Here is a 54994-nt window from a genome sequence, read left to right as displayed (position 1 = left end):
GAAGAACTCCGCTGGACAGGCCATGGGCTGCCACGTCTGCCCCACCTCGGCGGCCCGCCGGGTGACGCGTTCGGACGTCGTGCCCGGCGAGGCGAGCCCCGACAGGTCCCCCTTGATGTCGGCCAGGAAGACCGGGACTCCCTGGGCCGCGAGCTGCTCCGCCATGAGCTGGAGCGTCTTGGTCTTCCCCGTACCGGTGGCGCCGGCGACCAGTCCGTGCCGGTTCAGCATGCCGAGAGAGATGCGGATCTGTTCCGAGGGGTCGGCGGTGCCGTCCTCGCGCACCAGGGCCCCGAGTTCCAGCGCCGGTCCCTCGACGTCGTATCCCTTCATCGGCTCTCCCCGTGTGGCATCCCCGCAATGTTGTTACCCATTGTGGTGAATATGTCACGGAAAAGAGCGACAAGTGTCAGTCGATCCGCTGGCAGATCGTCACCTGCAGGCGAGGGGACCACGTCCGGGTGGCCTCGTCGTACGCCTGCGCGTAGCCGTTCTTGCTCCCGGCGCAGGGAGCGGCGATCGTCGTCTCCACGTAGACGGCCCCGCCGGGAGTGACGGCATGCGGCCTGGCGATCTCCCATCTGGAGAACGCCACCCGGCCCGTGTTGTACTTGACGGCCAGGTAGACGCGGCGGTCGACGGTGAAATTGCCGCCGGCGACCTTGAGGTGACCGTTGAAGGTGTACGTGAACAGGAAGGGCCGGGCCTGCCTGAGGCCGTCGAGCGCGCCGGCGGAGGACGCGGTCGAGGCGTCCGCGGCGGCGCTGAGGGCGGGGACGCCCACGGCGAGGGCGCCGGCGGTGGCGGTGGCGGCGAGCAGCGTTCTGATGGTGCGCTTCATCGGGTTCTCCTGGGTGACGAAGGCTGACGAAGGCTTGCGTCACCATTGATGGGCAGAGCGCCTGCAACGCTCTTTCAGCACCCTGACGTCCGCATGCAGACCGCTTTAGACAGCTTCAGGAAGAGCGGCCCGTGGGGTCGATCGCATGCGACAGCGCGTCTCCATCCATGAGAAGATCAACACGATGATGATTGGTCTGAGTGCCGACTGCGGCGGTCATGTCTTCGCGACGGCCGCGTCGCCGACGCGCGGCCATGCGGCTCTGCCGTGCGCCACCGGCGCGGGACGACCCCGCCGCGCCGAAGCCTCACCGGCGCGCACGTGGTGAGCATGTCGTACGCACCCGCCGGAGGAGCAGACGCGCCGGCCGACGAGGACTCGGCCGGGACCCGAGCCGCGCGCCGTCGCGGGCCCGGGACGCCGCCTCCGCGCGCGGAAGCCGTACCCGGCGTCGGGCAGATCGCCGGATTGCGGCCCCGCGCCGACGTCGAGCTCCTCGACGCCTTGGACTGTCACACCCGGCGGACGGTGGCCGCCTGGCTGCTGGACCGGCCGAGCACGGCCACGCGGCACGCGTGCCTGCAGACCCTGGCCGGGTTCCTGCGCTGGCTGCAGGCCGTGGAGCCGGGCCTGGGGCTGCTCGCCGCCACCGGCGATCACCTGGACGCCTACTGCGAGCAGGCCCGGATCGGCGCACTCACCGTCGGTGTACGCAACCCCGGCCGGGCCCTCTCCGGCGCGACAGTGGCGAGGAAGCACCGCGCCCTGTCCTCTTTCTACTGGTTCGCCTGGTCGATCGGCGCGATCCGGCAGGGCGACGGCGGCTCCATGCCTGCCGACGATCCCCGGTCGCCCACGATCACGCGCGAGGAGCGGCGACTGCTGCGCCACGGTGCCTCCCGGCTGGCCGCGGACGGCCGCGTGGCGGAAGCGGTGGCCGTTGCCCTGATCGAGGCCACCGGCGCCAGCGTGGCCACGCTGGCCAGCCTGACCAGCGAGGACCTGCACGCCGTGGGTCACGGCTCGGACTGCCCGCTGGTGCTCGTCACCATGCGCGACGATCGAGGCGATGTCGTCACCTTCCCGGTCCCCACGTGGGTCCATCCCTGGCTGAGGGCGTTGAGCTCCACCCGGGCCGCCGGCGATCTGCTGATCAAGCAGGGCGACGGCCAGCCCGTGAGCGTCGGCTGGCTCACGGCCGCCCTCCAGGACGCCGGGTCCGCCGGCGGCATCCTGGCGTCGCGGGCCAAGCTGCTGCACCCGCGCAAGCTCCGCGCCGCCACGGCCGCAGCACCGGCATGAGCACGCGGGACCCGGCTCAGCGCGTCTCGTAGAACGTCTTCGCGTCCGGCCTGGCGGTCACCCGGCCCGATTCCGGATCGATCACGTAGGTCATGTCCGGACCCAGTTCCACGCCGGGATCCGGGTGCGCGACGGCAAGGCGCTCCCGGGGGACACTGGACGGCACCTGCGCCAGGGCCGCCTCGGCGAGCTGCTCCTTCGCCAGGGCCGCGTCCGGGCTGATGGCGATGTGCTGGTGCAGGTGGACGACCCGGGACGACTCGACCTCGTACACCAGACACCACTGGTGGTGCGGCTCCTCGCCCGCCCGCGCATCGACATGGAACTCCATCACTCCTCCTAAGACCAGAAGGTCAGCATCCACCGCGCGGCGGCCCGCGCGTTGGTGGCCAGCGTCCCGAACGTGATGCTCGTGACATTCCTCCGGAACGCGTTCGGATTGAAGACGCCGGTCAGCCCGATGTCCCAGTTTTCCACGCCGTCGGCACTGACGATCTGAGTGATCGCGCACTTCGCCACATGGAGTTCCTTGTCCATCGCCCGGTCGTCGAACAACGCGATCTCCGCGAAAGTGTCGCGGTTGGCGACCTGAACAGTGACCGTATGGGTGAATATCCCGTCAAAGTCCCGAGCCCACAGCCAGCTCCCTTGTTGTCCAGTAACTGGCACGCTTACCCCCGGTTGCCGCGATCCCAGACGGTTCGGAATCATCCCCCCGCTCACCCCGCGGAAACGTCGTTGACCTGGGCGTTGACGACCTTGGTCGCGACCAGGTGATCGAGCACCCGCCGCCGGTCGCCCCACACGACGGGAGCCCAGTCCAGCCAGGCGAACGGCCCCAGCAGCAGGCTGAGCCTGCGCACGATGCCGGCGACCGGACGGATGCGCAGCCCGGCCTCGGTCACCACCCGTAATTTCATGGCGCGCTTGCCCGGCGTCGTGCCGGTCCACGCCTCCAGCAGCCCCAGCCCGACGATCGACCAGGCCAGGGCGAGCGGGACGCCCAGGGCGTAGAGCAGCCCGGCGGAGTCGTAGGCGGCGATTCCGCACCCCTGGGGTGCCGTGGACACGCAGACGCCGCCGACCTTGACGTACACGAAGGGCGGGAACGCCAGGCTGAACGCGCTTCCCTGCTCGGCCATCCGGCCGAGCCCTTGGACGAGCAGCGCGATCGTGACGCCGACGAGCGGCAGGTTGTCGATCAGCACGGCGACGAACCGCACGTCCACGCGGGCGGGCGGCGTTGAGCCGATCTCGGCGAAGGCGGCCGCCGCCTCTTCCGGGGTGCCGAGCCGGCTCAGGGCCTCGGCCAGCTCGCCCGCCTCCGCCGCGTCGGACAGGTGATCGACGAGCTCCGCCTTCACCCTCTCCCGGGCCGGACCGGTCAGGTGCCGTCCGGCCCTTTCGGCGTAGTCGTCGATGATCTGCTGTTCGTCGCTCATTCCTGCACCTCGCCAAGGGTGTCGAGTAGTTGTCGCATGGCGTCCACCAGGCCGCTCCACTCGGCCCGCAGCATGGCGAGGTATGTGCGACCGTCCGGGGTGATGACGTAGTACTTGCGCGGCCTGGCCCGCCCTTCCGCCTCCCAGGTCGCGAGGATGTGGCCGGCGTCCTCGAGCCGGTGCAGCAGCGGGTAGAGCGTGCCCTCCTTGACCTCCAGGACCCCTTCACCCGCCTGCCGCAGCAGTTTCAGCAGCTCGTAGCCGTACCGGCGGCGGACGTCGAGGACGGACAGCACGGCCAGCTCGGTCGTGCCCCGCGCGAGCTCGCGGCGGAGGCGGGCGACGGTGTCCGAGCCCGGCGTCGCCTCGGTGTCCTCAGGCATATGACCAAAGTACGACCCGATACCTTGTGTGGCAAGGTATCGGGTTACCTCGAAGTCGGCCTGTCACGGACCGGTCGAGGGTGAGTCAGCATTTGTCCCGCCATTGCCGAGCCGTCTTCTACGCCGTCCCGTCCCGTGTCTAAAAGGGAGCGTTGCTGATCCGCGTCGCGAAGGCCGGGGGACACGTTGACCACCAGTGTTGGACGAGCAGCCGCGGGTGCGGTCCTGCTCGTCGCCATGTTCGTACCGGGCCAGGCCGTCGCCACCCCCGAACGCCCGCCCGCGGCGCCGCCGCCGCGGGCGCTGAGCCTGGTTCTGGACGGAAGCTCCTTCTCGCTGCGGGACGCCTTCGCGGTCCTCTCGGGCCGCCCCGTCACCGCACAGCTCGCGGCGACCGTGCCGGCGACCATGAACCAGACGCGGCAGGGGGCGCTGGCCGCCCTGGCCAACCAGCGCGTGTACGGCTGGAACCAGGCGCTCGGGCCGCTGAAGGACCGCCCCCTCACGCCCGAACAGGCCGAGCAGTTCCAGCACAACGTCCTGCGCTCCCACGCCGCGGGCGTCGGCGAGCCGCTGCCCGACAACGTGGCCAAGCTGGCCCTGATCCTCAAGGCGAACCAGATGGCCAGGGGAACGTACGGGGTGCGGCCCGAGGTGCCGCAGCGCCTGCTGTCCATGGTCAACGCCGGAGTCATCCCGCGGATGCCGCAGATCGGGTCGCTGGGCACCGGGGACCTCCAGCCGCAGGCCGCCGCGGGACTCGCGGCGGCCGGCGAGAACGCGCCCGTACGCTACCTGGGCAGGGAGGGGCCCGCCTCCGAGATCCTGCCGCAGGCCGGGCTGCCCAGGGACTTCGTCTTCCAGGCGGGGGAGGCGCTGCCCATCATCAGCGGCAGCACCGTCGTGGCCGCCGTGCTGATGAACGCCGTCTACCGGGCCACCACGCTCGCCGACCAGGCGGAGGGAGCCTTCGCCCTGTTCATGGAGGCGACCAGGGCCGAGCAGGGCTCACTCGACGCGCGTACCCACAAGGAACGCCACATCCCCGAGCAGGACGCGGTGGCCACGCGGCTGCGCGCGATGGTGGCGGGCTCGGGCTGGATGACGGAGGAGGGCCGCAAGCGCCTCGACCCGGCGAACTACGAGCCGCGCATCCAGGACGCGGTGTCGGTGCGGGCGGCGCCGCACATCCTGGCCGGCCTGCGGCACGCGCTGGCCGAGGCGCGCCGCGCACTCGTGCGGGAGGCCAACTCCTCGACCTCCAACCCGCTGGTCTTCCTGCGCGGGGACGGTCAGGGGTACGAGTTCGTGATGGGCGGCAACTGGGACGCCTCCATCATGGGACACCTGGCCGACACCCTGAACGCGGAGATCACCGACGTCGGGGTGCTGTCGCAGGAGCTGTCGGGGCGGCTGCTGTCGCCCAAGTGGAGCTACGGCCTGCCCGCCAACCTCGCCGGCGGGACCGTCGGCCTCAACTCCGGCATGGTGCAGGTGCAGACGGTGGCCGCCGCGCTGGTCCCGGAGATGCAGGTGAGGGCCACGCCGGCGGGAACGCTGTCCCGGCCGGTCAAGGACGGGCAGGAGGACCACAACACGATGGCGATGGCCTCGGTCAGGAACCTGCAGCAGAACCTGGACCGGCTCGGGGTCGTCCTGGCCGTCCAGTACATGATGGCGGCCCAGGGCATCGACCTCATCGCGCAGAAGATGGAGGGCCTGCCGCTCGGCGCCGTCACGCGGTCCCTGCACGCGGAGATCCGGCAGCACATCACCCCTCTGGGCGACGACCGCTACATGACTCCCGACCTGGAGCGCGCCATCTGGCTCGTACGCAACCGCCGCCTCGTACCGACCGCCGCCGCCTGACGCCGGAAGCCGCTCAGCTTTCCGGCTGCCTTCTGCCCGCGCGGGCCAGCGCGTTCTCGGCCTGCGCGGCCAGGCGGGCGACGAGGTCGGCCGCGGGCGGCAGGTCCGTGATGAGATCGACGGCCTCGCCGGCCCACACCGGCAACGCGGGCACATCCCCGCGTGCGACGGCGTCCTGGTAGTCCTGCCTGGCCTGGGGGTCCCCGGCCAGGTCCGCTTCCCGGCCCAGCCATCGATCGATGAACGGGTGGCCGAGAGTACGGGCGGTGTACTTCGAGGGCCACTTGGAGCCGCGGGCGATGTCCAGCACCCGGCTGCGGCTGGTGTCCTGCCCGCGGCCTTCGACGATCGACCTGGCGGCCGAAGGGTCGACCAGGGCCTCGGCGGTGGCCTGGAACCGGGTGCCGATGAGCGCCCCGGCGGCGCCCAGAGCCAGCGCCGCGGCCACGCCGCGACCGTCGGCGATCCCGCCCGCGGCCAGCACGGGCACCGGAGCCACCAGGTCCACCACGACCGGTACGAACGGCAGCGTCGACCGTCCATGCCGGGCCCCGTGCCCGCCGCTCTCGGTGCCCTGCGCCACGATGACATCGGCGCCCGCGTCCATCGCCTGCCGGGCCTCCTCCAGGTCGGTGACCTGAATGATCAGCGTCGTGCCGGAGGCCCGGACGCGCTCGGCGAACGGACGTGGATCGCCGAAGGACAGCATCACCGCCCTGGGGCCGTGCTCCAGCACCCGCTCGACCGCGCCGACGTCGGTCGCCCAGACCTGGAAGCCGACACCCCACGGCTGGTCGGTGCTCCGCGTGACGATCGGCAGCTCGCGGGCCAGCCAGTCCGGGTCTCCGTTTCCGGAGCCCAGCAGCCCCAGCCCGCCGCCGTTGGAGACGGCCGCGGTCAGCGCTCCGCCGGCCGAGCCGCCCATCGGGGCCAGCGCGATCGGATGCCGTACCCCGAACAACTCCGTGAACTCCGTCATCAATGCCATGATCGCCATCATCGCTCATCGGCGGCGACAGCGGGCGGCGGGGCAGACCGTTTGCCAGCCAATCATCTTATGTAAAACGATCTGAGAGGAGATGGATGTGCGCTAGACTGGCGGCCCACTCGGGAGGAGAGCGATGGCGGCGACGACCAGGACGACGGGCCGTGGGGCGGCATACTTCCCGCGACTCGCCGCCGAGCGGCTGGACATCGCGCTGTGCCGGGCCTCGTCCGCCGTGGCCCGCGCCGCCGACGCGCACGCCGCCGAGGAAGGGCTCGGGGTCGGTCAGCATCTCGTGCTCCAGATGCTCGACGCCGTCGGCCCCTGCTCCCAGCAGGCGCTCAGCGAGGAGCTGCGGATCGACCGCAGCGTCATGGTCGGCGTCTGCGACGACCTGGAGCGGGAGGGCCACGTCCGCAGGGAGCGCAACCCGCGTGACCGGCGTTCCTACGCCGTCACCATCACCGACTCGGGCCGGCGACGGCTCGCCGAGGCCCAGGCCTCGATCCCGGCCTTCCTCGACGACACCTTCCACGCTCTCACCGGCGACGAGCGCAGCCAGCTGAGCGCGATCCTCGCCAAACTGCTGGGGCAGCAGCGCCAGTAGGACCTTGCTGAGAAAGGCCGCGAGCCCGCTCGCGCAGAGCGGGCTCGCGGGTCCCGGCGGCGTTCTCGCTACGGCTCACCGGGGCGGAGGGGTTCGGTCGGCCGCGGGCAGGTGGTGGTGCCGTCCTGCTGCCGCGGCCGGGCGGTCAGCCCAGGTTCCAGACGGAGGAGATGCGATCGTTCCATCCGCTGGGGACGAGGGTCGGGATGTCGGCGAAGGGCTGGACGAACAGGGAGCTGCCGCTGAAGTTGATGTGCTCGTAGTAGCGGACGGAGTTGTTCGTGCTGCCCATGGAGCTGATGACGTCGTTCCAGTCATGCAGGTGGAGCGGGCCGTGGTGGACGCTGGTCAGGTCGTTGTGCGCCTGCCGGGCGCCGCACCAGAACCAGTCGCCGCCGTAGTCCACGTGCTCGAACATCTGGACCTGGCCCTGCGTCGCAGGGCGGGGGTCGGCCGCGCGCAGTTGCGAGGCCGCCCACGCCGCGCCGTTGAGCGCGCTGTCGTCGGTCAGCGCGACCAGGCGCTCGGTGCCGTAGATGTAGGTCAGCGGACGGCCGTCGAACCGAGCCAGGTCGCGGGGATCGTGTTCGACGCCGTCCACGACCACCGCCATGGCGGGCGCAGGGTGGGTGATGGGCTGGGTCGAGACGGCCGCGGGCCTGCTCAGCGCCTGGGCGGCGTCCATCTGGATGGGCGGGGCGGAGCGCGGCGCGTTGACGGCCTTGCTGACGAGCGCCTCCAGCGTGGTGATGCCCCGGTCGCGGAGCAGCGCCAGCACGTCGCCCTCGTTCAGGCCGCCGACGTGGTCGGAGAACTCCAGGAACCGCTCGATCTGGCGGCGGGCCGGGGTCGAGATGCTTGTCACGGGTTTGCCTCCCCCTGTTAGTGGTGCGAACTCCTTCATGGTCGGGCGGGGCGGCGGCCCGGGCATTCCCCAGTGTTGGGGATGGTGTTCATGGTCAATGCCGCTATGAGCATCTTGGGCGCGGCAAGTGCCGGGCTTGATCGGCTGTTGGGCTCGCGGCCCATATGGTCCGGACATGCTTGGAGACACCGCTGGGGCGGACGCGGCCGCACCGTGGGGCGCTGCGGGGATATCGTTGATCGGCATCGTGGTGCTGGGAGCCTGCTCGGCGCTGATCCGGGGGCGGACCCGGCGGCGCACCGCCCGCCGGGAACGAGCTCGCCGGGCCGCCCTGGATCTGGCCGCGGCGGTCGAGGACGTCCGTACCGGCATGCGCGACGCGACGACGCGGCACGAGCGCGGCGTCGCCCTGGCGCGGTGGCGATCCCGATGGATGTACGCCGCCGCCATGATCGCTCTCGTCGACCCCGCCATCGCCAAGGACGTACGGGCTCAGGGACGACGCCTGTACGCGGACCTCATGTCCGTCGAAGTGCTCGGCACGGCCTGGCCGGTCGGCGGCATGCGGCGCGAGTCCGGCCAGCTCCTGCACGCCAGTGCCCGTGACCTCTACGCCCGCTGTTCCAGCCGAGGCTGACCCTGAAACCTCACTTTTCACTACAAACCCGATGATCTGCTTGCAACGCGCAAACAACACACCGACGGATGAACGGCAACAAACCGCATCCAGACTCACCTCCAGCAAAATCTTGGAGGTAAGTGTTGGGGTACAGCAGACGCGATTTCCTGTCCGCCGTCGGTGTCTCCGGTGGGGCAGGCGCGCTCTTCGCGACCATGGGCGCGCTCGGGCTCGCGCCGACCGCCGAGGCGTCCGCGAAGGGGACCTTCGACCCGCCGCAGCAGTCCGACTTCTCCCTCGCCGGGCGGTCCGCGAAGAAGGTCGTGATCCTCGGCGCCGGGATAGCCGGCCTCGCCACGGCGTACGAGTTGGGCAAGGCGGGCTACGACTGCACGATTCTGGAGGCGCTCGACCGGGTGGGCGGCCGGAACTGGACCATCCGCGGCGGCGACCGCGTGACCGAGCTGGACGGCTCCACGCAGGTCTCGAAATTCGGTGACGGCGTCTATCTCAACGCGGGGCCGGCCCGGCTGGCGCAGTGGATGGTCACCATGGACTACTGCCGCGAGCTCGGCGTGGACCTGGAGGTCTTCACCAACTCCAACGCCCAGGCGTACATCTACCACCAGAACATGCAGGCCCCCGTCCGCTGGCGCACGGCCAAGGCCGACGTGTACGGATACGTCTCGGAACTGCTGTCGCGGGCGACCGACGCGGGGGCGCTCGACGCCGCGCTCACGGCACAGGACAAGGAGCGGCTGATCTCCTTCCTGTCGGGCTTCGGGGCGGTGGGGGACAAGGCGAGCGGGTTCAAGTACTCCGGAGGCACCCGCCGCGGCCACAGCGTGAACCCGGGCGCGGGCGAGCAGCCGGGCACGGTCCTCGGGCCGGTGCCGTCGCTGTCGGAGGTGCTGGCCAGCGGCGTCGGTCAGCGGTTCGCGTTCGAGTTCGGCTACGACCAGGCGATGCTGATGTTCCAGCCGGTGGGCGGCATGGACGCGATCCCGCGGGCCTTCGCCGGCAAGATCGGGCGGCAGCGGATCCGGCTGCGCGCCAAGGTCACCAGGATCACCGATCTGCCGGACGGCGTGGAGGTCGAGTACGAGGACCGCCACGGCCGTACCCAGAAGATCAAGGCGGACCTGTGCGTCGCGGCGATGCCCCCGCACATCCTGGCCAAAACCGCGCACAACCTCGGCCCGGAGGTCCAGGCCGCCCTCGCCACCCCGACCCCCACGAACGCGGGCAAGATCGGCCTGGAGTACCGCCGCCGCTGGTGGGAGGTCGACGAGGACATCTACGGCGGCGTCACCGCCACCGACCTCGACCTGGGCACGATCTGGTACCCCTCCTACGGGTACGGCGGCTCGCGCGGCATGGTCGTCGGCTACTACAACTTCGGCGCCCAGGCCGACGCGTACGCCGCGCTGAAGCCGGCCGAGCGCGAGCGCCGCGCGATCGAGCAGGGCATGAAGATCCATGGTGCGAAATATCGCGACGAACTGGCGTCGTCGGTGTCCATCGCCTGGAAACTCCAGCCGCACATCGAGGGCGCGTGGGTGGGCTGGCCGTCCCGGCAGGGCGCGTACCAGCTGCTCGGCAAGCCCGCCGGGCACGTGTACTTCGCGGGTGACTGGCTGAGCTACATGATCGCCTGGCAGGCGGGAGCCCTGGAGTCCGCCCGCAAGGTCGTCACCGAGCTGCACCAGCGCGTCCTGAGCACCTCCTGAGAGGACACCTCCGCATGAAGATCCGCACCATCGCCCTCCCCGCGGCCGTCGTCCTCGTCCTCGGCACGGGTACGGCTGCCGCCACCCCCACCTGGTCGCCCCGGCCGCAGGAGGTCAGGCCGTTCCTCCCCGAGGGCAACACCAACCCGGCGATCGCCGACGGAGTGGCGCTCGGGAAGCAGGTGGCCACGTACACCGCCAGCGGCCTGGGACCGGCGGCGGGCAACCCCGCGGCCCCCGCCGACTCTCCCGAACGCTACGTCGACCTCCCCGGCGGAACCCTTCCTCCAGGCGTCACCCTCACCGAGGCCCAGGCCCTCAACGTGCTCAAACGCGTCAAGGCCAACCTCACCGCGGCCGGGCTTGGCCTGGCCGACGTCGTCTCCATGCGCGCCTACCTGGAGAAGCCGCCCGGAGCCGAGTCGGCGGACTTCGCCGGCTGGAACCGCGCCTACCGCCAGTTCTTCGCCAACACGGATCTGGCCACCGCCCGGCCCGTACCCGTCCCGCTCGGCACCGCGCCGCCCGCCCCGCCCATGGAGGTCAACCCGGCCCGCCCGGCCCGCGTGACGATCGAGATCGCCAACCTCCCGGTCGCGGGCTGGCTCGTCGAAGTGGAGGTCGTCGCCGCCTACAAGCACTGACCTCGGCGCTGCCGAGGCTGGTGTGGGCTCTGTTGTCCAAGGGAAGAAACATGAAGGCGCCGCCTCTGCTCACGCACTGAAGAGAGGCGGCGCCTTCATCGTTCCCGCCACCGGCCTCCGACGCCCGATTGGTTGAACGCTTGCATGGCAACCAATACAACTGTATAGAATGCTGGACGTGCGACCAATTTCTGAAGAGGACCTGACCACGCGTGCCCGCATCCGCGACGCCGCGATGGCGTTGTTCGCCGAGCAGGGGGTCAAGGCCACCACGATCCGCGGGATCGCCGAGGCGGCCAGAGTCTCGCCCGGCCTGGTGCAGCACCACTTCGGCACGAAGGAAGCGCTGAGGCAGGCCTGCGACGAGTACGTCCTCAGCTACGTGCGCGAGCAGGTCACCGCCGGCGTCACCGACCGCAACCTCGAGAAGCCCGAGTTCATCGAGAACGTCCACCGCACCGCGCCGCCCCTGATGAAGTACCTCGGCCGCGCGCTCGTGGAGGGCTCCCCGGCGGCGGCCACCATGTTCGACGACCTCGTGACCGTGACGGAGCAGCATCTCGCCAACGAGGACCAGCACTCCGAGGCCGACCACCGCGCCCGCGCGACCGTGCTGACGGCGATGAAGCTCGGCATCACGGTGCTGCACGAGCACGTCTCCCGCGCGCTCGGCACGGACCTCTACGCCCCGCAGGGCGCGCTGCGCGTCGGCAAGGCCCAGCTCGACCTGATCAGACCCGAATTCCTCGGCCGCGAGCTGTTCGAACAGGCGCGGACCGGGCTGGAGAAGTTCGAGGGACAACAATGAACGCCGCAGTGCGCGCCGACGGCCTGGTCAAGACCTTCGGCCAGGCAAGGGCCCTGGACGGGCTCGACCTCACCGTCAGCACGGGGGAGGTGCACGGCTTCCTCGGCCCCAACGGCGCGGGCAAGACCACCACGATCCGCATCCTGCTGGGCCAGATGCGCGCCGACGGCGGCCGGATCGAATTACTCGGCGGCGACCCGTGGCACGACGCCACCGAGCTGCACCGAAGGCTCGCCTACGTGCCCGGCGACGTCACCCTGTGGCCCTCGCTGACCGGCGGCGAGGTCATCGACCTGCTGGGCAGGGTACGCGGCGGCCTCGACCCGCGGCGGCGCGCCGAGCTGCTCGAGCACTTCGAGCTCGACCCGCGCAAGAAGTGCCGCACCTACTCCAAGGGCAATCGGCAGAAGGTGGCGCTGGTGGCCGCCTTCGCCTCCGACGTGGAACTCCTTGTGCTGGACGAGCCGACCTCGGGCCTGGACCCGCTGATGGAGGCGGTCTTCAACGACTGCGTCCTGCGGGAGAAGCGCGACGGCCGCACCGTGCTGCTGTCGAGCCACATCCTGTCGGAGGTCGAGACGCTGTGCGACCGCGTCAGCATCATCCGCGCCGGCCGTACCGTCGAGTCCGGCAGCCTGGCCGACCTGCGCCACCTCACCCGCACCTCGGTGACGGCCGAGCTGATCGGGCCCGCGCCGGGGCTGGCCGCGCTGCCCGGCGTGCACGACCTGACCGTGGACGGCGCCCGGCTGCGCTGCCAGGTGGACGGCGACGCGCTGACCGCGGTGCTCGCCGAGCTGGCCAGGGCGGGCGTGCGGACGTTGACCACGCAGCCGCCGACGCTGGAGGAGCTGTTCCTGCGCCACTACGAGGGGGCCGCCGCATGACCGGCACCCTGACCCTGATCCGGCTCATCCTGCGCAGGGACCGCGTGCTGCTGCCGGTGTGGATCGCGATCAGCGCGCTGCTGCCGGCGAGCATCGCCTCCGCCACCAGCGACCTGTACGCCGACCAGGCCGCCCGCGACGCCTTCGCGGCGGCCTCGGCGAGCAACCCCGCGCAGCTGGCCATGCGCGGCCACATCTACGACGCGAGCGTCGGCGGCCTGACCGCCTGGACGCTCGGCTCGTCCCTCGCGCTGATCGGCGGGCTGGTCAGCATCCTGCTGGTGACCAGGCACACCCGGGTCGAGGAGGAGACCGGCCGGCGCGAGCTGCTGTCGTCGGGCGTCATCGGCCGCCACGCCCCGCTGGCCGCCACGCTCGCGGTCGTGCTGGCCGCCAACCTGTTGCTGGGCCTGCTGTCGGTGGTTCCCCTGATCGCGAGCGGCCTGCCCGCGGGTTCCTCGCTGCTGTTCGGGCTGTCCACCGCCGGGGGCGGCTGGGCGTTCGCGGCCGTGGCGGCGGTCACCGCGCAGCTCACCGCGTCATCCGGTACGGCGCGCGGCATCGCGATCGCCGTCGGCGGCCTGCTGTTCGCGCTGCGTTCGCTGGCCGACACCGGCGGCATCGGCTGGCTGACGTGGCTGACGCCGTTCGGCTGGGTCCGGCTGACCAAGCCCTACGCCGGCGACCACTGGTGGGTGCTGGGGCTGATCGCGGTGGCCGTCGCCGCCGTGGCGACGGCCGCCTTCGTCCTGTCCACCCGGCGCGACGTGGCCGGCGGCCTGGTGCCCATCCGCCAGGGGCCCGCCACCGGAGGGCTGCCGGGCGCGTTCGGCCTGGCCGGACGGCTGCACCGGAGCACGCTCGCGGGCTTCGCGATCGGGTTCGGCCTGCTGGGGGCGCTGCTCGGCGTGTCGGCGCGCGGCCTGGACACCCAGCTGGACACGCCGCAGTTCCAGCAGCTGGCCGCGACCGTCGGCGGCGCCGGTGCCCGCATCTCGGACGTGTTCTTCACCTTCGTGATGTACGTGCTCAGCCAGCTCGTCACGGGGGCGGCGCTGGTGTCGGCGCTGCGCGCCCGCGGCGAGGAGGCGGCGGGCCGGGCCGAGCTCCTGCTGTCCACCCCCGTCGGCCGGCTGCGCTGGGCGCTGAGCCACCTGGTGTTCGCCGTCGTGAGCCCGGCGCTGCTGCTGGCCGTGCTGGGCGCGGCGGCCGGGCTCACCTACGACGGCGACGTGGCCCGCGTCGCCGGGGCCACGCTGGCGTACCTGCCCGCGGTCTGGACCGTGGTCGGGATCGCGACGCTGCTGTTCGGCCTGCTGCCCCGGCTGGCGGTGGCCGTGAGCTGGACCGCGCTCGGCCTCTTCCTGGTCGTGGATCTGCTGGCGGAGTTCAAGCTGGCCACCGGGATCGTCCTGAACCTGTCGCCGTTCGTGCACGTGCCGGCGATGTTGCTGGGCGGCTCCTCGTCGGCGGTGGCGCCGCTGCTGGGGCTGACCGCGGTGGCCGTCGCCCTGGCCGCGGCGGGGCTGGCGTTCCTGCGCCGCCGCAACCTGGTGCCCTCCGCCTGATCCCCGCTCAGGCTTCCGTCTGGCGAGCCCTGGCGGTCGCGGCGGCGTACTCGTCGGCGGTCATGCCGAGGTGGGGGTAGCTCTGGTGGAGGTCGTGCTGGTCGTCGGCCCACTGCTGGTAGTCCCGCCGGACGGTCAGCTCGTCGGAGTCGACGATCCGCGCGATGTCGGCCCAGGTGGCCCCCGCCTGCAGCGCGTGATGGACGTGGGCGGGATGGCGTACGGTGCGCGCGATGCACTCCGCCAGCGCCAGCAGCTCGAGGTGCTCGGCCACGGTGAGCGCGGGCCGGTCGTCGGCGCCGTGCCGGGCGGGGTCGTAGATCCCCCGGGTCACCAGCTCGACCCGGGCGCGAGCCGCCGCGTCCTTGGCGGCCAACGCGTCGTAGCGCTCCAGCTGCCGGCTGACGGGCATGTCGAAGCGAGCGTCGCGCCAGGTCGTGATGGGCTCGGGCGTGGTCATGACGACTTCTCCAGGGCGGTCGGGGTGTCGGTTTCCGGGCGTCTCAAGTACACACCCATTCCGGGCCGGATGTGGCGGCGAGAATTGTCGGTGGCGTCCGGCATGGTAGGTCCCGCGCCCGGGACGTCTCCCGGGCGCACCGTGCACGCGAGGACCTTCGGAAGGGCTTTCATGACAGCCGACCAGCCGCTCATCTGCTCCACGTGTCAGGGTGTGATCGTCGGGGCGCAGGACAGCGCCTACACGCCCGCTCGGGGGCGGCTGATCGTCACCAACGGTTACTGCCGGGGACAGTGCTCCGCCACCCCGCCCGAGCCGGCGCGCGACGAACCTGCCGAGAGCACGGCATCCTCACCCTCCGACCAGCCGACGCCCGCATCCCTCACTCCGTGAAAGCGGGCGGCGGCCACGCCTTCGCGGCGCTCCCGTACGAACGCCGGCCCGCCGGGGGTGTCCGGATTTGGGCATACAGTGGGCGCTTGTGCTGTTCGGCAGATCGGCGGAGATCGCCGCCATCGATGACGTGATCTCCCGGGCCCGCGAGGGCGCGGGCGATGCCCTGGTGCTGCGGGGCGAGGCAGGCGTGGGCAAGACGGCCCTGCTCGACCTGGCGGCCTCCCGGGGCGGGTCCATGCGGGTGCTCAGGACGACCGGCGTCGAGCCCGAGTCCGACCTGGCCTTCGCCGCGCTGCACCAGTTGCTGCGGCCGGTCGCCGGGCTGCTGGACACGCTGCCGGAGCCGCAGCGCGAGGCCGTGCGCGGGGCGCTCGGGCTGGGCGGGGGCGCGTCGGGGGACCGGTTCCTGCTGGCGGCCGGGGTGCTGTCGCTGCTGGCCGAGGCCGCCGCGCCGGACGGGCTGGTCTGCGTGGTCGACGACTTCCAGTGGGTGGATCGGGCCTCGGCGGACGCGCTGCTGTTCGCCGCCAGACGGCTCGGCACGGAGCGGATCGCGATGCTGCTGGCCGTGCGGGGGGACGCGCCGGTGAAGGGGGTGCCGCCGCTGCGGCTCGGCGGCCTGCCGGAGCCGGCGGCGGCCGAACTGCTCGACGCCGCGATGCCGCCCGCCGTCAAGCGGGAGCTCGTGGCGGCCACCGGTGGCAACCCGCTGGCCCTGCGCGAGATCGTACGGCGGTTGGGCCCCGGACAGCTCGCCGGCCGTGAGCCGCTGCCCGATCCGCTGCCCGGCGGCACGCAGCTGTTCGGTGAGCAGGTGGCCGCGCTGCCGGACGACGCCCGGCTGGTGGCCCTGCTCGCCGCCGTGGAAAGCGACCTCGACCTGGTGCTGCGCGCCGCCGGCCGGATCGGCGCGGGCAGGCCGGCGCCGCACGGGCTGGGGGCTGCCGGGGCGGCGGAGGCGGGGCGGGCGGCGTTGCATGAACTGGAGGTCGCCGGGCTGGTGCGGGTCGAGGGCGCGTCCGTACGATTCCGTCACCCCCTCATCCGCTCGGCCGTGCACGAGGCCGCGGCGCCGGCGTCCCGCCGGGCGGCGCACGAGGCGCTGGCCGGGCTGTCCCAAGGGAACCGCCGCGCCTGGCACCTGGCGGCGGCCGCGCTCGGCCAGGACGAGAGCGTCGCCGCCGCGCTCACCGAGACCGCCGCCCGGGCCCGCGACCGCGGCGGGTACGGCGACGCCGCCACCGCCCTGGCCAGGGCCGCCGAGCTGACCCCGGCGCCGCACACCCGGGCGGTCAGACTCAAGGACGCCGCCATGGCCGCCTGGCTCGGAGGCCGTCCGGGGCAGGCGGAGTCCCTGCTGGCCGAGGCCCGCGACCACGCGGGCGGGGACCGCGCGCTGGAGATGGAGATCGCCCAGCTGCGGGGCAGGTTCGAGCTGAACTCCGGAAGCGCCGCCGAGGCGGTGCGGATCCTGGCCACGGGCGACAGCCTGGACATGCTGGCCGACGCCGCCGAGGCGGCCTCGTACGTGGGCGACACCGCCGCCATCGTCGAGATCGGCCGGCGGGCCGCGGCCTTCCCCGAGGGGTTCCTGCGCGACGTGCTGGCCGGCATCGGCCTGATGCTCTCCGACGGCACCGGGTACGAGATGCTCAGGCGGGCGCTGGGCAGGACCGGGGAGCTGACGGAGGCGGCCGGGTTCCTGTGGGCGACGGCGGCGGCCAGTTACCTGGGTGAGGCCGATCTGGGGATCGATCTGGTAGCCCGGGCGGGCCGGGTGGCCAGGGTGTCGGGGATGGTGGGGCAGCTGCCGGTGGTGCTGGAGTTCGTGGCCACCGGCGAGCGGATCGCCGGGCGGCTGGCGGAGAGCCAGGCCATCTCCGAGGAAGGGCTGGAGCTGGCCCGCGAGGCTGGCTACGCCAACACGGTGGCCGCGCACCTGGCCAACCTCGCGGTGCTGGCCGCGCTGCGTGGCGAGGAGGAGACGTGCCGTAGGCACGCCCAGGAGGCGCTGGCCATCGCGATCCCGCACCGGGTGGGCCTGCGCGCGGGCGTGGCCGCGTACGCGCTGGCCATGCTGGATCTGGGGACGGGCCGTTTCGCCGCGGCGCACGACCGGTTCACCGCGATCACGGCCGCCGGGCCGGGGGCCGGGCATCCGACGGTGGTGTGGCGCTCGACGCCGGATCGCATCGAGGCGGCCGTGGGCGCGGGCGACCTGGAGGCGGCGCGGGCGGCGCTGGAGGCGTACGAGCGCTGGTCGGCACAGGCGGCCACCGCGGAGTCGCGCGCCCTGCTGACCCGGTGCCGCGCCCTGGTCGGCGCCGGCCCGGAAAAGGAGCTGCCGGACAAGGAGCTGCCGGAAAAGGAGCTGGAGGAGGCGCTGCGGCTGCACGCGAACCCGTACGAGGCGGCCAGGACCGCCCTGCTGCTGGGCGAGCGGCTGCGCCGCGCGCACCGGCCCGGCGAGGCGCGGCCGCATCTGCGGGCGGCGCTGGAGACGTTCCGGCGGGCGGGCGCGGAGCCGTGGGCGCGGCGCGCGCACGGCGAGCTGCGGGCGGCGGGCGAGAGCGCCGAGCCCGCCCGCGGCCCGGCGCTGGACGTGCTGACCCCGCAGGAGCTGCGCATCGCGGGCCTGGTCGCCGACGGCCTGTCCAGCAAGGAGATCGCCGCGCAGCTGTTCCTGAGTCCGCGCACGGTCGAGTACCACCTGTACAAGATCTATCCGAAGCTGGGCATCGGCACCCGTACGGATCTGGCGCGGCTGGTAGTTCTACAGAAGGCGCCCGTAGCTGGAGGCGGCATGCTCTGAGTCATGCAAAACGTGGAGATCTGGAGTGAAGAGTTCGGCGCGGCTGCTGACGAGCCGATTGTGCTGGTGATGGGTTCGATGTCGCAGGGGGTCCTGTGGCCGGATGAGTTCGTGGGTCGGCTGACTGCCGGTGGCCGTCGGGTGGTCCGGTATGACCACCGCGACACCGGCAGGTCGGCGACCGTGGACTTCGAGAGGGAGCCGTATACCTGGAGCGACATCAGGGACGACGTGTTGCGGGTGTTGGAAGCGCATGGTCTGGAGAGTGCGCATCTGGTGTGTCATTCGGCGGGTGGGCTGCTGGGGCAGTTGATCGCGGTGGAGCGGCCGGAGCGGGTGCGTTCGCTCACCGTCATCGGTTCCTCGCCGCTCGGCGGGGGTGAGGGGATGGTGATCATGCGGGCGTTGATGGGTCAGCCGCAGCCGGAGGGGAGTTTGCCGGAGCCGGCGCCGGAGTTCGTGGCGCACTATCAGGGGTTGATGGCTTCGCCGCCGCCGGCCGATCGGCGTGAGCGGATCGAGGCGATGATCGCTGAGCAGCGGGTGCTGCATGGTACGGGGTTGCCGTTTGACGAGGATGCTGCTCGCTGGCTGCAGGAGCGCATCTACGACCGGGCCCGGAACCTGGACGCGGTGGTGAACCACCGCCTGGCTGCGATGGCTCAGCCGGACTTCGAGCCGGTGGGTGTGCTGGATCGGGTGAAGGTGCCCACGCTGGTGATCGAGGGCACTCATGAGCCGGCCAAGCCGGGTCATGGCGCGATCATCGCTGAGGGGATCCCGGGGGCGCGGTTGATGATGGTGGAGGGTATGGGGCATACGCTGCCGCCGGAGGTGCACGAGGAGCTGGCGGACGCCATCCTCGCGCACACCTCCGAAGTCAGGACGTGAGCCGCCCGCTCGGCACGACCACGTACTGCCGCAGGTACAGGTCCCGGAAGCTCACCGGGCCGCGCGGGCCGGGCACCCGGTCGATGTTGATGCCGGTCTCCGGCAGCCGCAGCAGCTTGAAGCCGTCGAGGAGCCGGGTGGTGGAGTTCCAGAACACCCCGGAGCCGGCGTAGGCGTCGATGAACTCCGCGGCGGCCGCCGGATCCTCGGTCGCGACGGCGGCCGCCAGCCCGGAGGTCTCCTCGTTGGCGATCCGGGCCGCGTGCAGCGGGCCGTCGGCGGCGTCGACGGTCACGGTGGCCGCGCGCTCCGGGTCGAGCGACCACTCGTACCCGCGCGGGTGGGCGTGCGGGGGCAGGGACGCGCCGATGCCCAGGCGGTCCAGGACCTCGAGGACGCCGGGCAGCCGCTCGTCGTAGCAGGACCGGTCGATGAGCAGCAGGTTGAGCCGGTTGCACACGCCCAGCCGGTCGAGGCTGCCGGTGATGAGCCGGTGGACGGTGTCGTCGTCGGCGGCCGAGTGGATGTAGAGGACGCCGCCGCCGTCGGCGTGCGCGAGGGTGCGCACGCCGTGCCTGGCGGCCTCGCGGCCGAGGCCGCGGGTGCTGTCGCCGCTGCCGCGCAGAATGACCAGCGGGATGAGCTCGGGCAGCGACACCAGCGCGTACGCCGCCGAGCGGTCCTCGCTCGGCACCAGCTGGACGGCGTCCGGGTCGAGCCCGGCGTCGGCGAGGGCCGGTGCGATCACGTGCTCCACGATGGCCCGGGACGAGCGCAGCGCGGCCGAGCCGGTGCGCAGGACGCCCGCGTTACGTGATTTGAGGAATTGGGAGGCGATGTCGAGGGTGACGTTGGGACGCGCTTCGAAGTTGGCGCCGATCACGCCGACGGGTCGGCGGCGTTCCAGCAGGGTCAGGTGATCCGGACGTTCCTCGAGGACCTTGTCGCGGGGCTCGTGCGGCACGTCCGCCAGGGTGCGGAGTTCCGCCGCCATGCCGTCCAGCCGTGCGCCGGTGAGGCGCAGGCGGTCCTGGAGGGCGGGTGACATTCCGGCGGAGACGGCTGCGGCGAGATCCTCCTCGTTGGCGGAGACGAGGGTGCCTCGTGCGGTGCGCAGCCGCTCGGCCATGCCGCGTAGCGCGGTGTCGATGGCGGCGTCCGTCGCGCGTTCGAGAGCCGGGGAGCTCTGTCGGGCCCGGATCGCGCAGGTGCGCACCGCGTTGTCGGTGGAGCTGGTCAAGGTCGTCCTTTCGCCGGTGGGGCGCGGGGGCGAGGTGGAGTCGATCGTAGCATTGTTCAACAATCCCCTTATTGAACGCCTACCAGCACCGGCCACCCGCCCTGCCGGGTGAAGGTCGCGGCGGTGGGCATGCGCAGTTCGAGCCGTTCTCCCCGGGACCTGGCCAGGAGGCGGAAGTCGCCGAGGAGGCGATCGCCCACCGTCACGGAGCGGTCGACCCGCAACGACTCCAGCACCCACATGTGGGCGTCGAAGATCTGCTGGACGGTGAACTCCGCCTCCCGTCCGTTCGGGATCAGCTCGGTGAGCAGGCGGGTCTTGAGGGAGTGGACGTAGGCGATGGCGTTGCCGGGCATCTTGGCGGCGATCGCCGGGTTCTTGGGGATGACCATGGCCATGCCCTCGCCCTTTTCGTTGAACGCGGTCTGCACGCGCGGGTCGTTGCGCCAGAAGCGCTGTTCGAGGATGTGGTCCACCTCGTACAGGTCGCCCCGGCCGCGGTTGAGCTTGGCCAGGGTCCGGTAGTCCTCGACGCGTCCGGCGAGCCGGTCGTAGTGTGCGATGTCGGCGGCGTTGAGCTGGCGCAGCCGGCTGTCGGTCTGCTTGGCTCGTTTGAGTGTTTCGGCCCAGTCGGTGCCGAGTTCGCTCTCCAGTTCTTCAGCTCCGTCTGCATGAGGGCGAGGTTGGCGGCCGGGTTGCGGCCCTGGATGTCCACGCCTGCCCGCAGCTGCAGCGCCGCCAGTTTCTCCTCGTAGTCGGCCACGGCCGCCTTGTGCGCCGTCTCCAGCTTGGCGTGGGTCTCCAGCCGCCACTTGTCCATGGCCCGGTCGGTGCGCTGGCACTTGACCTCGACGGCCACCGCGACCTGCGAGAGGTGGAAGGTGTCGATGCCCACGGCGACCGAGTCGCGTTCGTCGTCCAGCGCGGTGGTCCACAGCCAGTTTCCGTCGGGCATCCGGTGCGTACGCCGCCCGACCACGACGTCCACGGAGTTGTCGCTCTCCCAGATGTTGCGCACGACGCCCACGCTGGCGTACACGGCCCGGTAGCCCTCGTCGACGCTGATCTGGCCCGAGTGGTTGTAGTTGGTGTCGCTGTCGCCGCCGCCGGCCTTGAAGTCCAGCGACTTGGTCTTGAACAGCTCGGGCGGCGGCGCGACGTCGGTCGCGCCGGTCTGCTTGACCCAGTACTGGTAGTTGCTCTCGGTGATCTGGCCGGGGTTGAGCGGGAAGTCCGGCGGCTTGATCAGGTTGCGGGCGGCGGCGTTGGTCTGCTGCATGGCCGCGATGAGGAAGGCGGCGGGCTCGGGCACCATGAAGTCGAACATCGCCCGCAGCCCGTAGTTGAACATCTGGGCCTGGTAGACCTTGTTGACCCACTGGTAGACGCCCGAGACGTTCTGGGAGCTGCGGGTGTTGTCCAGTTCGTGGGTGTTCTTCTCGATGGTCTCGGTCGTGGTGGTCAGCTGGGTACGGGTCAGCACCCTTTCGGCGATCTTGCGTGAGGTCCGTTCGGTGACGTCCTGCGAGAACGTGGCGGCCGACCGGGTGGCCTCCTGCTTGCTGCGCGCGATGGAGCCCTCGGCGCTGGCGGAGAACTCCACGACCGGTCCGTACCTGCCGGAGATGTTCAGCCCGGCCTTGAGCGCGACGTCCTCCTTGACCGTCTGCTCGGTCTCCCTGGTCATCTCGAAGCGGTCGGTGGTCTGCAGGTCCCGGTCTTCGCTGGTGTTGGTCTCCTGCTCGTTGATCGTGATCAGCTCGGTGGTGTCGCGGCGGCTGTGGTCGCGTACCTTGCGCTCGCCGCGCAGCACGTTCTCGATGTGCGCGACGTCGGCCGACTCGTAGCCCGTCAGCTGCTGCTTGATCACGAGCAGGTCGGCGATGCCGGCCGGGGCGACCTCGCCCTTGGTGTGGGGGACGCGGCCGTCCAGCGGGATCGGCGGCAGCGGGACGGTGCCGCCGGTCCCGAGCGTTCCCCAGCCGGTCGTGACGGGGGTCTGCACGGTCACGAGCGCTTCGCCGACGCGCAGGAACGACTGCCGCACCGGGTGTCCGGCGACCGCCTCCAGCTGGTTGACCGTCGCCGCCAGGTCGGCTTCGAGGCGGTTGCTGAGCCGGTCGAGCGGCACCGCGGTCAGGTCGAGGCCGCGTTCGGTGAGCACCGTACGGGTGGCCTCGGACAGCTGCCCGCCGGCCGTCGGCAGGAGCACGAACCCGACCTCGGGCGTCGGGGTCGGCCGGAACTCCGTGCGGCCGCGCAGCACGGGAGCGGGCGTCTGCAGCAGGGACTGCGCCACCGGCGCGCTGACCACGTCGGAGGTCTCCGGCGTGTCCGTGCCCGTCTCCGCCTCGCCGATGATCGGGGTCGGGGCCACCCGCTCGCGCAGGTTGCCGTGGAAGGCGCTCAGCGCGGTGGCCACGTTCGTCAGCCGTACCTGGTCCGGCGGCTGCACGAGGGCGCTGGTCGTCTGGGACGTGACGTGGAAGTGCTCGGCGTTCAGCTGGGCGAGCTCGCCCAGCGCCGTCCGCAGGTCCGCGTGCCGGGCCAGCAGGTCGTCGACCTCCTGGCGGCGCGCGGCCACCGCCTCCTCGCGCCGGCCCCGTACCGACTCCTCCGCCTCGCGGGTCGACAGCCTGGAGGTCAGGCCGAGGTCGAACGGCAGGCGGAGCGAGCGCCGCCGCCAGCGCCGCAGCTCCTGCAGGTCCTTGGGGAACTTGTCGTCGTCGGCGTGGCGCACGATGACCTCGGCCGTACGAAGCTGGCGGGCGAGCTGCTCGATGGGCCGCGCGTGCTCCTCCTGCAGCACCTTGATCGCCACGAGGCTGTCCTTCAGCCTCCTGACCGCGTTCTGGAAGTCCTCCAGGCCGGTCACCTGGTTCGGACTCATCCCGAACACGTCGTCGATGGCCTGCCGCACCATCTCCGGTGAGGCGGACACGTCGACGTCCTCCATCTCGTCGAGGCGTCCGGCGAGCCGGTCGAGCTCGGCGCCCAGCGGGGTGTCCGCCGGGTCGCCGATGAACTCCGGCCCCGCCACGTACGCGGTGGCGGCCGCTTCGACGGCGGTACGCCGCTGGGCCGCCCCGACGGCCTCGCGCAGCGCCTCCTGGAACGGCGTGTCCTGGGCCAGCGGGACGCTGGGAGTCTCCGGGTCCTGGGCCACGGCCGGCCGGGTGAGCATCAATCGGAAGAGATTTTCCATGGGCTTGTTTTTCCTCCGCCCCCGTGTTCCGAGGCGCCGCATCCGTGCGGCGTCTCGCCTGTGCTGACTAGGGCGTTCCATGCCGTTCCGGCCGGGGACAGGACGGGTGGGCCGGATCGGGCGTGGCACCGCAAACCCGTCCGACACCGCGTGATAGATGTGAGCTGACACCTCCCCCCACCAGCGGCGAGGGGGACACATGACCATGATCAGCTTCGATCACAGGGCCACCGGCTACAGCCTGACGCAGGCGCGCTGCCTGGCCTACGCCGCCGAGCTGGCCTACAAGGACGAGGAACGGGTCAGGGCCACGGCGAACGACTGGGGTTTCGACCGGGTGACCTCTTTCCGTGTGCCGCACACCCCGCCGTTCCCGCTGGTGGACACGCAGGCCTACATCGCGGCCAACGACCGCATGATGGTCGTGGCGTTCCGCGGCACCCAGCCCGAGGAGCTGCGCGACTGGCTGTCGGACGCCGGCACGCTGCTGACGCCGTACGCCGCCGGGACCGGCCTGATCCACTCCGGCTTCTACCGCGCCCTGGACGTCGTGCATTCCGGCATGCTGGACACGCTGGAGAACTGGCGCGCCGACGGGCAGTCGCTCTGGTTCACCGGGCACAGCCTGGGCGGCGCCCTGGCCATGCTGGCGGCGGCGCGCACCTACTTCGAGGACCCGAGCCTGCTCGCCGACGGCGTCTACACCTTCGGCCAGCCCCGCACCTGCTGCCCGCTGCTGGCCGCCGCCTACGACAAGGCGTTCCGGGGCCGGATGTTCCGCTTCGTCAACAACAACGACGTCGTCGCCCAGCTCCCGCCACCGCCGCTGTTCCAGCACGTGGCCGAGGAACGCCACTTCGACGCCAAGGGCAAGCTGCGGGAGAAGATGCCCCTGGCTGCGGAGCTGGCCGACCGGCTGAAGGGCCGCACCGCAGACCTGCTGGCGCCCGGCGGCGACGGCGTCCGCGACCACTTCATCAACGCCTACCTGGCGAACTTCGACGCCAACCTACGCTGAGCCCCGAGCCTCAGCCAGGGAGCTGCGCATCGCGTAGCAGCAGGGCCGCCTGCACCCGGTTGGCGCAGTTCAGTTTGGCGAGGATGCGGCTGACGTAGGTCTTCACGCTGGCCTCGGTCATGTGGACGTGCCGGGCGACCTCGGCGTTGGACAGGCCCTGCGCCACCAGGGCGAGGACGTCGGCCTCGCGCGCCGTGAGCGCGGCCAGCCGGCCGGCGGCGTCGCGTTCGCGCTCGCCGGCGCCCGGCGCCGCCATGTCGAGCACCTGGCGCGCCACGGCCGGCGACAGGTACGCATGCCCGGCATGAGCGGCGCGGACCGCCCGGATCAGCTCGTCCGGGGTGCACGTCTTCAGGACGAAGCCGGCCACTCCCTGCCGCACCGCCCGCCGTACGTTGGCCTCGTCGCCGAAGGCGGTGAGGAGCACCACGCGTGGCCCCGTCAGCTCGGCCGCCGCGGCCAGGCCGTCCAGCACCGGCATCGCGATGTCCAGGAGCGCGACGTCGACGCGGTGCCGGTGGGCGGCCCGCACCGCCTCGCGTCCGTCTCCCGCGACGGCCACCACCTCGATGTCCCCGGCCGATTCCAGGACGGTACGGATGCCGGCGGTGATGAGGGGCTCGTCGTCGGCGATCAGCGTCCTGATCACGCGGCGGCCCCCGCGAGGGCCGGCACCAGCGGGAGCATCGCCACGAGCCGGAACTCGCGCGGCCCGGCGTGGACGCGCAGCAGCCCCCCGGCCGCGGTGACGCGTTCGGTCAGCCCGCGCAGGCCGCTCCCGCCGCCGGCAGCGGGCCGACGGTGGGGTGCCGGGTTCGCCACCGAGATCAGGAGGGCGTCGGGCTGCCAGTCGAGCGACACGGTGATCGGCATGCCGGACGCGTGCTTGACCGCGTTGGTCAGCCCTTCCTGGACGACCCGGTAGGCGGCGTGGGCGGCCCTCGGGTCGATGAGCGGGACGGCCTCGCCGGACGTCTCGAACGCCACCGACGCGCCCGCCGCCCGGGACCGTGCAACGAGGCCCTCGATCTCCTCCAGGCCGAGGACGTCATGGCCGCGCAGCGCGTTGACCACCTCGTGCAGCTCGGCCGCGGCGGCGCGTGCGGTGTCGGCCAGGCCGCGCACCGCCCGCCGCTGCTCCGTGGGCAACTGGCCCACCTCCAGCGCGGCGGCCTGCACGGAGACCAGGCTGAGCAGGTGACCGAGCGAGTCGTGCATGTCGTGGGCGATGCGCAGCCGTTCGCGGAGCCGTTCCTGCTCGGCGACGAGGGCCTTCTCCCGGCGCAGGTGCTCGCGCTCCTGGGCCATGTACCGGCCGGCCAGCAGCGGCAGCGCGGTCAGCAGGGCGACGCGGGCCAGGGTGATCCACGGATCCTGGTCGCCGGGGGAGCGCTCCTCGACCAACAGGAGAACGCACACGTACGCGGTGAAGGCGCCGGCCGTCACGACGACGTCCCGGCGGGTGGAGATGCGCTGCCCGGCCTGGAAACCGGTGCAGGCGAGCAGGGCCAGCGACGCGCCCGTGAGCACCGCCAGCGCCAGCGCCGCGAGGAAGGACGCGAACGGCAGGCGGTCCGCCGCCGCCATGGTGAGCACGTACGCCGCGGCGTACGCGGCCAGCGGCAGCCCCTGCGTCCCGTCCAGCCACAACAGCGCCGTGTCCGCGGCCACGACCGCGGCGACAAGCGCATACCTCGACATGAGTCCTCACCTTACTCATCGCCACCGTCGCCAACTTCGCCGCCAACCTCGATCTGCTACACAGGGTTGCCTGATCGTGGCTTAGGGTAGTTGCAGGGTTGTCGGCCCCCAGTCGACGGTCCCCATCCCTCACCTGTCGCGGCGCCACGTCGGGGCAGGACCGGCAGACCAGTCGATCACGTGATCACCGGGATCACGAACCGAAGGGAGAACCCCCATGTCCCTTTCCGCCATGGACCGCCTGCGGATGCGCTTCGACCTCCTCGACGTCAACGGCAGCACCACGCTGACCTCCGCCGACTTCGAGCTCTTCGCCTCGCGCGTCTGCCGTGTGCTGGGCGTGCCCGCCGGCTCCCCCAAGGCCGAGGCGCTTTCTGAAGGGTGCCGGCTCTTCTGGGAAGGGCTGGCCGAAGCCGCCGACCGCAACCAGGACGGGCAGGTGACCTTCGAGGAATATCGCGCGTTCTCCCACGCCGACTCCTGGTTCGACGAGCACGGCGAGGCGTACGCGGCGGCGGTGTCCACCGTCTGCGACCTGGACGACGACGGCCTCATCGAGCGCGACCACTTCCTCGGCCTCCACAGCGCCGGGGGTTTCCCGCTGACGTACTCGACGAAGCTCTTCGACGACCTGGACGGCGGCGGGACCGGCCAGGTGAGTACGGGCAGTTTCGCCGAGTTCCTGCGGAAGTTCTACACCAGCGCCGACGACCTGATCTGACGAGCCGATCCCGGTAGAGACAGGACCGCGCTCTCATGCTGGTGTGCAGCGATCGTACGGTGAGCCGTGCCGAGTTGACCGCGCTGGCGGACGGACGGGCGGCCAGGCTCGCGGCCTGCGGGATCGGACGAGGCGATCTCGTCGGGCTGTGCCTGCCCAACGGCTGCGAGTGGGTGGTGACGTACCTGGCGCTGGCCCGGCTCCAGGCGTGCTGCGTGCCGCTCAACGCGGCGTCGGCCGTCGCGGAGATCACCCATGTGATCCGCGACTGCGGGATGCGCGCGCTGTTCGTGTCCGCCGACCGGGCCGAGGCGCTGGCGGATACGTACGCGGACCAGGTGCTGCTCTGCCCGGACGGCGCGATTCCCCGGGACTGGATGGCACCGGAGCGCGGGCCCAGGCATGCGGCGCCGGCCGGTGCCGCATGCCTGGCCTACACCTCGGGGACGACGGGGTCTCCCAAGGGGGTGATCCAGACGCGGCGGGCGGTTCGCGCGGGTGGCGACAACCTGGCGGCACGCCTGCGCCTCGGGCCGCGGGATCGGGTGGTGACGGCGCTGCCGCTGGCGCACACCTATGGGACGAACGTCATGAACGCGGCGCTGGGCAGCGGCGCGGGCCTGATCCTGCTGGAGCGCTTCGACGTGGAGACGATGCTGGAGCGGTCGGCCCGGCACGCGGCGACGGTGGTGGCGGGCGTGCCGACGATGTACCGGCGGCTGCTGTCCGAGCCGGCGGGACGGATGCCCCGCTCGCTGCGGTGCGGCCTTTCGGCCGGCCAATGCGCGGGGGAGGAGCTGGCCATGGCCTGGGAGGACCGCACCGGCGCCCCGTACGTGGAGGGATGGGGGATGACGGAGCTGGGCGGCATGGCCACGCTGGCCGCGCCGGAGCTGGCCGGCCGCCACGGCACGGCCGGAACGGCGCTGCCCGGCGTCCGGCTGCGGGTGGAGGCGGGCGGGCACGTGGCGCCGCCCGGCGTGCAGGGCGAACTCCAGGTGCACGGCCCGATCGTCACCCCCGGCTACTGGAACGCGCCCCGGCAGACCGCCGCGGCGATCGGCGTGGACGGGTGGCTGCGGACCGGCGACGTCGGCGTCATCGCCGCCGACGGGCGCGTCCGGATCGTCGACCGGATCAAGGACGTCGTCCTGTGCGGCGGCTACTCGGTGTTCCCCGCCGAGCTGGAACGTGCCATCCGCGGGCATCCGGCGGTTCGTGACGTCGCGGTTGCCGGGGTGCCCGATCCGATCCTGGGCGAGATCCCGTGCGCGTGGGTGGTGGCGGAGCACGGGGCCGCCCCCGCCTCCGAAGAGATCATCCGGCACTGCCGGGCACTGCTGGCCGCCCACAAGCTGCCGCGCCGGGTGGTCCTCGTCCCCGGCCTGCCGCTCACCGCGAACGGCAAGGTCGACAAGCGTGCCCTGACCTTGACGACCTCCGGAGGACATCCGCATGTCGCTGAATGACCGGCTCCGGCTGCACGGCCGCATCGCGCTCGTCACCGGGGCCTCGCGGGGCATCGGCGCGGCCGTCGCCCGGATGTTCGCCGCCGCGGGCGCGGACGTGGCCGTGCTGGGGCGCTCTCGCCAGGACCTTGAAGGGGTCGCCGCGACCGTACGGTCACACGGCCGCCGGGCCGTGGTGGCCGAGTGCGACGTCACCGACGCGGCCCAGATCGAGACCTCGTGCGCCGCCGTCGAGGAACGGCTCGGCACAGTGGACATCCTGGTGAACAACGCGGGCGGGCCCGTCTTCCAGGCGTCGGTGCTGGACGTCCGCGACGACGGCTGGGAGCGGGTGCACAACCTCAATCTCACCAGCGCCTTCCGCTTCGTCCGGCGGCTGGCGCCGGCGATGGCCGAACGGGGCCAGGGGGTCATCGTCAACATCGGGTCGATCGCGGTGGCCCGGCCCTGGCCCGAGATCGCCGCCTACGGAGCGGCCAAGGCCGGCCTGCGGCATCTCACCCAGGCCCTCGCGGGCGAGCTCGGGCCCCAGGGGGTGCGGGTGAACGCGGTCAGCCCGGCGTGGATCGACACCGCGGTCAACCGCGCCTACGTCGCCGACCCCGCGCTGTCGGAGTCGGCCCTGGACCTGGTGCCGCTGGGCCGCTGGGCGAGCCCGGACGAGGTCGCGACCGTGGTGACGTGGCTGGCCTCGCCGGCGGCCTCCTTCGTCACCGGGGCCGACATACCCGTCGACGGAGGCTTCGCGGTGGCCATGCCCTCAAGCGCGCGGGCCGCGCTGAGCAGGGTACGTCCGCCCGAGGGGGCCAGGTCGTGATCGACGGACCGCTCATCGTGGGCGCGGGCCCGGTGGGGCTGTCGGCCGCCCTGCTGGCGCGCGCCCGGGGACTGCCCGCCCACGTGCTGGAACGGCTGCCCGAAACCGCGCCCAAGCCCGGCAGCCGGGCGATCTTCCTGCACCGGCAGACGATCCAGACCCTCGCGACGGCCTCGCCCGTCCTCGCCGACCACTTGGTGAGGGAGGGCCTGGTGTGGCCGGGACGCCGGACGTACTGGGCCGGGCGAAGGGTCCATCACCGCCGCTACGAACCGGTGCATCCCAGGCTCGCGCCGTTCGTCAGCCTCCCGCAGCCCAGAGTGGAAGAGCTGCTCCGCGAGGCGGCCGTGCGGGCCGGCGTCAGCTTCTCCTGGGGCGCGCCGGCCGAAGACGTGACCCTCCTGGACACCTCCGTCCTGGTCCGCGCGGCCGACGGCAGGCAGTGGCACTCCGCGTTCGTCGTCGCGGCGGACGGGGCCGGATCGATCGTGCGGCGCCGGCTGGGCATCCTGATGGACGGCGACGCCGGCGGCAACGCGTTCGTCGTCGCGGACGTCGCCGACGATCCCGACCGGCCGCTGCCCGCCGAGCGGATCTTCCACTACCGCCATCCGCGGGCCGCGGGCCGTAACGTGCTCATCATCCCCTTCACCGGCGGCCACCGCGTGGACCTGCAGTGCCGCGCCCGTGACGATGCCGCGGCGCTCGCCGCCGACCCCTGCGCCTGGCTCCGGCCCCTGCTGCCGTCCGGCCACGCCTGCGAGGTCACCTGGTCCTCCCACTACCTGTTCCGCCAGGCGGTCGCGGAGACCTTCACCAAGGGCCGGGTCCTGCTGGCCGGGGAGGCCGCGCACCTGTACGCGCCGTTCGGCGCGCGCGGGCTCAACTCCGGTGTCGCCGACGCGGCCGCCGCCGTCGACGCGATCGTCGAAGCCGGCATCGGCCCTGAGGCCGCCCTCGGCGCACTCGCCGAGTACGACCGGGTGAGGCGGGCCGCCGCCCAGCGCAACCGCGCGGCCGCGGGCAAGGCGCTGGCCCACCTGACCGCCGCCGGCCCGCACCGCCAGGCCGCGCAGCGGGCCGCCGCCCTCGCCGCCCGGGTGCTGCCCCGCGCCGGGACCTGGCTCGACAGCAAACCTTTCGGACCGCGCGACGCCGGGATCCCCGGCAGCCTCTACTGAACGTTCGTCCCTGCGAGGTTCCCATGATGCCCCGAACGATCACGCCGCAGTCCGTCAGCGTCGAGATCTTCACCGATCCCCTGACCCAGGCCCTCCTCTCCCACACCGGCAGCACCACCTGCCAGCTCGAACGCCTCCTGGACGAGCGCGTGGACGTCCACACCGTGGAGGTGTCCCGCGCGGCCGTGGACCGGACCTGCCCCGAGGCCGCCGCGCCGCTCGGCCTGCCCGCCGCGGCTCCCGTCCTGGTCCGCCGCACCACGCTCGCCGTCGCGCGCCACCAGGTCTCCCGCAACCTCGTCCTGGCCCCGCTCGGCCGGCTGCCCTGGGCCGAGCACCTGCTGAGCTCGTGCGCCGCTCCGCTGGGACGGCACCTGCCCGAGCCGCATGAGCGCCATCCGCTGGGACTCGGACTGGACTCGTGGGGCCCCGGACGCGCCGCCGTCTCCAGGTGGTACCTCATCATCGACCCCGACAGCGCTCAGCCGGCGCTCTTCATCCGGGAAACCTTCAATCCCGACCTTTTCGACCCCGCGACGACCGGCGGGCCGGTCAGCTGCCCTTGAGATTTTTGCGGCGCTCTTCGACCAGTGCGGCGTACTCCGATTCGGTGGTGGCGAACTTCAGGATGCGACTCTTCGGGTCGATCGCCACGAAATAGAGCCAGGAGCCGCGGGCCGGGTGCAGCGCGGCCCTGATGGCCTCGGCCCCGGGGTTGCCGATGGGGCCGGGCGGCAGGCCCGGACGCCGGTAGGTGTTGTACGGCGATGAGCTCCGGACATCCTTGAGCGTCGCCTCGGGGCCGTACTTGTTCAGGCCGTACAGGACCGTGCTGTCGACCTGCAGGAGCATTTTCCGGTCCAGCCGGTTGTGGATGACCCGGGCGATCTTGGGCATGTCCTCGTCCCTGCCCGCCTCGGCCTGGACGATGCCGGCGATGGTCACGATCTCCAGCGGCGTCCTGCCGGCCCGCCTGGCGCCGTCGACCAGGTCGGCGGCCTCCGCGGCCTCCTCGAACCGGGTCACCATCGGCCGCAGGATCTCGGCCGGGGCCGCGGCAGGGGAGAACTCGTAGGTGCCGGGGAAGGCGAACCCTTCGAGCGTCCGTCCGGCATAGGACGGCAGGCCGAGCGCCGTACCGTCCTTGGCGGCCCGCTCGAACTCCGCCACCGGCCTGCCGGTGAGCTGCGACAGCTGCTTGAACAGCTGCGAGAGCCGCATCCCCGCCGCCACGTTGACGGTGACCCCCGCCTGGATCGAGACGGCCGGGCGCGGCACGTCGTCACCGGGGGCCCGCGCCGACAGCTGCTGGACCACGAGAGTGGATCCCGCCGCCAGCGCGGCGACGGCCGTCGCCGCCGCCAATGCGAGGCCGCGGCGACGGGGGCGGCGCTCGCGGGGCCGCAGGAACCGGTCCGGCGCGGGCGGCCGCTCTTCGTCGGCCATGTCGGAGAGGGTTTCGCGCAGCAGGTTCTCGATGTTCATCCGAACTCCCTCACGGTGGTCAGCTCAGGTGCCGTCTGCTTCAGGCGTTCCAGCGAGCGGTAGATCTGGCTGCGTACCGACCCCACGCGGACGCCGAGCAGGCGCGCGATCTCGGTCTCGGAGAGGTCCTCGAAGTAGCGGAGCACGAGCATGGTCCGCTGCCGGGCGGTGAGCCGGGCCAGGGCCGCGCGCATCACCAGGCGAAGGTCCGCGACGTCGGCGTGCCCGGCGTCGATCCGCTCGGGCGGCCGTCCGGTGGACACCTCCGCGACGCGTGACCGCCGCCGCCACCAGCTCACCTGTTCGTGGTACATGGCACGGCGGACGTATCCCTCGATGGCGGCCGGATCGCGCAGACTGCGCCATTTCGCGGCCGTCTTGACCAGGGCCGACTGCACCAGATCCTCGGCGGCGTGCCGGTCACCGGTCAGCAGGTAAGCGGTGCGGAACAACGCCCCTGATCGGTCGACGACGAACTTTCGGAAGTCCGCCTCAAATCCTGGATCCACCCGTCCTCCTCGCGACGTTCACGGGCAAGGACGCGAGCGGCGTGTCGATCTATGCCGGTACGGCCCAGGTTTCTCGCCACCTCGATGGCGTCGGGGTGGCGATCTCTGAACGTGGTCCCAACGGGCTCAGCCCGTCGCGACGATCCGGTAAGCCCTGATCACCGTCTGCTCCACCGCATTCCCCGCCGTGTCGCCGGACCTGGCCCGCAGCGACACGAACCCGTCGCCCACGGGATGCCGCAGCACCACCCGTGAGCCTTTCACCTCCGCCTTAGCCCAGGTGGCGCCGTCATCGTAGGACACCTCGACGGTCGTCTCCCGCGGGCGTCCCGCCGAGCCGCCCGGCTGCGGGCGCACGGAGAACGGCACGGTGAAGAGCCGGCCGCGGGCGCGGCGTTCTCCGCGTCCAGCGCAGGGGCGAACGTCACCACGGCCCGCGTCCCGGCGGGTGTGGAACATGACCTCATCGCGGCCCTCGCCCCGCTCGACAAGCGCGGTGTCCGGGCCCACGACGGTCACCCGGTCGCCCGTGATCAAGGTGACGCTCCGGGCCTCCGCCCCGGCCGCGCTCTGCTGCCCCGCCTGCTCGTTGGCGGTGGGTAAGGCGGCGAGCGCGGCCGCGGTCAGCAGTAACACCCCGGCCGCTCTGGCTCCTTTACGCACGGTGAAGCTCCTGATCGTCGACAGTGGATCACTGTGTATCTGCCGGTACGACCATTCACGTTCACGCCTGGCCCGTCACCGGTGGGTGGCTAGAGGCCGGTCATCACGAGCCTGATGTAGTAGGAGTAGTAGGTGTCGTCGGTGCCGGTGATGGTCTTCACCAGGCCGACCGACTGCCCCGTGGAGAGCGTGGCGCAGACCGAGCCCTGCGCGGTGATCGTGCCGAGGGTGGTGCCGCCGGAGACCCACGGCGGGGTGACCTCGCGCAGGCTGTAGAGCGCCGAGCCGGAGGAGCTGATCGTGGCGCTCGGGCTCCCGAAGGAAGCGGTGTAGGCACGGGAGCCGGCCCACATGTTGACCCAGTTGTTGCCGGCGGGATACATGATCCCGCCCAGGTTGATCCGGATCTCGTCCACGTTGTCGGACTCGTCCACGTTGTTCGAGTCGATGTAGTCCAGTTCCACCCGGCAGGTCGCGGCCCTGGCCGTCGCGCCGGCGGGCGGTGCGACGGCCAGCGCCGCCGGCACGGCCAGGGTCGCCGTCAGGGCGAGCGCGGGGATCAGTTTCTGAGTGCGCATCCTGTTTCTCCTACGGTGTGAGGTGTGCTCCGCTGCTGTCGCGAAACGCGTCATCAGAGTGGGGCCGGCAGCGTGAGCGGATCGTGAGAGCCCAGGTCAGTGATGCAGAGCACGTTCCATATGCGCCTTTTGGCACAGCCGCGCGGCCAGGGCGCGCCTACTGTGCTGCTTCTATGGGAGAGTCGCTGACCCTGCTGCTGCTCGGTCCGCCGGAGCTGGCCGTCGCGGGGCGGCCGGTGGACATCCGCGCCGCCAAGACGCGCGCCCTGCTCTGCTACCTCGCCGCCACGCCGGGGCCGCGACCGCGCTCGGAGCTGGCCGCGTTGTTGTGGGGTGAGCGGCCCGACGCCAACGCCCGGGGCAGCCTGCGACTGGCGCTGTCGGAGCTGCGCAAGGAGGTGGGCGGGTGGCTGGACATCACCCGCGACCACGTACGCTTCCGCGCCGGCGACGGCTGCTTCGTCGACCACGGGCGCCTGGCCCAGACGCCGACCGTGGCCGAGGCGCTGCGCTTGTGGCGCGGCGACTTCATGGACGGCGTGTGGTTCTGCGACGCCCCGGCCTTCGGCGGCTGGCTGGAGTCCGAGCGCGGGCGGACCCGGCTCCTGCTGCGCGAACTCCTGCTGCAGGCCGGCTCCGCGCCGCCCGACCAGTTCGTACGGCTGGCGCGTCTGGTGGCCGGGCTGGATCCGTACGACGAGGAGGCGCACCGGCTGCTGATCACGGCGCTGGCCCGGGGCGGGAACCGGGGCGCGGCGCTGGCCTGCTACGACGACCTGCGGCGGCGCCTGGCCGACGAGCTGGGGGTGGAGCCCGCGCCGGAGACGGCGGCCGTCCGCCGCCGGCTCGTCACCTCCGTACGAGCCCTGCAGGCGGCGCCCGTCGACCGGCAGGTCCGCGCCGCGCCGCCCGTGCCCCGCACCGACCTGTTCGGCCGGGAGACGGAGATCCGCGAACTGCGCGCGCTGCTGGCCCGCGAACGTCTCGTGACCCTGCTCGGCCCCGGCGGCGTCGGCAAGACCCGCCTGGCCATCGCCGCCGCCACGTCGTCGTGCGCGTTCGTGTCCTTCGCCGGGGTAGGCCCGGAGGCGGCCGTCACGACGCTCGCCCGGCGTCTCGGCGTGGACCTCTCTCCGCAGCGCCCCGCCCTTGACCTGCTGCTGGCCGCCCTGTCCGGCAGCGATCAGCTCCTCGTACTGGACAACCTCGAACACCTGCCGGCCATCGACCCGGTCATCGCCCGCATCATGCGCACCGCTCCGGGGGTGCGGATCCTCGCGACCAGCAGACGCCGCCTGGACGTGCCCGGACAGGTCACGTTCGAGGTGGCGGGCCTGCCGGGCCCGGAGGCTGAGGCGTTGTTCGCGTCCAGGGCCGTACGGGCGCAACCGGCCTTCGACCCCGGCCCGCACGCCGTCCCGGTCGCCGCGATCTGCGCAGCCATCGGCGGCCTGCCCCTGGCCATCGAACTGGCGGCCGGCCTGCTGCGCGCGGTGCCGCTCGCGGAGCTGGCCCAGCGCCTCGGCGTGGACGCCGGCCTGCTGTCGGCCGACGGGCCGGCCGCCCGGTCGCGGCACGCCTGCATGCGTACGGTCTTCGAAACCTCCTGGCGGCTGCTCGACCCGGCCGGGCGAGCGGCGCTGGCGGCGTTGTCGGTGTTCAGCGGCGGCTGCACGCTGCGGGCCGCGCTGGAGGTGGCCGGGACCACGCCGCGCGTGCTGGTCCACCTGGTGGATCACAGCATGATCCAGCTCACCCCGTCCGGCCGCTACGTCCTGCACCCCGTCATCCGGCAGTTCGCCGCCGGACATCTGAATCCCCGGGAGCGCCGCGCGGTGCGGGAACGGCACGCCGCCCACTTCACCCGCCTGCTCGACCGGCACGCCGCAGCCCTCCAGGACGCCTCCGACGCCGAGGTCACCCGCGTGCTGGGCGTGGAGCTGGACAACATCCGGCTGGCCTGGGCGGTGTCCGGCCGGCCCGGCTTCCTCGACCGCTACTGGGTGTTGTGCCTGCGCCTGCGTCTGTACGAGGAGTCCGGCGCCGTCGTCCTGCGGCACCTCGCCCGTACGCGCGAGGCCCCGTACCTTCGGGCGCGTTGGTTGCGGATGGCGGGCGTCAGCGAGCACCAGCTGGCCAGGGAGCGCGAGTCCACCCGCCTGGCCAGGGCGGCGCTCGACACGATAGGCGAGCCGCTCCCGACGTCCCGCCCCGGCCTCGCCGCCGCCGTCCTGGCGGCCGCCGCCCGCCAGGTCCTCCACCGCGGCCTGCCGATCCGTCGCTCAGGGGCCTCGGCACAGGCCGAGGCGGCGCAGGCGCTGACGTTCCTGGCGCGGCTGGCCTACCACCAGCAGGACCTGCTCACCATGCTGGCCGCTTCATTACGCCAGCTCAACGCCGCCGACCGGACACCGGACGCGGCCCTGCGCGCGGAAGCGTACGCGAACTTCGCCACCATCGCCCGCGTCGCCGGACGACATCGCCTGGCCACCCGCTACGGCGCCCTCGCCGATCGATCGCTGAGCGACATCGACCACCCGACCGAGCCCGCGAGCCGCGCCCGCCTGGCCAGGGGCCTGGATCTGCTCGCGGCCGGGGACTTCGAGGCGGCGCGCGCGTCGTTCACCGAGTGCCGGGCCAGGACGGTCGACCCCCGGGTGGCGGAGAACTGCGCCGGGATGCTCGCCGAGACGGCCCTGTGGCGCGGCGACTTCGAGCAGGCGGCGGAGCTGTTCGCCGCCACGGCGGAGCAGGCGGCCAGGCGGGTGGGCGGCGACGACATCGGCCGCCACTGGTGCCTGATCGGCCAGGCCGAGGCGCTGCTGCGCCTCGACGGGACGAGCGCGGAGCGGATCGGGCAGGTGCTGGCGGCGGCCCGCGCGTCGACCGACCGCCGTCGCTCCCACGAGCAGCGACTCGGCCTGCGTGACGGCACGGTCATGCCGGTCATCCAGGAGATGCGCCTGCTCACGGCCACGGCCCGCCTCGGGCGGATCGGCCCGGGGCAGGCGCTGACCACGGTGCTGGAGCTGGCCGCCCGCCTGCCGGCGGGCCGGCGCGGCCTGCTGGAATGCTGGTCCGGCCTGGCCGAACTGCTCGTGTCCCTGCCCCCGGACGCCGCCACGGCGCGTCGGCTCGACCGGCACCTGGCCGGGTTCCAGTCCCGCCACCCTGGCGCCGCGGCCCGCATCGGCTGGGCCCGCGCCCTCGTCCTGGCCCACGGAGGACGGCGGAAGGCCGCGAGGAAAGCGGCGGAACAGGCCATGAGGACGGCCGAACGGCTCTGCGCACCGTACGATCACCGCAGGGCGAAGGAGCTGACCGAGCGTTCCCCGGCCCGTTACGGTCTCACGCCGCGCGGATGACGCGCCTTCCGACGACGGACGTGACGCCCAGGGTGACGCCGATCCCGACCACGATCGTGACGGCGTAGGGGAGGGGTGCCGCGGCCTGCAGGGGGTTGCCTGTTTTGACGACGGCGAAGGGCAGGACCGTGACGAACGCACCCACGCTTCCGGCGACGGTGCTGATGGCGGTGGCCGTGCCGATCTCGCGTACCAGCATGCGCTGTGTTTGGGAGCCGGTCGCGCCGATCAGGGACATGGCCGCGAATTCGGAGCGGCGCCGGGTGATGGAGGCGACGAGGTTGTTGGTGAGGGCGATGGCCATGAACGCCGCGATCAGGGCGACGACGAAGTAGTTGATCGAGGCGAGGACCTGAGCGGTGCCGTTCGCCGTGCCGGAGCCGTTCTCGATGCCCTGCATGCTGAGCGTGCCCGCGGCGACGCCGACGAAGAGGGTCAGGAACGTCACGGTCGGCCGTACCCGGTCCGGGGCCACGGCGAGGTTGATCGCGGCCAGGCGGGACGGGGTGGTGGTCTGTGCCCGGTTGAAGGCGCTGAGCGTGGCGTTCGCCATGACGATGAGCTCCGGGGCGAGAATGCACAGGCCGGCGGCGACGAGCACGCAGCCGGGGCCGGTCATCGCGGTGGTGAGCACGTCGGCCGGGTCCATGGCGAGCACCGCGGTCGATGAGGCCAGGCCGGCGGCGATGATGATCGTCGCGGCGACACGGCGCCGCCGTTCCGGACGCCGTACGGTACGACGGCGCGGGGGCGGGGACGCGTCGGCCACCGGGCTGCGGTGAGCGAGGGTGCGGCTGCCCATCCACGCGGCGAGCACGCTCGCGGCCAGCACGACGAGCATGCCGAGGACCGGGAGGAGCACGCCGGGCGCGAAGACCGAGGCCGCGTCGGTGAGCCCGGCGGCATGAATGCTCCGCATGACGATCCAGCCGACGAGGTAGCCGCCGGCCAGGCCCGGGAGCGCCGTGACGGCCGAGACGGCCGCCGTCTCGATGGCGAGCAACTGCTGCACCTGCCGAGGACTGGCGCCGATGAGCCGGATGCCCGCGATCTCCCCGGCCCGGCCGCCGAGCGCGACGCTGATCGTCGAGACCATGGCGAACAGGACGATTGCGACCGCCCACCCGCCCATGATGAGTGGGAACTGCACCAGGAACGCGCGGTCGCCGGCGGCCGTGCTCCGGGCCAGCCCGGTGCCGAGCAGGCTCATCATGCCCGTGACCAGGATCGTGCCGACGAGCGCGACCAGGCCGGTGGCGATCGCGGCGGCACGGTGATGCGCGAAGGAGCGCATGGCGATTCTGATCATCGGCTCGCCGCCGCGTCGTTGGCGGCCTGCTCGGCCGATTCGACCAGGACGGCCATTCTGCCGGCGACCTGCTGTGCGGTGGGCCGCGGGAGGTGATCGACCATCCGGCCGTCGGCGAGGAAGAGGACGGCGTCGGAATAGGAGGCGGCGACCGGATCATGCGTGACCATGATGATCGTCTGGCCGCGGTCCGCGAGCTCGCGCATCAACCGCAGGACGTCCCTGGCGCTGCGGATGTCGAGGGCGCCCGTGGGCTCGTCGGCGAAGACGATGTCCGGGTCGGTGATCAACGCTCGCGCGACCGCGACGCGTTGTTTCTGACCGCCGGACAGCTGGTGAGGGCGGTGGCTGCCCCGGTTGGCGAGCCCCACGCGGGCGAGCAGGTCGGTCGTGCGCGCCGGCGTCGTCTCCCGCGAGTCCAGGCGCAGGGGGAGCTCGACGTTGTCGACGGCCGAGAGCGCCGGCAGAAGGTTGAACGACTGGAAGACGAATCCGACGCGGCGCCGGCGCAACTGCGTGAGCTGGGTCTGATCGAGCGAGCGAAGGTCCTGCCCGTCGAGCTCGATGGAGCCTGACGTCGGCTGCTGCAGCCCGGCGGCGCAGTGCAGGAGGGTGGTCTTGCCGGAACCCGACGGTCCCATGATCGCGATGAATGAGGACCGGGCGACATCGAGATCTACGCCGCGCAGGGCATGGACCGGCCCGGCCTCTCCCGGGTACTCGCAGCGTAGACCGCGGATGCGCAGCACGGGTGGCGCGGGCGCGGCGGTGGCATACGGGCTCATGGAACCTCTCTAAATGATTGTTTTAAACGAACATCTTAAACGAACGTTTATTTGATACCGTAGGGCATGTGAGTGCGAAGGACAAGCTGCTGCTGGCGGCGCGCGACTGCCTGCTGACCAAGGGGTACGCGCACACCACCGTGCGAGACCTGGTCGCGGCGTCAGGGGCGAACCAGGCGTCGATCAACTACCACTTCGGGTCCAAGGAGCGACTGCTCACGCGGGCCCTGCGCGATCTCAACACGGAGTGGGGTGAGCTGCTGTTCGCCGTGCTCGAAGAACCCGCCGGGACGCGGTCCGGCGATCAGGAAGCTCTGTGGGGACGGATCATCGACTCGATCCAGGCCAACCGATCGCTGTGGTTCGTCAACTTCGAATCCGTGGCGTCCGCGCGGCAGGACGAAGAGATCCGGGGGATGATCGCCAGCGGTCAGGAGCTCGCGCGGGCATCGCTGGCGCGGGCGTTCGCCGGCCTCGGGCCGGACAGCGATCCGGGGGAGGTCCAGGCGGCCGGATCACACTACCTCGCCCTGCTCGTCGGGCTCGCCTCGCAATGGCTCACCGACCCTGAACGCGCGCCGACGGCGGAGCAGTTCGCCGCCGCCGGCTTCGGCTCCGGCCATCGCGGGTGACACCGTCCCTGCGCTGCCACCCCTCGGCTGGGGACGTCCGCCGAGGGGTGACCTGCGCCGACGGTTGGTCCATACCCTTTGCGGAGGGCGGCATTGGACCTCCGCCAGCTCTCGGGCCTCGGCCACGAGCTGGTCATAACGCTCCTGGGTGACGTGCCCGATCATCGTCGGCATGGTCCGCCCCTTCCACCAGGATGTGATTCACATCGGACGGGATGCTCGCTACGCACCTGGAGTTGCCGGCACACCAGCTCGGCGAGGCCGCCCTGGAACCGGGCGATCGTGAGCGCTTGGCCACCGGGCTGAAGGCGGTCGAGAAAGTGGTCGCCAAGGTGGCCGCGAACGTTGGCTCGGCGGAGAGCTGACCGTTCCCACAGCCTGTTTACGGGCTGCGCTGACGTGCTGGCTCAGCGGGATCGGTCGTAGACCATGGCGAGTTCGCCCAGCTCGCCGGTCTCCTGGCGGGTGAGCGTCCATTTCGTAGCCGGCAGGCCGTCGTCGAACAGTCGTTGGCCGCCTCCGGCGATCTCGGGGAAGATCATGAGGTAGAGCCGATCGAGCAGGTCTGCCGACAGGAGTGGCTTGATGATGCTGGCGCTGCTGTTGACGAGGATGTCGCCTTCACCACTGGTCTTGAGCTCGGTGACGACGTCTGCGGCGGGGGCGTTCACCACGCGGGCGCGTTCCCACGGTGCGTCGGTCAGGGTGGTCGACAAGACCACCTTTTCCGTGTCGACCAGCCACTTGGCGTATCCGCGGTCGCGCGGATCGGCGTTGTCGTCTTCGGCGACCGACGGCCAGTAACCCAGGAATCCCTCGGCGTTGATCCGGCCGAGCAGTGCCGTCGTCGCGTGCTCCCACATGCGGGTCATGTGGTTGCGGGCGACGTCGCTGGTTACATACGGGGCGAACGCGGCGAAATCGCCGGGCCCGCCGGGACCGTTGTAGCGTCCGTCGAGGGTGAGGCTCAGGTTCGCGGTCACCCTGCGGCCGGTCGTGTTCGTCATTTCGTGCTCCTTGTATTGGTGTTGTGCGTGTCGGTGTTGTACGTGGTGAGGGTCGCCGCAAGCTTGTCGAGGGTCTGGCCGTAGCCGATCTCGATGCCCGCGATGAAGTCCGCGGAGTCGACGGTGCTGTCGGTGATCCGGACTTGAACGTCGAGGTCGGTGCCGGTGTCGGTGGGCCGTAGGTCGAAGGCGACGTGGGTGGTGAAGGCGATGTCGCCGCTGGGAAGCATCGGGGAGGAGCGGTAGGCGAGGCGCTCGCCGGGGCGTACATCGTCGACGACTCCCTGCGCGCGCCCGGCGACCAGGTCGGAGCCGTCGGCGTCCTCGGCGTCGCGGTATTCCAGGACGATCCGTCCACCCGGTCGCGCCTCGAAGACGAGTTCGGAGACGCGCAGGTCGTCGGGCGTCCACCAGCGGGCGAGCAGGGGCGTTTCGGTGAGGTGGCGCCAGATCAGCTCGGGGCGCTGCGTCAGCGACCGGAGGAACCTGAACGAGCGGCCGTCGGCCCACCCCGGCTCCTCCGCGGCGAGTCGCTCCGCTTGGAGGCTGAGCCCGTACCGGTCGTAGGTCTCGCGCGGGCCGCCGGCCTGCTCTGCGGTGTCGGCGAGCCGGCTGAGCGCCGCTGCCAGGTGGCGCAGCGGAGCGGAGCGGAGCGCGTAGACGCGGCGCTGGCCGGTGCGCTGGGAGGTGACGACGCCGGCGCGCTCGAGGGTCTGCAGGTGCTTGGTCGTCTGCGGCTGGCGCGCCTCGGCGAGCTGGGCGAGGACGCCGACCGAGCGGGGCCGCTCGGCCAGCAGGGTCACTAGCCGCCAGCGGGCCGGGTCGGCCAGTGCGATGAGAAGTGCGTCCGCTGTCTCCATAGGCAGAAGTATTCGCCGTAACGAATATTCGTGTCAAGGAATAATTTGGGATGGTTGGGGTGAGCCGGGAATCGGCCGGGCAGGCCCGGAACGCCTATAGCTCCGGCGATCCGCCACTCGGTTGATCAGTGGGTACGGCGGCGGGGTGCCAGGACCAGGGTCCACCTGCTGATCAGCTCATCCTGTTCCCAGTCGGTACGCACGTCGGAGTTCCTCCCCAGGCCCATGCCATCAACGGCCCCGATCACCATCGAGAAGCCCGGCCGTCGCGGGCATGCGAAAGGGCCCGCCGGTGGCGGGCCCTTCGGTCTGTGGGGTGGCGCGGTGCGGCGCCGGTGTCGGTGGGGCGTGCTACTCGTCGCGGTCGGCCTCGCTGTGACGTACACGAACGGAAGTTGTGCTGAGGCTCAGTGGCGCAGTGCCCCAGTACCTCGCGGCCACTGGCTTTCGGATAGCCGGGCGGGCCCCGAACTGCGCAATGGGCCGTGACCTCGTCAGGCTGTCTCTGTGTCGGCGGGTCGGGCGGGCACAGAGCCAGGTTCGCCGTCAGACCAACGAACAAAGTCAATGTCCCTGACGTGGTCGGTGGTGCCGTGGTGACAGAGGGCGTCGACCCGTCACCATGGCCTCTTCGCGAACGGCGCCCCAACCCATACCCTGAGTCGTACCTCGCTGGTCAGCCGCACAACGACGCTTTGAACCACGCGCTCAGCGCTTGGCCTGCTGGTCGGCCTCGCTGACGCGGGCGCCGGCCGCCCACCGCAGCTCGTCCCGGAAAACCGGATCGTCGGCCTGTTTGGTGACGACGTCGACCCCGGCCGGCACCTCTCCCACCCGGCCCAATGCAGGGCACCGCCCGCCGTACGCCGGGGGAAGCGCATTGTCCGTCCGAAGTGGAGGGAACCGAGGACGGGCGTGGGGCGGTGTCAGCCCAAGAGAGCGCAGACCGTAGAGGCTCGGGCTGCTATTTCTCCGCTGTTCGCTTGGGTGAGGGCGACGTCGGTGAAAGCCATCCGGCGGCCCAGCTTCGTGACGACGGCTTCGATCCGGACGTCACTGCCTGTCACCGCCTGCTGGAACATCGTGGACTGTTGTACCGTGGTCATCGGCCTGTACGCGCCCAGTACCACCGATCCAGATCGGCAGCCGGGCGGACACCGCCCGGACGAGCCGCCTTTGGCATCATCGCCGGTGATGGACCGCCGACCCTGTCCCTGCGCGCAGGCGCAGGTCACGCACTCCGATCGTTCCCGCTGAACAGCCTGTCCAGATACAGGTCGATCGCGGCAAGCGCGTCCCGGGGCCTGATCACGTCCAGTTCGATCAGGGGGGCGAAGCCGGTGAGGGCGAGGAGCAGGTTGGTCTCGGTCGCCGGGTCGCAGTGAGAGTCGATGTGCCCGTCGGCGATCGCCTGGCCGACCAACCGCTCGACGAGGGCCCGTCCTTGGACGAGGCCGCGGCGCGCCTGCTCGTGCACGGCCTCGTCGTGCAGCGCCTCCAGGACGTAGGCGGCGCTCATCCGGCTGGTCGCGCGGGCGTCGGCATGCAGGGGGAGCATTTCCGCGAGCGTCAGTCGCAGCACGTCACGGGGGTGCGGACGGTCACCGAGCTTCTCGAGACCCTGGCCGACGCGCAGCGAGGTCTGCTCTGACGCGAAGTCCATGGCGAAGGAGAGCATGGCGGCCCGGGAGGCGAAATAGTGCTGAAGTTGCCCGAGGGAGATGCCCGCCTCCTGCGCCACCACGCGCATCGTCAGTTGCGTGACGCCGCGCTGCTCCACCACCCGCCACAGTGCGCGGGCGATCGCTTCGCGACGTCCGCGGTGATCCACCTGTTTCGGCATCGCCGGCCTCTCCCTCGTACCCCGGAACTGTTCCCATACAGTTGACATAATACACTTGACCTATAACCCTGAGAGGGTCCACCCGAGGAAGGAACCGTCATGCCCGACCAGCCAAGAGTGCGGACCACGGAGGGCGTGGTGCAGGGGCTCCGGCGCCAGGGGCACGCGGTGTTCCGCGGCATCCCCTACGCCCAGCCCCCGGTCGGAGCGCTCCGCTTCGCCGCGCCCGCCCCGCCGCACCGCTGGGAGGGGACGAGGCAGGCGGTCGAGTTCGGCCCCGTGGTGCCGCTGTCCCTGCCGATCGACGTGCCCCCGCAGGGCACCGACTGGCTGACGCTCAACGTCGGCACTCCGGATCCGGGCGCGGCGGGACTGCCGGTGCTGGTGTGGATCCCCGTGGGCGGCTACCTCTCGGCGGCGTCGAGCGACCCGATGTTCGACCCGGCGGCGCTGGCCGAGGCGGGACTCGTCGTGGTGACCATCAACTGCCGCGTGGGCGCGGAGGGTTTCGCGTTCCTCGACGACGCGCCGCCCAACCGCGGATTCCTCGACCAGATCGCGGCGCTGGAGTGGGTGCAGCGCAACATCGCCGCCTTCGGAGGCGACCCCGGCAGGGTCACCGTGGCCGGGGTGTCTGCCGGGGCAGGGTCGGTCGCCGCCCTGCTGACGATGAAGCCGGCGCGCGGCCTGTTCCGGCGGGCCATCGCCCATTCGGTGCCGGGGCTGCACAGCACCCCCGCGCTGGCACGGCAGGTCACCGCCGCGTTCGCGGACCGGCTCGGCGCGGCGGCCCCCACCGCCGAGGCCCTGCGCGACATCGACCCCTGGCACCTGGCCGCCGAACTCACCTCCTTCAACGCCGGCCTCCACGCGCACCGGGAGAGCTGGGGACGCCTCACGGAGACCGGCACCGCGCTGTGCCCCGTCGTCGACGGCGAGGTCCTCCCGGAAACGCCCTGGCCCGCGCTGACCGGCGCGCGCGCGAGCGGGACCGAACTGCTCGTCGGCCACACCCGGGACGAATTCCGGTACTTCAGCGTCATGAGCGGACGGTACGGCACCTTCACCGAGGAGGACGCCCACGCAGCCCTGGAACTGCTCGCCCCGCAGCCGGACGGCGCGCGGGCCTACCGTGCCGCGTTCCCGCAGGCAGGCCCGGAGGAGCTGGTGGAGACGGTGTACTCCGACGCCCTTTTCCGCATGCCGTCACAGAAGCTGGCCGAGGCGAACGCCGCAGCCGGCGGCACCTCGTACCTGTTCGAACTGTGCTGGGTTGCCCCGGCCCTCGGCGGCATCCTGGGCGCCTGCCACAGCCTCGACGTGCCCCTGGCGTTCGGCACGCTGGACAGCCCCGTCGGCACCCAGCTCATCGGCGAGGAGCCCTCTCCCGAGGCCGTCGCGCTCTCCCGCGAACTCCAGGAGGCATGGGTCCGCTTCGTCACCACCGGCGACGCGGGCTGGTCCGCCCACCGGCCCGGCGGGCACCTCACCCGCGTCCTGGACACCGAGTCGAAGACTCTGCCCTACCCCGAACAGGCATCCCGCCGGATCTGGGAAGGCCACCCTCCCGCCCCCTTCGATCTCTCGTAGGGGGGGCGACACTGCAGGCAGGCCGGCTCCGGAGTCCCAGCCGTACTCGAGCCACTCGGGTGCCGACCCCCTACAAGGGCCGCGGGCGCGCAACCGGCGCGATCCTGTAGCGCGGCTCCCGGAGCTACCCGCCGGTGCGAGTTCAACTGCGGGGCGAACCCGGTGGAATGGACCCGTTACCGGCACATCGTGCCCCCCGCTGGCTATCGCGTCTGCCTCCTCCGGTGAATGAATCCGAACGGATTCCGGCACGGGACGCGTTCGGCAGAGGGGAGAGCGGCGACCCGGTCGTGCTGACCCGGCGCGGCCCTGGCCGCAACGAAGCCCTGCTGCTGCCGGTCGAGGCCACCGCGGTATGGCAGCGCCACCTCGCCCAGCAGGAAGCCGAGCGCGAACAGCGTGCGCAGGAGGAGGCCCTAGGCGAGCGGCTGCCGACGACTCAGCGGGTGCCGGCGACCACCCGCCACAGACGGTCAAGCGTCTCCGTTTATACAGGTCAGAGGCTATTTTGTTGGAAATTTCTTCATTGCTGCCGGGACCCCATGTAAGGCACGTGGGGTTCAGGCAACGTGCCCGAACAATATCCAGGGGTCTTCGGGCATGTTGGGCACGTGAGGCATGCTGACTTCCACCACGGACCCAGGGCTGGCAGTGTTCGCCGACCTCGAGCTTGCGGCCCGATGGCATGCCTTCCACCAAGAGCACGCCGTACTCGGCCTGCTGTCGGCATCGGAGAACCGGCGCCGCTCGCGCGCCTGACGGCAGGGCCTGGCCGATTCAGGGTCTGTCCAGTGATCGACGTGCACCGTGAGGCGCCGTGATTTGTTCGGAGGGGAGACCTTCGCCGCCTGCCCTGTCGCAGCAGGGCCTCGGCGGCGCCGCGGGCTAACGTGCTCAACCATGGCGTGGGCCTGTGGCGAGGACGTCCGCGTTGGTGGGTTGTTTGGCGGTGGGGCTCGGTTGGGGTTAAGACGTACGGGCGGAGCCCGTTCCTTGTCCTCGACGAACGGGTCAAGGCCGCTCGCTCCAACGTCCGTTTCCAAGAGCGGCGAATCGCCTACCTTGAAGCCCGCCTCCTCGACCACGGATCGGGGACGTAATACCTGTCGCCACTACATCACGGCCGGCGGCAGCCGAGAGGCGGAATCGGGTTGCAGTGGCGGCCGCCGGGCCGGGAGAGTGCCACGATGACGGAGATTCTTCTCTTGCCCGGCGGTGGGCGGAGGTCCACGGACTGGCGGCTCGCTGCGCCGTTGCTGGAGGCAGCGGGGCTACGCACGGTGGCGGTCGAGTTGCCGGATCTAGGCTCGTGGTCTTGGGCTGGAGCCGTCGAGTCCGTGGGTGAGGCGATCAACGACCACGGCTTGGAGCATCCTGCCGTGGTCGGGCACTCGCTGGGCGGCATCGTCGCGGCCCTGTGGGCCTCAGAGCATCCCGAGTGCCCGCTCGCGGTCAATCTGGACGGGCATACCAATCCCACCGGGCCCTTCGACGGAGTCGACCCGGTCGGTGCCGAGCACACAATGCGCGCGTTCCTCGCCGAACAGACGGCGGGCGATCCGGGAATGACCCACTTCATCGCGCAGATGGACGCGCTCGACCTCATCGCCGTCTACCGGGCGGCCCGCTGTCCCCTCCTCGTCGTCTCCTCCAGCGGCTCGGACCTGAGTGCGATGTTGCCCCCGGCCGTCTCGGTGGCCTTCGACGCCTACGTCCGGGGCTTCGCTCGCGAACTGAAGACGGCCGCCGCGCAGACTCCGCTGCTCTCCCTCGCCGACCTGGCCACCGGCCACGACATGCACCTGGAGGCCCCGCACGAAGTGGCGCGCCTCGTCCTCGGCCATCTGAGCTCCGGCCACCGTCCGAGCCCGTAATCCCCAGCTCCCTCCCACCGCGACTGAAGACCATCCAGCGCCCGCTTCCGCGTGATCACGGCGGAGCGGACGCTGTCATTTCTCACCAACATGCCGACCGGGCCGCTCTGAGGAGGTGAAGTCGTCACGTCCGTGACGGTACGCCCGTTGCTCTGGGCACGTACGCTGTTCCGTAATGACCGTCCCAAAAACGGTCATTACGGGACAGCCCAGCAAGGCGCGGAATACCCGGCTGGTCGGCCCGGGGGGCGCCGTGATCGACTACAGCTAGTCGAGGACAGCCTCACGGCGCGCTGCGCAGCTCAGGGCCCGGGCGGCGGTCCGTCGGCCGGGCCCTGAGCGAGATGCTGGCAGCACTGCGCCCACCGACGGCCGATGCGGGGGCACCGCCCCCTGCGCCCCTGCTTCTCGCCAGAGGCAGGCTCCGGGATGGCCCGGGGCGCGGACCAGGCTGCAGGACTGGCGGGGAGCACGTGCCTGGCTCACCGGGACGATGGAGGACGCCCACCAGGCCGCCGACGCTCTGGAGACCGCCGTCAATGGTGTCACCCCGCACGAGCGCCGGGCCGACCAGGCCATGGCAGCCCTGCGGGACAAAGCAGCCCAGGAGGCATAGCCTCCTGTCCGTCGCTTTGATCCTTCGTGCTTGGGCCGGAGTTGGGACACCAAGATCAAGGACTGGATCTTGCCGGGATAGCCTGGCTTCCAGCGTCGGCCCGGCCCCGGGCGGTACGGCAGCGGCCGCGCCTCACCCCGGGCGCTGTAAGCCGGCCTGGGCCACCGACCGGGTGGTCGTCCCGGGAGAAGTAGGGGGAGACATGCGATTTCTGGAGCGGGAACGCGCCACTCTGGCGAAGCTGCTGCCGGGGCTGGACGAGAGCCTGCGAGCGTTACCCCTCATGGAGCTGGCGGGCCCGGATACCCCAGGCATCCAGCTCTTCCGCGACAGCGGCGGCTCCGGGCTGCTGGTGCCGAGCGGCTTCGAGAGGGGGCTGGGAGCCACCGCCGTGGACGCCCTGCGGGTGCAGCGCGCACTGGGGAGCAGGACACCGTCACTGGCCGTGGCCACCACCTGGCATCACTTCTGGGTGGCCACCCTGGTCGATCTGGACATAGCCAACAACCCATCGGCGATCACCGCGAGGCGGGTCACATCGGCGGCTTACGATGAACGCCTCGTGGCGTTCTGCCTCGCCGAGGAGCGCCCCGGCGCCGGAATGCTCTCCTCCTCGCTGACCGCCATGTACACGGACGATGGGTGGCTGATCAACGGGGTGACGCGCCCGTGCAGTCTGGCCCGGTCGCTGGACCCGTCGTGCGACTGGCTCGCCGTCATGGTCACGCTACCCAGCGACGGCGAGTACGGCGGGGCAGCGGCGATGGCGCTGGTGTCCCCAGATGCCGAAGGTTTGAGCGTCAGCGGGGCGGGGGCAGAGAGCGAGCAGGTCACCCTCGACAACGTCGTGGTGGACTCAACGGACTTGATGATCGACAGCCACGACGTCCCGGTGGACATACCGTTGACCGCGGGATCCGTCTGGTTCCAGCTGCTGATGACGGGCAGCTACCTCGGGGCCGCCAGCGCACTGGTCGAGCGGGTGCTGCTCAACGACCAGGTGCCCGAGTCCGAGAGGGTCCGGCTGCTGGTGGAGGCCGAGCTCGCGATGTCGGCCGCGGAGTGTGTCGCCCGCCGGATCGACGCCGGCGACCCGGACGAGTCGATGCTCGCCGACGTGCTGTATGTCCGGTACGGCGTGCAGGACACCCTCTCCCGGATGGTCCCGCGCGCGGCCGACCTGCTCGGTAACCTCGACTCCACGGCCTCCGACGAGGTCGCCCACCTCGCCGCCTTCGCCAACGGGCTGGCTCAGCAGCCGCCGACAGTGCCCCAGATGACCGGTCCGCTGGCGGCGTACCTGGCCGGGGGGCCGCTCACGCTCGCCTGATCCCAGGCGCCCAACAACCAACGGCTGTTCCTGGGCTCCTCGCCCCCGTGCCTGCCCGGCCTCAACACCATCTCCACCGCTACCGGCCTGGTCGACAGCCTCTTGCTCACCAGCTGAACCCCCGCCGGACAACGGCCCGGCAGCGGGCGCGAGCGCAGCTCGTGTACGTGATAATGGCCCATTATCACGTACATGGTGGCTGCGTCCGAAGGCGACATGGCGCACGTGGTGTCCCGCTGGCCGACGGGCTGCTCACCCTCGCTGATCCCAGGCGTCCAGAGCTGCGCAGCGCGCCGTGAGGCCGTCAGGCTGTCCTGGTGTCGGGCACAGAGCCGGGCGCGCCGTCAGACCAATCGGTTACTCCGCCGCTGTGGTGGTCGGTGCTGCCGTGGCCGCGAGCTCTTTCGCGCGGGAACCAGTTCCCGATACTTCTGTTGTCCGGCCACTGCGTGGTGTCTCACGCCGGTTTCAGCGCGTTGCACAACCCGTCGGGGCGATGACTCATACTTGGCAGCGGGAACAGGCCTATAGCGCCCAGAGCGGCGTAGATGATCTGACTGGCCGTAAACCATTCCACGGAATACTCTTGGGCGGTTTCGAAGGCGGCATTCCCGAAGAGGGCATCCTCGGCTTTAGTGAGGTAGCGCAGGGGCCGGGGGTCTGGTTCTCGGACATGGCATCACCCTGGCATGGTGGCGTTGCCCCGGCGTCATGGCCGCTTCGCGGGCAGCGCCCTTCCCCCCGGGCTCCTGCGTCGTACCTCACTGGGGATTCCGGGCCCCGCGCAGAAGGGATGAACGGCGGACGCGCCGGCCGATACTGCGCCACGGCCGCCGCTGCCGGGGAACGCCGACCACCTCCTGATGATCACCGCGCTTGCGGGACAGGGCCGCGAACCTCGCGCTTATGGCTGCCCGGTTCAGCACCGTGCCTTTACCTGCCTGACAAGATCATCTCGCTCTGACCTGCGAGAAGGGGCCAAGAACCCAAGATAACTATCGGCGGCTCGGCAATTGCCGGCGGGGGCGTCGGGCAGGGCGGCGACCTGGCGGATGACGAGGTCGAGGGCTTGGCGCCCGAGCGGCTCGATCATGGCGGGGGTCAGGTCAAGGGGGGACAGAAGCGGGTTCAGTCATGCCGACACGGTAGGGATGCGGCCTGCGATGTTGATTGAACGCAATTGCACGTAAGTCAACGGCGTGCGCATCCGTCCTTGGTCACCGCGACGCGGGCAGATCGAGCGCGCCGAGGTGCGGCCGGGCAACGATTTCCGCAGGTGGTATTCGCGCGGTATGTATGAAGTCCGGGGATCTTCCTGGCTTGCTCGCCGAACTGCGGGAGGTAGGGGACCGTCATGAGCGACGCGGCAGCGGACATGATCGAGCATGAAACGCACTGGTACGGCGGTGATGTGACGCCATACCAAAACAAGGCGCTGGAGCTCGACAATATCGTCAAAGCACAGCAGGACACGGCCGTTAAGCTGCTGAAAGCGATGTGGGCTGCCGGTCAGGCGCGCGGGCTCGTCGCCGACGACTTCGATACTTCGGAGATCAGGGGCCTGTCGGGGCGGCCACACCCTCTCGTCACCGCCATATTCAATGGGCAGGTCAACACCTCCATGGCAGGACGCCCTTGTGCCCCGAACCTTGGGGCGATGCCCGCGTACACCGATGAGAGCGCCGCCCCGGCCAGCGACAAGGCGCGCGATGTGATCGCCCAGGCCACGGCATCCTCGCCCCTTGACTCCCTTTACGACGACGAACGGGATCCCCCTTTCGTCGTGTACACCGAGAGCGCCAAGTTCGCCGCCGCGCAGATGCTGGACATGTTGTGGGCCGTCGGTGAATCCTTTGGCCTCAGCGCTGACGACTTCTTGGACCCGCTCGACCCTTCCCGCGACAGCGCTGGACCGCTCGCCCGAGCGGCAGTGGCCGCGCACGTGAACGCTTACGGCCGGGCGTCGGACCTGGTCACCGACGACCCGCGCCAGAAGATGCTGGCCACTCTCTCCCGTGCCCCCCGCGACCTTCAGTCCCAGGTGGATTGGAGAGATGGGGTAGAGGACATCGGCGAGCGAACGGGCGATTTTTATGCTCTGTGCGTTCGATTCCCCGGGCCATCGGCTGTCGTCTTCGAGGATTACGAAGATTCCGCGCTGTTGCTGGAGCGCAGTGCGGGCACGAAGCACCAATGGCAGTGGAACCTGCGAGGTGTCGGGCGATTCTTAGATCAGGACCAGCTCGAGGGCGATCGCAACAGAAAGGCGGGAGTGATCATTGGGTCGCCGTCGCCGGAGACCGCCGGTGGAGTCTTGCAGGTCGCGCTGCAGGCACTGAGAGGCGACATCCCGTCATGGTGGCGGCAGGAGCATGCCGTGACAGTGGTCACCCATGATGATGATTTCCCGTGGATTTACAACCCTTACTGGGACAAGCCCGAACCTCCAATTCCTTTCCAGAAGGTGTCGGGATATGAGTGGGTTTATCCTGACAAGACCGACTCTGACGGGAACTATATCTGGGCCAAAGACAATTCGGATGATTAGCTGATCCGATATCCGGGCGGCCCAGGCACCCTCACGCCCATTCCCTGTCGCCGGGGGATGGGCGTCGGCCGTGGCCTCACCCCCGGCCGCATCCCTCCATGATTCCGGCCACCATCGTCCCCATCAGCTCCTGATCTTCCGCCCTCCCGGTTCGTACTCCATGAGCCCGATCCCCACGACCTCGAACCGCTCACCCACCGCCGTGATCGGCGAGATGAGCTCGTCAGGCGCCAGCCCGCCAGGCGTCGGATATCCCACGCTCTCGAAGAACCGCGGGTCGAGCACATCGAAGTCGATATGCAGATAAACCACGAAGTCGTCAGCTGTAGGCGGTGGCAGCGGCAAGGAGCGTGCGCGTCCTGACTCCCACGGCACTTTAACGCCTCGGCCCGACAAATGGTCGCCACTGGGGGGATGCAGCGACCTGAACGACACCAGACCGTCGATTAAGGCCGCCCTAGCCTTTTGCTTCTTCCGCTTGCTCTGTCCAGCGGGCGAGTTCCTGACGGGTGGTCAGGATGTCGGGGTGCCCGGCGCCCAGGACCCGTTGGCGTACAGCGAGTAGTGCGGCGAGCTGGTCGCGGGCGGCGGCGATCGCTTATGGCTGCCCGGCTCGGGCACCGTGCCTTACATGCCTAACAAGATCATAGCGCTCTGACCTGCGAGAATGGGCCAAGAACCCAAGATAACGATCGGCCCGGGAGTTGCACGTGTTCTACACGCCGCAGACGGAGGAGATCGCGTGGGCGAATGGGCAGGTGCGGTCGGGCAGCCACCTGCTGGCACTGCTGGTGCAGCTGAAGTGCTTCAACCGGATGGGCTATTTCCCCCGGCTGGATGACGTCCGGAGGCAGTGGTGGCCCACATCCGCCGAGATCTCGGGCTGGGCGAGGACGTCGCCGCGGTGTACGACTCGGACCGGACCCGGGGCCATCATCGGATGCTGATCCGCCGGCGTAGCGAGGTCGTGTCGGACATTCAGCAAGACCGCCGTCGTCATCACCGCGAAGTCCGCCGGGCGCAAGGTCTTGGGGCTCGCCACCGCAGACGTCCGTCTCGCTTGACCTCTTGCGCGTCAGTCCGGCAGCCAGTGCAGCTCGTGCGCCAGGGTTTTGGCGACGGCACGGATGCGGTGGTGTAGTGGCGACGGCTCGCGTGGGAGGACCAGGTGGAACGTCAGGCTTGGCGCGCCCCGCAGCGGTCGCCAGGTGAGACCGGCCGGTTGTGCCGTGGCCGCGGCTTCTCCGGCCGGGGCGAGGGTGACCCCGTCGCGCAGGTCGCGCTGAGACATGTCGAAAGAGACTGCGGGCGTGTGGAATCGGAGGTGTGGTCGGGTGTCTCGGAACAGTGCGGACAGCTGATCGTGGATCACGGGGTTGGCCGCACGGTCCGGGAGTCGCAGCGGATACGCGGCCGCGTCGGCGATCTCGATCTCCGGGTGTTCGGCCAGCGGATGGTGCTGCGCCAATTGGACCCCGATGCGCGCACGCCGTAGCAGGAACCGGCGCACGCCACGGCCCGGCTGTTCACCGCGGGTGATCCCGGCATCGATGCGGCCGTCGGCGACCGCGGGGGAGATCTCCGGTGTCGCCATCGGGACCGCGCCGACCTCGAGTCCGCTGTTGCCGCGAATCAGCCTGTCCACCAGGGCCGGTGCCGTCTCGGCCCCGGCGCTGAGGCTGTATCCGATGCGCAGCGTGCCCAGTTCACCGGCCGCCGCGCTCCGGGCGGTGTCCCATGCCCGGTCCAGCGCCGCCAGCGCGGGCGGCGCGGACTCCGCCAAAGCCGCACCGGCCGTGGTCAATACGACGCTACGCGTGTTGCGGACCAGCAGGGCCGTACCGAGTTCCGCCTCCAATCGGCGCATCCGGGCGCTGAGTGCGGGCTGTGCGATACCGATCCGTGCGGCCGCGCGGGTGAAGTTCAACTCCTGCGCCAGCACCAGGAAGTACCGCAGGCTCACCGTATCCGGCGCCACGGGCCCTCCCTGCCGATTGATAACGATCCGTTCTGAGTCTATCCCGTACCGGTCTTTCCCTCGGCCGCACATCAAGCCCTAACCTGCGCATATGGCGATTCAACTGACCGCAGTACCCGTCGCCGGGATCGATCGATCTGAGTGTCAATTCGAAGTCGGACCTGTCCGGCCGAACACAGGAGGTTTCCATGGCTAAGGGCTACTGGGTCAGTGTCTACCCCGCCATTTCCGACCCTGAGAGGCTGACTGCCTACGACAAGCTGGCCGGTCCGGCTGTCCGGGCTGGGGGCGGGCGCACCCTGTCCCGTGGCGGTCGAGTCGTCGCCCACGAGGCCGGAATCACGCAACGCGTCGTTCTGATCGAGTTCGACAGCTTTGAACAGGCCGTCGCGGCATACGAGAGCGAGGCATACCAGAAGGCGCTGGTGGCCCTCCCCGACGGCGTCGAGCGCGACTTCCGCATCATCGAAGGCATCGACTGACGGGCGGGCCCAGCCATCGCTGAGCATCCGTCACCTGAAACGCACACGGTGCTGAACGACGACTCACGAGACGAGTTCGAAGCGATGCCCCGCGTCCCAGTTCGTCGTCGACGTCCTCGACGGCCTGCTTGCATGGCGCTACGGCTTCGACGTGGCGGCGACCAAGGGAGAAGCGCCGTATTTCGCGGTCTTCGAAGGCGACTTCGCTGACGCCGCCGCCATGGCCGCGGCGCGGGCGTCGCCGCAAGGCCAGCGGGTGGCCGCCGATGTCGCCAACTACGCCACCGGCGGTGCGGTCATCATCCACTATCCGGTGCAGGACGGCACCGGCTGAGGCAGGACGGTACGCTCCGGGACGCGTTCGGTCGGCCGTTGCGGCCAGGTCCGGCTCTCGGCGGAACGCCGTTCGCGGTTGCCGGTTCGTTGAGCGTCAAAGGTGGGCCGATGTCCTGGCCGGATGTCACGGTGGTTGATGCGTGCGTGCGGCGCGACGGCCGGGGCGGCAGCCCCACGGCCGTCACCGACGACGACCCGGCGGCGAGGGACGCGGACCGGCGTGCGGTCGCTGCTGCGGCCGGCACCTCGCACGCGGCGTTCCTCGGCCCGGGGCGGACGCCGGACGGTGGCTGGCCGGTCCGGTTCTTCACCGCCACCGCCGAACTGTCCGGCTGCGGCCATGGCACCGTTGCCGCGCAGGCCGTCCGGTTGACCCGCACCGCGCTGGGCGAGCTGAACGACCGCCAACACACCGGCGGGCGCACGTTCGACACCGTCGCGATCCGCCGCCCCGCCGGCATCGAGGTGTGGTTCGACCAGGGCCTCGTCGCGCTGCGTCACCCGGCGCCGGACGAGCGCGCCGCGATCGTCGCCGCGCTCGGGCTCACCGCGGACGACCCGCATCCGACCGACGCGCCACGGATCGCCGCGCCCGGCGCGCCACGCATGCTGGTGCCGGTCCACGACCGGTCGGCGCTGCTCCGAGTTCACCCACACCTCGGCAGGCTGACAGCGGCGTGCCAGCGGTACGGGCTCCTCGGCTGTTTCGTGTACGTACCGCCGCTGGGCGACCGACCGGGTGC

The 54994-nt window shown here is 71.2% G+C and carries 58 protein-coding genes (1 of these 58 cut by a window edge); 32 read left to right on the top strand and 26 right to left on the bottom strand.

Annotation, left to right across the window (positions count from 1 at the left end):
- Positions 1-333, bottom strand: the beginning of a protein-coding gene (locus ACIHFD_RS59460) for a helicase HerA-like domain-containing protein (RefSeq protein ID WP_397374494.1). 1182 nt of this gene lie to the left of the window's left edge; 333 of the gene's 1515 nt are visible here — the first part of the coding sequence; its start codon is at positions 331-333; the stop codon falls past the left edge of the window.
- 76 nt (positions 334-409) lie between these two features.
- Positions 410-841, bottom strand: coding sequence for a hypothetical protein (locus ACIHFD_RS59455; protein WP_397374493.1), 432 nt, complete (start codon positions 839-841; stop codon positions 410-412).
- Positions 842-986: 145 nt separating this feature from the next.
- Between ACIHFD_RS59455 and ACIHFD_RS59450 the strand changes: the two genes are divergently transcribed.
- Together ACIHFD_RS59450 and ACIHFD_RS59445 are read left to right on the top strand one after the other, a co-directional pair.
- On the top strand, positions 987-1169 hold the full coding sequence (locus ACIHFD_RS59450; protein WP_397374492.1) for a hypothetical protein: 183 nt from the start codon (positions 987-989) through the stop codon (positions 1167-1169).
- Between the two features lie 2 nt (positions 1170-1171).
- Positions 1172-2143, top strand: coding sequence for a hypothetical protein (locus tag ACIHFD_RS59445; protein ID WP_397374491.1), 972 nt, complete (start codon positions 1172-1174; stop codon positions 2141-2143).
- Between the two features lie 16 nt (positions 2144-2159).
- Here ACIHFD_RS59445 and ACIHFD_RS59440 read toward each other — a convergent pair whose 3' ends face one another.
- Genes ACIHFD_RS59440 through ACIHFD_RS59425 form a run of 4 tightly spaced genes read right to left on the bottom strand, consistent with a single transcriptional unit; the run spans position 2160 to position 3968 of the window.
- Entirely contained in the window at positions 2160-2474 is a 315-nt protein-coding gene (locus ACIHFD_RS59440; protein ID WP_397374490.1) for a hypothetical protein, read from the bottom strand.
- Positions 2475-2482: 8 nt separating this feature from the next.
- Positions 2483-2854: a hypothetical protein gene (locus tag ACIHFD_RS59435; protein ID WP_397374489.1), complete on the bottom strand. Its 372-nt coding sequence runs from the start codon at positions 2852-2854 to the stop codon at positions 2483-2485.
- Between the two features lie 8 nt (positions 2855-2862).
- A complete protein-coding gene (locus ACIHFD_RS59430; RefSeq protein ID WP_397374488.1) occupies positions 2863-3585 on the bottom strand; it encodes an RDD family protein in 723 nt (240 codons plus the stop codon).
- Positions 3582-3968 (bottom strand): PadR family transcriptional regulator, encoded by a 387-nt coding sequence (locus ACIHFD_RS59425; RefSeq protein ID WP_397374487.1) that lies wholly within the window; start codon positions 3966-3968, stop codon positions 3582-3584. The genes ACIHFD_RS59430 and ACIHFD_RS59425 overlap by 4 nt, the downstream gene beginning before the upstream one ends.
- 186 nt (positions 3969-4154) lie before the next feature.
- Between ACIHFD_RS59425 and hutH the strand changes: the two genes are divergently transcribed.
- Positions 4155-5837: a histidine ammonia-lyase gene (hutH, locus tag ACIHFD_RS59420; protein ID WP_397374486.1), complete on the top strand. Its 1683-nt coding sequence runs from the start codon at positions 4155-4157 to the stop codon at positions 5835-5837.
- A gap of 13 nt (positions 5838-5850) precedes the next feature.
- Here hutH and ACIHFD_RS59415 read toward each other — a convergent pair whose 3' ends face one another.
- Entirely contained in the window at positions 5851-6825 is a 975-nt protein-coding gene (locus ACIHFD_RS59415) for an NAD(P)H-dependent flavin oxidoreductase (protein WP_397374485.1), read from the bottom strand.
- A gap of 133 nt (positions 6826-6958) precedes the next feature.
- Between ACIHFD_RS59415 and ACIHFD_RS59410 the strand changes: the two genes are divergently transcribed.
- Entirely contained in the window at positions 6959-7429 is a 471-nt protein-coding gene (locus ACIHFD_RS59410) for a MarR family winged helix-turn-helix transcriptional regulator (protein WP_397374484.1), read from the top strand.
- Between the two features lie 145 nt (positions 7430-7574).
- Here the strand turns inward: ACIHFD_RS59410 and ACIHFD_RS59405 are convergent, their stop codons facing one another.
- A complete protein-coding gene (locus ACIHFD_RS59405) occupies positions 7575-8294 on the bottom strand; it encodes a hypothetical protein (protein ID WP_397374482.1) in 720 nt (239 codons plus the stop codon).
- 175 nt (positions 8295-8469) lie between these two features.
- Here ACIHFD_RS59405 and ACIHFD_RS59400 point away from each other — a divergent pair, with 175 nt between their 5' ends.
- The 6 genes from ACIHFD_RS59400 (at position 8470) to ACIHFD_RS59375 (ending at position 14550) form a co-directional block, all read left to right on the top strand.
- Positions 8470-8931: a hypothetical protein gene (locus ACIHFD_RS59400; protein WP_397374481.1), complete on the top strand. Its 462-nt coding sequence runs from the start codon at positions 8470-8472 to the stop codon at positions 8929-8931.
- A 125-nt stretch (positions 8932-9056) separates the two neighbouring features.
- On the top strand, positions 9057-10643 hold the full coding sequence (locus ACIHFD_RS59395; protein ID WP_397374480.1) for a flavin monoamine oxidase family protein: 1587 nt from the start codon (positions 9057-9059) through the stop codon (positions 10641-10643).
- 14 nt (positions 10644-10657) lie between these two features.
- Positions 10658-11287, top strand: a complete 630-nt coding sequence (locus ACIHFD_RS59390; RefSeq protein WP_397374479.1) for a Rid family hydrolase — start codon at positions 10658-10660, stop codon at positions 11285-11287.
- Between the two features lie 178 nt (positions 11288-11465).
- On the top strand, positions 11466-12095 hold the full coding sequence (locus tag ACIHFD_RS59385; RefSeq protein WP_192783476.1) for a TetR/AcrR family transcriptional regulator: 630 nt from the start codon (positions 11466-11468) through the stop codon (positions 12093-12095).
- The gene (locus ACIHFD_RS59380; RefSeq protein WP_350741410.1) at positions 12092-12982 is read left to right on the top strand and encodes an ABC transporter ATP-binding protein; all 891 of its coding nucleotides are present in this window, start codon (positions 12092-12094) and stop codon (positions 12980-12982) included. The genes ACIHFD_RS59385 and ACIHFD_RS59380 overlap by 4 nt, the downstream gene beginning before the upstream one ends.
- Complete coding sequence (locus tag ACIHFD_RS59375) at positions 12979-14550, top strand: ABC transporter permease (RefSeq protein WP_397374478.1); 1572 nt, start codon at positions 12979-12981, stop codon at positions 14548-14550. The genes ACIHFD_RS59380 and ACIHFD_RS59375 overlap by 4 nt, the downstream gene beginning before the upstream one ends.
- Positions 14551-14557: 7 nt before the next feature.
- Here the strand turns inward: ACIHFD_RS59375 and ACIHFD_RS59370 are convergent, their stop codons facing one another.
- The gene (locus tag ACIHFD_RS59370; RefSeq protein WP_397374477.1) at positions 14558-15010 is read right to left on the bottom strand and encodes a hypothetical protein; all 453 of its coding nucleotides are present in this window, start codon (positions 15008-15010) and stop codon (positions 14558-14560) included.
- 171 nt (positions 15011-15181) lie between these two features.
- Here ACIHFD_RS59370 and ACIHFD_RS59365 point away from each other — a divergent pair, with 171 nt between their 5' ends.
- The 3 genes from ACIHFD_RS59365 to ACIHFD_RS59355 all read left to right on the top strand — a co-directional run bounded on the left by ACIHFD_RS59365 (position 15182) and on the right by ACIHFD_RS59355 (position 19109).
- A complete protein-coding gene (locus tag ACIHFD_RS59365) occupies positions 15182-15403 on the top strand; it encodes a hypothetical protein (RefSeq protein ID WP_397374476.1) in 222 nt (73 codons plus the stop codon).
- Positions 15404-15491: 88 nt separating this feature from the next.
- Complete coding sequence (locus ACIHFD_RS59360) at positions 15492-18218, top strand: ATP-binding protein (RefSeq protein ID WP_397374475.1); 2727 nt, start codon at positions 15492-15494, stop codon at positions 18216-18218.
- A gap of 3 nt (positions 18219-18221) precedes the next feature.
- Positions 18222-19109 carry an alpha/beta fold hydrolase gene (locus ACIHFD_RS59355; protein ID WP_397374474.1) on the top strand — a complete coding sequence of 296 codons (888 nt, stop codon included), beginning with the start codon at positions 18222-18224 and terminating at the stop codon, positions 19107-19109.
- Here the strand turns inward: ACIHFD_RS59355 and ACIHFD_RS59350 are convergent.
- The 3 genes from ACIHFD_RS59350 to ACIHFD_RS59340 all read right to left on the bottom strand — a co-directional run bounded on the left by ACIHFD_RS59350 (position 19099) and on the right by ACIHFD_RS59340 (position 23554).
- Entirely contained in the window at positions 19099-20349 is a 1251-nt protein-coding gene (locus ACIHFD_RS59350; protein ID WP_397374473.1) for an aldehyde dehydrogenase family protein, read from the bottom strand. The two genes, ACIHFD_RS59355 and ACIHFD_RS59350, sit on opposite strands and share 11 nt — an antisense overlap.
- 68 nt (positions 20350-20417) lie before the next feature.
- Entirely contained in the window at positions 20418-20747 is a 330-nt protein-coding gene (locus ACIHFD_RS59345) for a hypothetical protein (RefSeq protein WP_397374472.1), read from the bottom strand.
- Entirely contained in the window at positions 20645-23554 is a 2910-nt protein-coding gene (locus ACIHFD_RS59340) for a hypothetical protein (RefSeq protein ID WP_397374471.1), read from the bottom strand. The genes ACIHFD_RS59345 and ACIHFD_RS59340 overlap by 103 nt, the downstream gene beginning before the upstream one ends.
- 199 nt (positions 23555-23753) lie before the next feature.
- On the opposite strand from ACIHFD_RS59340, the gene ACIHFD_RS59335 reads away from it, so the two are divergent.
- Entirely contained in the window at positions 23754-24572 is an 819-nt protein-coding gene (locus tag ACIHFD_RS59335) for a lipase family protein (RefSeq protein WP_397374470.1), read from the top strand.
- A gap of 10 nt (positions 24573-24582) precedes the next feature.
- On the opposite strand, the gene ACIHFD_RS59330 is transcribed toward ACIHFD_RS59335, so the two are convergent.
- Entirely contained in the window at positions 24583-25221 is a 639-nt protein-coding gene (locus ACIHFD_RS59330; protein WP_350741390.1) for a response regulator transcription factor, read from the bottom strand.
- A complete protein-coding gene (locus ACIHFD_RS59325; protein WP_397374469.1) occupies positions 25218-26273 on the bottom strand; it encodes a sensor histidine kinase in 1056 nt (351 codons plus the stop codon). Before ACIHFD_RS59325 ends, ACIHFD_RS59330 begins: the two co-directional genes overlap by 4 nt.
- Before the next feature lie 217 nt (positions 26274-26490).
- Here ACIHFD_RS59325 and ACIHFD_RS59320 point away from each other — a divergent pair, with 217 nt between their 5' ends.
- From ACIHFD_RS59320 to ACIHFD_RS59300, 5 genes are read left to right on the top strand one after another with little or no spacing between them, the layout of a single operon-like run.
- Positions 26491-26994 carry an EF-hand domain-containing protein gene (locus tag ACIHFD_RS59320; protein WP_397374468.1) on the top strand — a complete coding sequence of 168 codons (504 nt, stop codon included), beginning with the start codon at positions 26491-26493 and terminating at the stop codon, positions 26992-26994.
- A gap of 35 nt (positions 26995-27029) precedes the next feature.
- Positions 27030-28463, top strand: a complete 1434-nt coding sequence (locus tag ACIHFD_RS59315; protein WP_397374467.1) for a class I adenylate-forming enzyme family protein — start codon at positions 27030-27032, stop codon at positions 28461-28463.
- Positions 28450-29280, top strand: coding sequence for an SDR family NAD(P)-dependent oxidoreductase (locus ACIHFD_RS59310; protein WP_397374466.1), 831 nt, complete (start codon positions 28450-28452; stop codon positions 29278-29280). The genes ACIHFD_RS59315 and ACIHFD_RS59310 overlap by 14 nt, the downstream gene beginning before the upstream one ends.
- Positions 29277-30461: an FAD-dependent oxidoreductase gene (locus ACIHFD_RS59305; RefSeq protein WP_397374465.1), complete on the top strand. Its 1185-nt coding sequence runs from the start codon at positions 29277-29279 to the stop codon at positions 30459-30461. Before ACIHFD_RS59310 ends, ACIHFD_RS59305 begins: the two co-directional genes overlap by 4 nt.
- A 23-nt stretch (positions 30462-30484) precedes the next feature.
- Positions 30485-31027, top strand: coding sequence for a hypothetical protein (locus tag ACIHFD_RS59300; protein ID WP_397374464.1), 543 nt, complete (start codon positions 30485-30487; stop codon positions 31025-31027).
- Here ACIHFD_RS59300 and mltG read toward each other — a convergent pair.
- The 4 genes from mltG to ACIHFD_RS59280 form a co-directional block, all read right to left on the bottom strand.
- Positions 31014-31946: an endolytic transglycosylase MltG gene (mltG, locus tag ACIHFD_RS59295; RefSeq protein ID WP_397374462.1), complete on the bottom strand. Its 933-nt coding sequence runs from the start codon at positions 31944-31946 to the stop codon at positions 31014-31016. The genes ACIHFD_RS59300 and mltG overlap by 14 nt on opposite strands.
- A complete protein-coding gene (locus tag ACIHFD_RS59290; RefSeq protein WP_397374461.1) occupies positions 31943-32455 on the bottom strand; it encodes a SigE family RNA polymerase sigma factor in 513 nt (170 codons plus the stop codon). The genes mltG and ACIHFD_RS59290 overlap by 4 nt, the downstream gene beginning before the upstream one ends.
- A gap of 126 nt (positions 32456-32581) precedes the next feature.
- Positions 32582-33091: a hypothetical protein gene (locus ACIHFD_RS59285; RefSeq protein WP_397374460.1), complete on the bottom strand. Its 510-nt coding sequence runs from the start codon at positions 33089-33091 to the stop codon at positions 32582-32584.
- Positions 33092-33207: 116 nt separating this feature from the next.
- The gene (locus ACIHFD_RS59280) at positions 33208-33696 is read right to left on the bottom strand and encodes a hypothetical protein (RefSeq protein ID WP_397374459.1); all 489 of its coding nucleotides are present in this window, start codon (positions 33694-33696) and stop codon (positions 33208-33210) included.
- A 173-nt stretch (positions 33697-33869) separates the two neighbouring features.
- On the opposite strand from ACIHFD_RS59280, the gene ACIHFD_RS59275 reads away from it, so the two are divergent.
- Complete coding sequence (locus ACIHFD_RS59275; RefSeq protein WP_397374458.1) at positions 33870-37061, top strand: ATP-binding protein; 3192 nt, start codon at positions 33870-33872, stop codon at positions 37059-37061.
- Here ACIHFD_RS59275 and ACIHFD_RS59270 read toward each other — a convergent pair.
- Positions 37045-38370: an FtsX-like permease family protein gene (locus ACIHFD_RS59270; RefSeq protein WP_397374457.1), complete on the bottom strand. Its 1326-nt coding sequence runs from the start codon at positions 38368-38370 to the stop codon at positions 37045-37047. The genes ACIHFD_RS59275 and ACIHFD_RS59270 overlap by 17 nt on opposite strands.
- Entirely contained in the window at positions 38367-39155 is a 789-nt protein-coding gene (locus tag ACIHFD_RS59265; RefSeq protein ID WP_397374456.1) for an ABC transporter ATP-binding protein, read from the bottom strand. Before ACIHFD_RS59265 ends, ACIHFD_RS59270 begins: the two co-directional genes overlap by 4 nt.
- A 68-nt stretch (positions 39156-39223) precedes the next feature.
- On the opposite strand from ACIHFD_RS59265, the gene ACIHFD_RS59260 reads away from it, so the two are divergent.
- Positions 39224-39787 carry a TetR/AcrR family transcriptional regulator gene (locus ACIHFD_RS59260; RefSeq protein ID WP_397374455.1) on the top strand — a complete coding sequence of 188 codons (564 nt, stop codon included), beginning with the start codon at positions 39224-39226 and terminating at the stop codon, positions 39785-39787.
- 215 nt (positions 39788-40002) lie between these two features.
- Entirely contained in the window at positions 40003-40152 is a 150-nt protein-coding gene (locus ACIHFD_RS59255) for a hypothetical protein (RefSeq protein ID WP_397374454.1), read from the top strand.
- 42 nt (positions 40153-40194) lie between these two features.
- Here the strand turns inward: ACIHFD_RS59255 and ACIHFD_RS59250 are convergent, their stop codons facing one another.
- The 4 genes from ACIHFD_RS59250 to ACIHFD_RS59235 all read right to left on the bottom strand — a co-directional run bounded on the left by ACIHFD_RS59250 (position 40195) and on the right by ACIHFD_RS59235 (position 43497).
- A complete protein-coding gene (locus ACIHFD_RS59250) occupies positions 40195-40794 on the bottom strand; it encodes a dihydrofolate reductase family protein (RefSeq protein WP_397374453.1) in 600 nt (199 codons plus the stop codon).
- Positions 40791-41654: a metalloregulator ArsR/SmtB family transcription factor gene (locus ACIHFD_RS59245; protein WP_397374452.1), complete on the bottom strand. Its 864-nt coding sequence runs from the start codon at positions 41652-41654 to the stop codon at positions 40791-40793. Before ACIHFD_RS59245 ends, ACIHFD_RS59250 begins: the two co-directional genes overlap by 4 nt.
- 708 nt (positions 41655-42362) lie before the next feature.
- On the bottom strand, positions 42363-42488 hold the full coding sequence (locus ACIHFD_RS59240; RefSeq protein ID WP_397374451.1) for a hypothetical protein: 126 nt from the start codon (positions 42486-42488) through the stop codon (positions 42363-42365).
- Between the two features lie 397 nt (positions 42489-42885).
- Positions 42886-43497 carry a TetR/AcrR family transcriptional regulator gene (locus ACIHFD_RS59235; RefSeq protein WP_397374450.1) on the bottom strand — a complete coding sequence of 204 codons (612 nt, stop codon included), beginning with the start codon at positions 43495-43497 and terminating at the stop codon, positions 42886-42888.
- A 99-nt stretch (positions 43498-43596) separates the two neighbouring features.
- Here ACIHFD_RS59235 and ACIHFD_RS59230 point away from each other — a divergent pair, with 99 nt between their 5' ends.
- From ACIHFD_RS59230 to ACIHFD_RS59205, 6 genes are all read left to right on the top strand, one after another.
- Positions 43597-45087, top strand: coding sequence for a carboxylesterase/lipase family protein (locus tag ACIHFD_RS59230; protein ID WP_397374449.1), 1491 nt, complete (start codon positions 43597-43599; stop codon positions 45085-45087).
- 224 nt (positions 45088-45311) lie between these two features.
- Positions 45312-45635, top strand: coding sequence for a hypothetical protein (locus ACIHFD_RS59225; protein WP_397374448.1), 324 nt, complete (start codon positions 45312-45314; stop codon positions 45633-45635).
- 639 nt (positions 45636-46274) lie between these two features.
- Positions 46275-46961 carry an alpha/beta fold hydrolase gene (locus ACIHFD_RS59220; RefSeq protein ID WP_397374447.1) on the top strand — a complete coding sequence of 229 codons (687 nt, stop codon included), beginning with the start codon at positions 46275-46277 and terminating at the stop codon, positions 46959-46961.
- A gap of 493 nt (positions 46962-47454) precedes the next feature.
- Positions 47455-47577, top strand: coding sequence for a hypothetical protein (locus ACIHFD_RS59215; RefSeq protein ID WP_397374446.1), 123 nt, complete (start codon positions 47455-47457; stop codon positions 47575-47577).
- A 202-nt stretch (positions 47578-47779) separates the two neighbouring features.
- Positions 47780-48907 carry a hypothetical protein gene (locus tag ACIHFD_RS59210; RefSeq protein ID WP_397374445.1) on the top strand — a complete coding sequence of 376 codons (1128 nt, stop codon included), beginning with the start codon at positions 47780-47782 and terminating at the stop codon, positions 48905-48907.
- 1354 nt (positions 48908-50261) lie between these two features.
- On the top strand, positions 50262-51455 hold the full coding sequence (locus ACIHFD_RS59205) for a hypothetical protein (RefSeq protein ID WP_397374444.1): 1194 nt from the start codon (positions 50262-50264) through the stop codon (positions 51453-51455).
- A 123-nt stretch (positions 51456-51578) separates the two neighbouring features.
- On the opposite strand, the gene ACIHFD_RS59200 is transcribed toward ACIHFD_RS59205, so the two are convergent.
- Positions 51579-51767, bottom strand: a complete 189-nt coding sequence (locus tag ACIHFD_RS59200; RefSeq protein WP_397374443.1) for an arginase family protein — start codon at positions 51765-51767, stop codon at positions 51579-51581.
- A gap of 392 nt (positions 51768-52159) precedes the next feature.
- Between ACIHFD_RS59200 and ACIHFD_RS59195 the strand changes: the two genes are divergently transcribed.
- Positions 52160-52402, top strand: a complete 243-nt coding sequence (locus ACIHFD_RS59195; protein ID WP_397374442.1) for a DUF4158 domain-containing protein — start codon at positions 52160-52162, stop codon at positions 52400-52402.
- A 128-nt stretch (positions 52403-52530) separates the two neighbouring features.
- Here the strand turns inward: ACIHFD_RS59195 and ACIHFD_RS59190 are convergent, their stop codons facing one another.
- Positions 52531-53433, bottom strand: coding sequence for a LysR family transcriptional regulator (locus ACIHFD_RS59190; protein WP_397374441.1), 903 nt, complete (start codon positions 53431-53433; stop codon positions 52531-52533).
- Between the two features lie 188 nt (positions 53434-53621).
- On the opposite strand from ACIHFD_RS59190, the gene ACIHFD_RS59185 reads away from it, so the two are divergent.
- The 3 genes from ACIHFD_RS59185 to ACIHFD_RS59175 all read left to right on the top strand — a co-directional run.
- Positions 53622-53915: a DUF1330 domain-containing protein gene (locus ACIHFD_RS59185; protein WP_397374440.1), complete on the top strand. Its 294-nt coding sequence runs from the start codon at positions 53622-53624 to the stop codon at positions 53913-53915.
- Between the two features lie 151 nt (positions 53916-54066).
- Positions 54067-54249: a hypothetical protein gene (locus tag ACIHFD_RS59180; RefSeq protein ID WP_397374439.1), complete on the top strand. Its 183-nt coding sequence runs from the start codon at positions 54067-54069 to the stop codon at positions 54247-54249.
- A 110-nt stretch (positions 54250-54359) separates the two neighbouring features.
- On the top strand, positions 54360-54994 hold a 635-nt coding region (locus ACIHFD_RS59175; RefSeq protein ID WP_397374438.1), incomplete at its 3' end, for a PhzF family phenazine biosynthesis protein.

The sequence above is a fragment of the Nonomuraea sp. NPDC051941 genome (assembly GCF_044593615.1).
Note: the sequence above shows the minus strand (reverse complement) of the source record. Positions and strands in the feature narration are given on the sequence as shown.

Bases quoted from the DNA above. Each gene is read 5' to 3' on its own strand.
- ACIHFD_RS59455 (WP_397374493.1), bottom strand. From the start codon at position 841: ATGAAGCGCACCATCAGAACGCTGCTCGCCGCCACCGCCACCGCCGGC.
- ACIHFD_RS59450 (WP_397374492.1), top strand. From the start codon at position 987: ATGCGACAGCGCGTCTCCATCCATGAGAAGATCAACACGATGATGATT.
- ACIHFD_RS59445 (WP_397374491.1), top strand. From the start codon at position 1,172: ATGTCGTACGCACCCGCCGGAGGAGCAGACGCGCCGGCCGACGAGGAC.
- ACIHFD_RS59440 (WP_397374490.1), bottom strand. From the start codon at position 2,474: ATGGAGTTCCATGTCGATGCGCGGGCGGGCGAGGAGCCGCACCACCAG.
- ACIHFD_RS59435 (WP_397374489.1), bottom strand. From the start codon at position 2,854: ATGATTCCGAACCGTCTGGGATCGCGGCAACCGGGGGTAAGCGTGCCA.
- ACIHFD_RS59430 (WP_397374488.1), bottom strand. From the start codon at position 3,585: ATGAGCGACGAACAGCAGATCATCGACGACTACGCCGAAAGGGCCGGA.
- ACIHFD_RS59425 (WP_397374487.1), bottom strand. From the start codon at position 3,968: ATGCCTGAGGACACCGAGGCGACGCCGGGCTCGGACACCGTCGCCCGC.
- ACIHFD_RS59415 (WP_397374485.1), bottom strand. From the start codon at position 6,825: ATGGCATTGATGACGGAGTTCACGGAGTTGTTCGGGGTACGGCATCCG.
- ACIHFD_RS59410 (WP_397374484.1), top strand. From the start codon at position 6,959: ATGGCGGCGACGACCAGGACGACGGGCCGTGGGGCGGCATACTTCCCG.
- ACIHFD_RS59400 (WP_397374481.1), top strand. From the start codon at position 8,470: ATGCTTGGAGACACCGCTGGGGCGGACGCGGCCGCACCGTGGGGCGCT.
- ACIHFD_RS59390 (WP_397374479.1), top strand. From the start codon at position 10,658: ATGAAGATCCGCACCATCGCCCTCCCCGCGGCCGTCGTCCTCGTCCTC.
- ACIHFD_RS59380 (WP_350741410.1), top strand. From the start codon at position 12,092: ATGAACGCCGCAGTGCGCGCCGACGGCCTGGTCAAGACCTTCGGCCAG.
- ACIHFD_RS59375 (WP_397374478.1), top strand. From the start codon at position 12,979: ATGACCGGCACCCTGACCCTGATCCGGCTCATCCTGCGCAGGGACCGC.
- ACIHFD_RS59370 (WP_397374477.1), bottom strand. From the start codon at position 15,010: ATGACCACGCCCGAGCCCATCACGACCTGGCGCGACGCTCGCTTCGAC.
- ACIHFD_RS59365 (WP_397374476.1), top strand. From the start codon at position 15,182: ATGACAGCCGACCAGCCGCTCATCTGCTCCACGTGTCAGGGTGTGATC.
- ACIHFD_RS59355 (WP_397374474.1), top strand. From the start codon at position 18,222: ATGCAAAACGTGGAGATCTGGAGTGAAGAGTTCGGCGCGGCTGCTGAC.
- ACIHFD_RS59345 (WP_397374472.1), bottom strand. From the start codon at position 20,747: ATGGCCATGGTCATCCCCAAGAACCCGGCGATCGCCGCCAAGATGCCC.
- ACIHFD_RS59340 (WP_397374471.1), bottom strand. From the start codon at position 23,554: ATGGAAAATCTCTTCCGATTGATGCTCACCCGGCCGGCCGTGGCCCAG.
- ACIHFD_RS59335 (WP_397374470.1), top strand. From the start codon at position 23,754: ATGACCATGATCAGCTTCGATCACAGGGCCACCGGCTACAGCCTGACG.
- ACIHFD_RS59325 (WP_397374469.1), bottom strand. From the start codon at position 26,273: ATGTCGAGGTATGCGCTTGTCGCCGCGGTCGTGGCCGCGGACACGGCG.
- ACIHFD_RS59320 (WP_397374468.1), top strand. From the start codon at position 26,491: ATGTCCCTTTCCGCCATGGACCGCCTGCGGATGCGCTTCGACCTCCTC.
- ACIHFD_RS59315 (WP_397374467.1), top strand. From the start codon at position 27,030: ATGCTGGTGTGCAGCGATCGTACGGTGAGCCGTGCCGAGTTGACCGCG.
- ACIHFD_RS59310 (WP_397374466.1), top strand. From the start codon at position 28,450: ATGTCGCTGAATGACCGGCTCCGGCTGCACGGCCGCATCGCGCTCGTC.
- ACIHFD_RS59300 (WP_397374464.1), top strand. From the start codon at position 30,485: ATGATGCCCCGAACGATCACGCCGCAGTCCGTCAGCGTCGAGATCTTC.
- mltG (WP_397374462.1), bottom strand. From the start codon at position 31,946: ATGAACATCGAGAACCTGCTGCGCGAAACCCTCTCCGACATGGCCGAC.
- ACIHFD_RS59280 (WP_397374459.1), bottom strand. From the start codon at position 33,696: ATGCGCACTCAGAAACTGATCCCCGCGCTCGCCCTGACGGCGACCCTG.
- ACIHFD_RS59275 (WP_397374458.1), top strand. From the start codon at position 33,870: ATGGGAGAGTCGCTGACCCTGCTGCTGCTCGGTCCGCCGGAGCTGGCC.
- ACIHFD_RS59270 (WP_397374457.1), bottom strand. From the start codon at position 38,370: ATGATCAGAATCGCCATGCGCTCCTTCGCGCATCACCGTGCCGCCGCG.
- ACIHFD_RS59265 (WP_397374456.1), bottom strand. From the start codon at position 39,155: ATGAGCCCGTATGCCACCGCCGCGCCCGCGCCACCCGTGCTGCGCATC.
- ACIHFD_RS59255 (WP_397374454.1), top strand. From the start codon at position 40,003: ATGCTCGCTACGCACCTGGAGTTGCCGGCACACCAGCTCGGCGAGGCC.
- ACIHFD_RS59250 (WP_397374453.1), bottom strand. From the start codon at position 40,794: ATGACGAACACGACCGGCCGCAGGGTGACCGCGAACCTGAGCCTCACC.
- ACIHFD_RS59245 (WP_397374452.1), bottom strand. From the start codon at position 41,654: ATGGAGACAGCGGACGCACTTCTCATCGCACTGGCCGACCCGGCCCGC.
- ACIHFD_RS59235 (WP_397374450.1), bottom strand. From the start codon at position 43,497: ATGCCGAAACAGGTGGATCACCGCGGACGTCGCGAAGCGATCGCCCGC.
- ACIHFD_RS59230 (WP_397374449.1), top strand. From the start codon at position 43,597: ATGCCCGACCAGCCAAGAGTGCGGACCACGGAGGGCGTGGTGCAGGGG.
- ACIHFD_RS59220 (WP_397374447.1), top strand. From the start codon at position 46,275: ATGACGGAGATTCTTCTCTTGCCCGGCGGTGGGCGGAGGTCCACGGAC.
- ACIHFD_RS59215 (WP_397374446.1), top strand. From the start codon at position 47,455: ATGGAGGACGCCCACCAGGCCGCCGACGCTCTGGAGACCGCCGTCAAT.
- ACIHFD_RS59210 (WP_397374445.1), top strand. From the start codon at position 47,780: ATGCGATTTCTGGAGCGGGAACGCGCCACTCTGGCGAAGCTGCTGCCG.
- ACIHFD_RS59205 (WP_397374444.1), top strand. From the start codon at position 50,262: ATGAGCGACGCGGCAGCGGACATGATCGAGCATGAAACGCACTGGTAC.
- ACIHFD_RS59185 (WP_397374440.1), top strand. From the start codon at position 53,622: ATGGCTAAGGGCTACTGGGTCAGTGTCTACCCCGCCATTTCCGACCCT.